40 protein-coding genes and 1 pseudogene are annotated in these 40,726 nt (G+C 63.6%); 28 read left to right on the forward strand and 13 right to left on the reverse strand.

Translation table 11 applies throughout. The features are described from left to right. The 6 genes from AAFO90_RS15965 to AAFO90_RS15990 form a co-directional block, all read left to right on the forward strand. A partial coding sequence (locus AAFO90_RS15965; protein ID WP_347510004.1) for a 5-formyltetrahydrofolate cyclo-ligase occupies window positions 1–663 on the forward strand: 663 nt, incomplete at its 5' end. Beyond that, on the forward strand, window positions 660–1,187 hold the full coding sequence (locus tag AAFO90_RS15970; RefSeq protein ID WP_347510005.1) for an SCP2 sterol-binding domain-containing protein: 528 nt from the start codon (window positions 660–662) through the stop codon (window positions 1,185–1,187). The genes AAFO90_RS15965 and AAFO90_RS15970, both read left to right, overlap by 4 nt. Beyond that, window positions 1,184–2,182 carry a peptidase U32 family protein gene (locus AAFO90_RS15975; protein WP_347510006.1) on the forward strand — a complete coding sequence of 333 codons (999 nt, stop codon included), beginning with the start codon at window positions 1,184–1,186 and terminating at the stop codon, window positions 2,180–2,182. The genes AAFO90_RS15970 and AAFO90_RS15975 overlap by 4 nt, the downstream gene beginning before the upstream one ends. 5 nt (window positions 2,183–2,187) lie before the next feature. Next, on the forward strand, window positions 2,188–3,099 hold the full coding sequence (locus AAFO90_RS15980; protein ID WP_347510007.1) for a U32 family peptidase: 912 nt from the start codon (window positions 2,188–2,190) through the stop codon (window positions 3,097–3,099). 20 nt (window positions 3,100–3,119) lie between these two features. Further along, window positions 3,120–4,325 (forward strand): NnrS family protein, encoded by a 1,206-nt coding sequence (locus AAFO90_RS15985; protein ID WP_347510008.1) that lies wholly within the window; start codon window positions 3,120–3,122, stop codon window positions 4,323–4,325. Between the two features lie 11 nt (window positions 4,326–4,336). Then, on the forward strand, window positions 4,337–5,002 hold the full coding sequence (locus tag AAFO90_RS15990; RefSeq protein WP_347510009.1) for an NnrU family protein: 666 nt from the start codon (window positions 4,337–4,339) through the stop codon (window positions 5,000–5,002). 3 nt (window positions 5,003–5,005) lie between these two features. Here the strand turns inward: AAFO90_RS15990 and AAFO90_RS15995 are convergent, their stop codons facing one another. Then, window positions 5,006–5,317 carry a carboxymuconolactone decarboxylase family protein gene (locus AAFO90_RS15995; protein ID WP_347510010.1) on the reverse strand — a complete coding sequence of 104 codons (312 nt, stop codon included), beginning with the start codon at window positions 5,315–5,317 and terminating at the stop codon, window positions 5,006–5,008. Between the two features lie 11 nt (window positions 5,318–5,328). Further along, window positions 5,329–6,027, reverse strand: a complete 699-nt coding sequence (locus tag AAFO90_RS16000; RefSeq protein WP_347510011.1) for a cyclic nucleotide-binding domain-containing protein — start codon at window positions 6,025–6,027, stop codon at window positions 5,329–5,331. Window positions 6,028–6,282: 255 nt separating this feature from the next. Between AAFO90_RS16000 and AAFO90_RS16005 the strand changes: the two genes are divergently transcribed. The 10 genes from AAFO90_RS16005 to AAFO90_RS16050 all read left to right on the forward strand — a co-directional run bounded on the left by AAFO90_RS16005 (window position 6,283) and on the right by AAFO90_RS16050 (window position 19,652). Next, a complete protein-coding gene (locus AAFO90_RS16005; protein WP_347510012.1) occupies window positions 6,283–9,006 on the forward strand; it encodes an MFS transporter in 2,724 nt (907 codons plus the stop codon). Window positions 9,007–9,070: 64 nt separating this feature from the next. After that, window positions 9,071–12,817 carry a nitrate reductase subunit alpha gene (locus AAFO90_RS16010; protein WP_347510013.1) on the forward strand — a complete coding sequence of 1,249 codons (3,747 nt, stop codon included), beginning with the start codon at window positions 9,071–9,073 and terminating at the stop codon, window positions 12,815–12,817. Continuing rightward, window positions 12,814–14,340 carry a nitrate reductase subunit beta gene (gene narH / locus AAFO90_RS16015; RefSeq protein ID WP_347510014.1) on the forward strand — a complete coding sequence of 509 codons (1,527 nt, stop codon included), beginning with the start codon at window positions 12,814–12,816 and terminating at the stop codon, window positions 14,338–14,340. The genes AAFO90_RS16010 and narH overlap by 4 nt, the downstream gene beginning before the upstream one ends. After that, window positions 14,340–15,053: a nitrate reductase molybdenum cofactor assembly chaperone gene (gene narJ / locus AAFO90_RS16020; protein ID WP_347510015.1), complete on the forward strand. Its 714-nt coding sequence runs from the start codon at window positions 14,340–14,342 to the stop codon at window positions 15,051–15,053. Before narH ends, narJ begins: the two co-directional genes overlap by 1 nt. A gap of 11 nt (window positions 15,054–15,064) precedes the next feature. Further along, window positions 15,065–15,832: a respiratory nitrate reductase subunit gamma gene (gene narI, locus AAFO90_RS16025; protein ID WP_347510016.1), complete on the forward strand. Its 768-nt coding sequence runs from the start codon at window positions 15,065–15,067 to the stop codon at window positions 15,830–15,832. Window positions 15,833–15,837: 5 nt separating this feature from the next. After that, the gene (locus AAFO90_RS16030; RefSeq protein WP_347510017.1) at window positions 15,838–16,632 is read left to right on the forward strand and encodes a peptidylprolyl isomerase; all 795 of its coding nucleotides are present in this window, start codon (window positions 15,838–15,840) and stop codon (window positions 16,630–16,632) included. Between the two features lie 20 nt (window positions 16,633–16,652). Next, window positions 16,653–17,222, forward strand: coding sequence for a hemerythrin domain-containing protein (locus AAFO90_RS16035; RefSeq protein ID WP_347510018.1), 570 nt, complete (start codon window positions 16,653–16,655; stop codon window positions 17,220–17,222). Continuing rightward, window positions 17,212–17,844, forward strand: coding sequence for a carbonic anhydrase (locus AAFO90_RS16040; RefSeq protein ID WP_347510019.1), 633 nt, complete (start codon window positions 17,212–17,214; stop codon window positions 17,842–17,844). The genes AAFO90_RS16035 and AAFO90_RS16040 overlap by 11 nt, the downstream gene beginning before the upstream one ends. Next, entirely contained in the window at window positions 17,841–19,118 is a 1,278-nt protein-coding gene (glp, locus tag AAFO90_RS16045) for a gephyrin-like molybdotransferase Glp (protein ID WP_347510020.1), read from the forward strand. Before AAFO90_RS16040 ends, glp begins: the two co-directional genes overlap by 4 nt. A gap of 12 nt (window positions 19,119–19,130) precedes the next feature. Next, entirely contained in the window at window positions 19,131–19,652 is a 522-nt protein-coding gene (locus AAFO90_RS16050; protein ID WP_347510021.1) for a DUF2478 domain-containing protein, read from the forward strand. Window positions 19,653–19,654: 2 nt separating this feature from the next. Here AAFO90_RS16050 and AAFO90_RS16055 read toward each other — a convergent pair whose 3' ends face one another. Further along, complete coding sequence (locus AAFO90_RS16055) at window positions 19,655–20,317, reverse strand: metalloregulator ArsR/SmtB family transcription factor (protein WP_347510022.1); 663 nt, start codon at window positions 20,315–20,317, stop codon at window positions 19,655–19,657. Window positions 20,318–20,404: 87 nt separating this feature from the next. On the opposite strand from AAFO90_RS16055, the gene AAFO90_RS16060 reads away from it, so the two are divergent. From AAFO90_RS16060 to AAFO90_RS16095, 8 genes are read left to right on the forward strand one after another with little or no spacing between them, the layout of a single operon-like run. Continuing rightward, on the forward strand, window positions 20,405–21,259 hold the full coding sequence (locus AAFO90_RS16060; RefSeq protein WP_347510023.1) for a sterol desaturase family protein: 855 nt from the start codon (window positions 20,405–20,407) through the stop codon (window positions 21,257–21,259). After that, window positions 21,256–22,566 carry an MFS transporter gene (locus AAFO90_RS16065; RefSeq protein ID WP_347510024.1) on the forward strand — a complete coding sequence of 437 codons (1,311 nt, stop codon included), beginning with the start codon at window positions 21,256–21,258 and terminating at the stop codon, window positions 22,564–22,566. The genes AAFO90_RS16060 and AAFO90_RS16065 overlap by 4 nt, the downstream gene beginning before the upstream one ends. Then, entirely contained in the window at window positions 22,559–23,278 is a 720-nt protein-coding gene (locus AAFO90_RS16070) for a DUF1499 domain-containing protein (protein WP_347510025.1), read from the forward strand. The genes AAFO90_RS16065 and AAFO90_RS16070 overlap by 8 nt, the downstream gene beginning before the upstream one ends. A 9-nt stretch (window positions 23,279–23,287) precedes the next feature. Next, window positions 23,288–23,641: a DsrE family protein gene (locus tag AAFO90_RS16075; RefSeq protein WP_347510026.1), complete on the forward strand. Its 354-nt coding sequence runs from the start codon at window positions 23,288–23,290 to the stop codon at window positions 23,639–23,641. Next, window positions 23,641–23,937: a rhodanese-like domain-containing protein gene (locus AAFO90_RS16080; RefSeq protein ID WP_347510027.1), complete on the forward strand. Its 297-nt coding sequence runs from the start codon at window positions 23,641–23,643 to the stop codon at window positions 23,935–23,937. The genes AAFO90_RS16075 and AAFO90_RS16080 overlap by 1 nt, the downstream gene beginning before the upstream one ends. A 32-nt stretch (window positions 23,938–23,969) precedes the next feature. Then, entirely contained in the window at window positions 23,970–24,395 is a 426-nt protein-coding gene (locus AAFO90_RS16085) for a rhodanese-like domain-containing protein (RefSeq protein ID WP_347510028.1), read from the forward strand. A 10-nt stretch (window positions 24,396–24,405) separates the two neighbouring features. Continuing rightward, window positions 24,406–25,140, forward strand: coding sequence for a class I SAM-dependent methyltransferase (locus AAFO90_RS16090; RefSeq protein WP_347510029.1), 735 nt, complete (start codon window positions 24,406–24,408; stop codon window positions 25,138–25,140). Beyond that, complete coding sequence (locus AAFO90_RS16095; RefSeq protein ID WP_347510030.1) at window positions 25,137–25,931, forward strand: nucleoside phosphorylase; 795 nt, start codon at window positions 25,137–25,139, stop codon at window positions 25,929–25,931. Before AAFO90_RS16090 ends, AAFO90_RS16095 begins: the two co-directional genes overlap by 4 nt. Window positions 25,932–25,934: 3 nt before the next feature. On the opposite strand, the gene chrA is transcribed toward AAFO90_RS16095, so the two are convergent. The 3 genes from chrA to AAFO90_RS16110 all read right to left on the reverse strand — a co-directional run bounded on the left by chrA (window position 25,935) and on the right by AAFO90_RS16110 (window position 28,055). Further along, on the reverse strand, window positions 25,935–27,134 hold the full coding sequence (gene chrA, locus AAFO90_RS16100) for a chromate efflux transporter (protein WP_347510043.1): 1,200 nt from the start codon (window positions 27,132–27,134) through the stop codon (window positions 25,935–25,937). Between the two features lie 67 nt (window positions 27,135–27,201). Further along, window positions 27,202–27,522, reverse strand: a complete 321-nt coding sequence (locus tag AAFO90_RS16105) for a YnfA family protein (protein ID WP_347510031.1) — start codon at window positions 27,520–27,522, stop codon at window positions 27,202–27,204. Further along, window positions 27,519–28,055, reverse strand: a complete 537-nt coding sequence (locus AAFO90_RS16110; protein WP_347510032.1) for a Crp/Fnr family transcriptional regulator — start codon at window positions 28,053–28,055, stop codon at window positions 27,519–27,521. The genes AAFO90_RS16105 and AAFO90_RS16110 overlap by 4 nt, the downstream gene beginning before the upstream one ends. Before the next feature lie 66 nt (window positions 28,056–28,121). Here AAFO90_RS16110 and AAFO90_RS16115 point away from each other — a divergent pair, with 66 nt between their 5' ends. The 4 genes and pseudogenes from AAFO90_RS16115 to AAFO90_RS16130 form a co-directional block, all read left to right on the forward strand. Further along, on the forward strand, window positions 28,122–28,703 hold the full coding sequence (locus tag AAFO90_RS16115) for a hypothetical protein (RefSeq protein ID WP_347510033.1): 582 nt from the start codon (window positions 28,122–28,124) through the stop codon (window positions 28,701–28,703). A 10-nt stretch (window positions 28,704–28,713) separates the two neighbouring features. Next, the gene (locus AAFO90_RS16120; RefSeq protein WP_347510034.1) at window positions 28,714–28,980 is read left to right on the forward strand and encodes a hypothetical protein; all 267 of its coding nucleotides are present in this window, start codon (window positions 28,714–28,716) and stop codon (window positions 28,978–28,980) included. Window positions 28,981–28,991: 11 nt separating this feature from the next. Continuing rightward, entirely contained in the window at window positions 28,992–29,651 is a 660-nt protein-coding gene (locus tag AAFO90_RS16125) for an MBL fold metallo-hydrolase (RefSeq protein WP_347510035.1), read from the forward strand. Window positions 29,652–29,909: 258 nt separating this feature from the next. Continuing rightward, window positions 29,910–30,038, forward strand: a pseudogene (locus AAFO90_RS16130) (IS3 family transposase); the annotation flags it as partial. 23 nt (window positions 30,039–30,061) lie between these two features. Here the strand turns inward: AAFO90_RS16130 and AAFO90_RS16135 are convergent. The 7 genes from AAFO90_RS16135 to AAFO90_RS16165 all read right to left on the reverse strand — a co-directional run. Then, the gene (locus AAFO90_RS16135) at window positions 30,062–30,688 is read right to left on the reverse strand and encodes a hypothetical protein (protein ID WP_347510036.1); all 627 of its coding nucleotides are present in this window, start codon (window positions 30,686–30,688) and stop codon (window positions 30,062–30,064) included. Window positions 30,689–30,816: 128 nt separating this feature from the next. Then, window positions 30,817–31,140, reverse strand: coding sequence for a hypothetical protein (locus AAFO90_RS16140; protein ID WP_347510037.1), 324 nt, complete (start codon window positions 31,138–31,140; stop codon window positions 30,817–30,819). 858 nt (window positions 31,141–31,998) lie between these two features. Beyond that, the gene (locus tag AAFO90_RS16145) at window positions 31,999–32,337 is read right to left on the reverse strand and encodes a hypothetical protein (protein ID WP_347510038.1); all 339 of its coding nucleotides are present in this window, start codon (window positions 32,335–32,337) and stop codon (window positions 31,999–32,001) included. Window positions 32,338–33,175: 838 nt separating this feature from the next. Next, entirely contained in the window at window positions 33,176–33,928 is a 753-nt protein-coding gene (locus tag AAFO90_RS16150) for a SprT family zinc-dependent metalloprotease (protein ID WP_347510039.1), read from the reverse strand. After that, a complete protein-coding gene (locus AAFO90_RS16155) occupies window positions 33,918–36,989 on the reverse strand; it encodes an HsdR family type I site-specific deoxyribonuclease (RefSeq protein WP_347510040.1) in 3,072 nt (1,023 codons plus the stop codon). The genes AAFO90_RS16150 and AAFO90_RS16155 overlap by 11 nt, the downstream gene beginning before the upstream one ends. A gap of 33 nt (window positions 36,990–37,022) precedes the next feature. Then, window positions 37,023–38,237: a restriction endonuclease subunit S gene (locus AAFO90_RS16160; RefSeq protein ID WP_347510041.1), complete on the reverse strand. Its 1,215-nt coding sequence runs from the start codon at window positions 38,235–38,237 to the stop codon at window positions 37,023–37,025. Then, window positions 38,234–40,726: class I SAM-dependent DNA methyltransferase (locus AAFO90_RS16165; protein WP_347510042.1), on the reverse strand; the 2,493-nt coding region annotated here is incomplete at its 5' end. The genes AAFO90_RS16165 and AAFO90_RS16160, both read right to left, overlap by 4 nt.

A 40,726-nucleotide genomic window follows, 5' to 3' on the forward strand; every position in this document is an offset into this window, starting at 1 on the left:
CCCTCACGGGCATGCTGGCTGCGGGTGAGTTCGGTCCAGGCCATCGTGGTCTCCGTTCAGTGTCGTACCCGAACAGAAACACAACCTCCTGAACTCACTCAATTAGTTTCAAATCGGGCTCTTAGGGAGGGGCTGGGTCAGACAGCACGGGCGCAGGCGAGCAATTCCATCTGCGGTCATCTCGAAGCAGTCCTTGCCGCGCGCGGGACTCTCCGGGCGACTGTGCTCGCCGGCTACTGGCCGATCCGAGGAGAACCGGATCTGCGCCCGTTCCTGTCCGATCTTCACGCGGCGGGTGTCCGTATCGCGCTGCCGGTGGTGGAGACCCCCGCAGCGCCCCTCGTGTTCCGCCGATGGACGCCGGGCATGCGCATGCTGCGCGGCCATTGGAACATCCCCGTTCCGCCGACCGAGGCGGAGGTCCTGGTGCCCGATATCGCGCTTGCGCCCTGCCTCGGCTGGGACGAGGGTTGTTATCGGCTCGGCTGGGGCGGCGGCTATTATGACCGGACACTGGCCGCGCTTTCGCCGCGCCCCGTCACCATCGGCGTCGCGCTGGCGGCAGCCCGACTGACTACAATCTACCCGCAGCCCCATGACGTTCCCCTCGACATGATCGTGACCGAGACGGGCGTATCGGGGGAGCGAAAGGACCAATCATGACCCCGACGAGAGAACCAACGGCCCGGTTGAGGCGAGGCGAAGGCGCGATCGCCCGGCTTGCCTGCCTTGTGCTGCAACCGGTCCTGACGCGCGTTGTCCGTCGGGTCGCGGCGCGGCACCCGTCGCTCTTCGCGCGGCTCGGTCCGCATCAGGCGACAGATTTCCTGATCGATCCCGTGGAGCTGCCCTTTGCGCTGCATCTGCGCCCCGACCCGCACGCGCTGGTCTTCCGCGCCGTGCCGCGCGATGCGACGCCACAGGCCGGGGCCACGATCCGCGGGCCGTTCCTGCTGCTTCTGGAACTGATCGACGCCGAGCAGGACGGCGACGCGGCCTTCTTCTCGCGCGATCTGGAGGTGAGCGGGGACACCGAGGCCGTCGTGCGTCTTCGGAACGCGCTCGACGACATGGACGGCTCGCTGGCCGAAGAGACGTCGGCGATGTTCGGGCCAGCCGGACGGGCGGTTCTCGCACGTTTGCGGCGGGCCTATCCGGATGCCACCAAACCGCAGGAATACGCATGAGCCTTGCCGAACTGATCTGCCCCGCGGGCACCCCCGCCGCACTGCGCACCGCCGTCGACGCGGGCGCCGATGCCGTTTATTGCGGCTTCCAAGATGCGACCAATGCGCGGAACTTTCCGGGGCTGAACTTCACCCCCGATGAACTGGCCGAGGCGGTGACCTACGCCCATGCGCGCGGCACCAAGGTGCTCCTGGCGCTGAACACCTATCCGCCCGCGGGCAAGGTGGATCTCTGGCGGCAGGCGGCGGACACCGGCGCGCGGCTGGGCGTGGATGCGTTCATCGTCGCCGACATGGGCGTGGCCGACTACATCGCGCGGACGTATCCGGGTATCCGGCTGCACCTGTCGGTGCAGGCCGCGGCCTCATCGCCCGAGGCAATCCGCTACTATTGCGAGAATTTCGGTGTAAAGCGCGTGGTCCTGCCGCGCATCCTCACGATCCCCGAGATTCGCCAGATCCGCCGCGAAATCCCCTGCGAGATAGAGACCTTTATCTTCGGCAATCACGGGCTGATGGTGGAAGGCCGCTGCAGCCTGACCAACTACCTGACGGGTCAATCTACGAACATGGACGGGGTGTGCTCGCCCGCCTCGGACGTGGAGTATGTGCGCGATGCAGACGGGTCGATGTCTTCGCAGCTGGCGGGGTTCACCATCGACCGTTTCGGGCCCGAGGAGAAGGCCGGCTATCCCACGATCTGCAAGGGCCGCTACGCCGCGCCCCATCGCCCCGAAGGCTACTACGCCTTCGAGGAACCCGTCAGCCTGAATCTGTCGCGGCTGCTGCCGGAGCTGATCGAGGCGGGCGTGCATGCCTTCAAGATCGAAGGGCGGCAGCGGTCTAAATCCTATGTGCGCGGCGTCGTGCGGGCCTTTCGCGCAGCGGTGGACGACATCAAGGCCGGACGCGAGTCAAACATCGCCGATCTGATCGCCCTGACCGAGGGGCAGAAACAGACCCAGGGCGCCTTCGAGACAAAGAAATGGCGGTGAAGACCATGACCCAACTGACACTAGGCCCGATCGCCTACCACTGGCCCGCCGAGGCGCGGCGTGATTTCTATGCCCGCATTGCGGATGAGGCGCCCGTGGATGAGGTTTATCTGGGCGAGGTGATCTGCTCCAAGCGCGCGCCCTTCCACGAGGCAGACCTGCCCGCCACGATCGAGCGGCTGGAACGCGCAGGCAAGACCGTGATCCTGTCGACGCTGGCCGAGGTAATGTTGAAACGCGAGCGCAAGGCGACCGAGGATCTGGCCGCGATGGATGCGCCCGAGATCGAGATCAACAATGCCGCCGGCCTCTTTGCGCGCGGCAAACGCCCGCACCGGATCGGCCCCTTCATGAACGCCTATAACGAGGCGACCATCGCCTGGATGGCCGGGAAGGGCGCGACCCATGTCTGCCTGCCAACCGAGATGCCCGCCCCGGCCATCGCCGCCGCGGCGCGGGCGGCGGGCGCGCTGGGGCTCGGCGTCGAGGTGCAGGTCTACGGCCGCGCCTCTCTGGCGGTGTCGGCGCGGTGCTATCACGCCCGCGCGCACGGCCGCACCAAGGACAACTGCCAGTTCGTCTGTGAAGAAGATCCCGACGGCATGCCGCTCCGCACTCGCGACGACCGGCCGATCCTGCGGGTGAACGGCATCCAGACTCTGTCGGAAAGCTATGTCGACCTGCTCCCCGAAGCGGACCGTCTGGTTGCCGATGGCGTTACGCACCTGCGGCTGATGCCACAGGCGGTGGACATGGTCGCGGTGGCGCAGGTGTTTCGTGATGTGCTCGATGGGCGCGTGGCGACAGGCGAGGCTGATGCTCACCTTGCGATGTTGAGCGGGGATGCGGGCCTGAGCAACGGTTTCTATCATGGCACGGCAGGCTATCGCCGCATTGCCGCCGCCGCGCCGGCCTGAGCGCGCAAGGGACGCCACAAATGACCTCGACCGCCGAACAGATGCTCGCCTGGACCGGACCCGTGATCCTGACCTACGGGTTCCGCCCGTTCTTCTTCGGCGCTGCCGTCTGGGCTGCGCTGGCGATGGCGCTTTGGGTGCCGATGCTGTCAGGACACCTGATGTTGCCCACAGCCTTTGACCCTGTGTCATGGCACGCGCACGAGTTCCTCTACGGTTATGTCGGTGCCGTCGTCGCGGGCTTTCTCCTGACTGCGGTGCCGAACTGGACGGGGCGCCTGCCGATCGTCGGCTGGCCGCTGGGCGGGCTGGCGGCTCTTTGGCTCGTGGGGCGCGTGGCTGTGATCTTCTCGGCGGGGTTGCCGGCGCTGCTGGTGGCGGTGGTCGACCTGGCCTTCCCGGTCGTGCTGGCCACGGTGATCGGGCGCGAGATCGTGGCGGGCGGGAACTGGCGCAATCTGATCGTGCTGGGGATGCTCGCGGTCTTTGCCCTCGGTAACGCGCTGTTCCACTGGGAGGCCGCGCGAGGCGAGTATGCCGCGCAAGGTTACGGCCTGCGGCTGGGCCTGGGCGCGGGCGTAATGATGATCGCAGTGATCGGCGGGCGGATCGTGCCCTCCTTTACCCGCAACTGGATGGTGAAACGGCGCAGCGCCGTCCTGCCCGTGGCGCCGATGCAGTCCTTCGACAAGGGGGCGCTCGCGGCACTTCTGGTGGCGCTTGTGCTGTGGGTCGTGCTGCCTCTCGGGACGCTGACCGCGTTGGTGCTTGCGCTGGCAGGCGTGTTGCACGCCCTGCGATTGGCCCGTTGGGCAGGACACCACACCTTTGCCGAGCCGCTGGTGACTGTGTTGCACGCAGGCTATGCCTTCGTGCCGCTGGGGGCCCTGGCATTGGCCGCAGAAATCTTGGCTCCCGGCTCCTTCGGAATGGCGGGCGCGCAGCATTTCTGGTTGGCGGGTGCGGTCGGGTTGATGACATTGGCGGTGATGACACGCGCCACGCTTGGCCATACCGGGCAGGATCTGAGGGCGGGGGCGGGTACGGTCGCGATCTATCTCGCCCTGATCCTGTCCGTCTTTGCGCGGGTCGCGGGTGGCGTATGGCCCGAAGTCTCCAGCCCATTGCACACGATGGCGGGGCTGTTCTGGATCGTCGCCTTCGGGGGCTTTGCCATCGTCTATGGTTCGCTCTTGTTGCGCTTGCCCGCCGCCAAGCGGATCTGAGGCGCGCACCGATGGGATGGTTCGAGTTCGCCCTGGCCTATGTCGTCTTCTACCTGTCTCATTCCTTGCCCGTACGACCGCCGCTGCGGCCATGGTTACAGGCGCGGCTTGGAGCATCCGGTTTCACAATGGCCTATTCCGCCCTGTCCCTTGCTGTGCTGGCCTGGTTGATCGCGGCGGCGGGTCGCGCGCCGCATGTGGCTCTTTGGGACTGGGCGCCGTGGCAGGTCCATGTCCCACTGACGGTCATGGGGCCGGTCTGCCTGATCCTTGCGCTCTCCATCGGCCGGCCCAACCCTTTCTCGTTCGGGGGGGCACGCAGCAACCAGTTCGACCCGGCACGGCCCGGCATCGTTCGCTTGTCGCGTCACCCGCTGCTTCTGGCGTTGGCGCTTTGGGCAGCGGCCCATCTCGTGCCCAACGGAGATCTGGCCCATGTGATCCTGTTCGGGACTTTCGCCGCCTTCGCGCTGCTGGGAGGTCGACTTATCGATCGGCGCAAACGCCGCGAGATGGGGCCAGAGTGGCAACAGATGCGTGATCGCGTGGCGGACGCGCCGCTCCTCTCGGCGGCACTGTCGGGGGGCACTCTCCTGCGGCTTGCGGCAGGCATTGCGCTTTACGGGGCGCTGCTCTGGGCGCATCCATTTCTTTTTGGGGTCAACCCGCTTCCCTGAACGTCAATCCTTGATGTCTTCGATCCAAGTCTTCGCAGCGACGGCACGGGGAAGGCCAAGCGGGCCGATGGCCAGCATCGCGACCTGTGTGATCGCCGCAGGTTCGATCCCCTCCGATCTGGCGCGCCGGGTGTGGGAATGGACCGCGCCTTCGGAGCCCGCGCCAATCGCGAGGGCGAGCTTGACGAGGCGCTTCTCGCGGTCTGTCAGGGGGCCGCAATCGGCCGTTGCCTTGCCCAAGGCAGCATAGGCCTTCCAGACATCGGGGTGTTCCTCGGCGAGATCTCCGGCGGCGCCGGGCATGGATTTGGTCATCTGTCAGTCCCTCAGGTTGAAAAGTCATCAATCAGTGGATTTGGTTTCGCAAAGCGCTCAAGGTCCGCCTGGTTGTCGATTGTGATGCAGGTGCCGGTGACGGTAACGCCATAGGGCTGCAGCCCCTTGAAGGCCCGGCTGAGGTTTTCGGGGGTCATGCCCAACACAGAGGCCAGGCGCCGCTTTTCGAAATCCAGTTCGAACGCGGCCCCGCCGCCGGCGTGCCTTTGTTGCCTGAGCAGGTAATTCGCGAGCCGCTCGCGCGAGGTTCTGAGCTTGAGGTCCTTCTGGGACTTGATGACGGAGCGATAGCATTGTGCCAGTTCCGTGACGATCGCACGGGCAAAGTTGTTGTCGGCGTCAAAGATCGCGCGAACGTCCTGACTGGGGATGAGCGCGATCCGGCTTTTCTCCAACGTGCGGGCCGACATCAGGTAGGGCGCATCCTTGATGGTCGCCGCAAGAATGAAGGTCGAGATCGGGCGGACAGTGGCCATGCTGGTCTCTCGGCCATTCCAGGTCGAAAACAGATCGACCGAGCCCGAAATGACGATATGAAGAAAATCGCTCGGTTCTCCTTCGGTGATCAATTCGATCTGTGCAGGGAAATTCTGCACATAGGCGCCACGCATCAAGGATGTCAAATTATTATCCGCCATCTGCGCAAAGAGATCGAGTTTTCGAATATCCCGGTATTCGGAATCGGGCACGTCGTTCCCCCTTCTACTCTGCGCGCTTAACAAATGTCACCAAATTAATTGATATATGTCAACCCGTCAGTTGACCTTCGCGAACGCAGCCTTGATCTGCGACCGCGCACCGGATGACATATTTCTGTAAGCCATTTATTTCGTTAGCATTTTCTCGGTTTTGTGATCTAGATCAAGTCATGAGCGTCGCTGTGGCGTCAGGTCTGGCACTGATCCCCACGCAGGGGTGAAAGACTTATTTGCCGGAGACCCGCCATGCAGACCGTTGCAACAGCCTCACGCGCCGATCAGACGCGCGCCTTGAGCCTGAGCACGATCGCCTTTACCGCCTGTTTCGCGGTCTGGACGATCTTTTCCATCATCGGTGTCGCCATCAAGGCCGAGCTTGGCCTGAACGACACCCAGTTCGGCCTGCTGGTCGCCACCCCGATCCTGACCGGATCGGTCACCCGCCTGTTCCTTGGCGTCTGGACCGAGAAATACGGGGGGCGGCTGGTGTTCTCGAGCCAGATGATCCTGACGGCGCTGGCTACATGGGCGCTGACCCTGGCCGACAGCTACATCATGTATCTGATCGCGGCGCTTGGCATCGGCCTCGCAGGTGGGTCGTTCATCATCGGCGTGGCCTATGTCAGCCGCTGGTATGACGCAGGCCACCAAGGGACCGCGCTGGGTATCTTCGGTGCGGGTAACGTGGGCGCAGCGGTTACCAAATTCGTCGCTCCCTTCGTCATGGTCGCCTATGGCTGGCATGGTGTGGCCTATGTCTGGGCAGCGGGGCTCGCCATCATCGGCGTTTTGTTCTTCCTTCTGGCCAAGGACGACCCCGAACTGGTCGAACGCCGCAAGACCGGCACCAAGGCACCTTCGCTGGCGCAGCAGTTCGCGCCGCTGAAGAACCTCCAAGTCTGGCGCTTCTCGCTCTACTATTTCTTTGTCTTCGGCGCCTTCGTGGCACTTGCGCTCTGGATGCCGCACTACCTGATCGACGTCTACGGCATCGACGTGCGCTTCGCGGGCATGGCGGCTGCGTCCTTCAGCCTCTCGGCTTCGCTGTTCCGCGCCTATGGCGGCGTGCTGTCGGACAAGTTCGGCGCGCGCAGGGTCATGTACTGGACCTTCGGCTTTTCGCTGCTGTTCCTGTTCATGCTGAGCTATCCGCCCACGGACTACGTCATCCAGGGCAAGGACGGCGCCATCGCCTTCTCAACTCAGATGGGTCTGTGGCCCTTCATCGTCACGCTCTTCGCTCTGGGCTTTTTCATGAGCCTCGGCAAGGCGGCGGTCTTCAAGCACATCCCTGTCTACTACCCGAAACATGTGGGCGCTGTCGGCGGGCTTGTCGGCATGATCGGGGGCCTTGGCGGGTTCGTCCTGCCGATCGCCTTCGGCGCACTCCTCGATCTCACGGGCATCTACACGTCATGCTTTGCACTGCTCTTCGGACTGGTCGCCATCGCGCTGACCTGGATGCATCTGTCGATCCGCGCGATGGAGCGCGCTGCGCATGGTGAAGTGCTCGACCAGTTGCCGCAGCTGCCCGAGATGCAGGACATTCACCACCCCGAACGCACCGCCATGCCGCGCGTGCTGGAGGATTGGCGCCCTGAGGACCAACAATTCTGGGCCGAAAAGGGCCGCGCCGTCGCTCGTCGCAACCTGTGGATCTCGATCCCTGCGCTTCTGCTGGCCTTCTCGGTCTGGATGGTGTGGTCGGTCGTCGTGGCTCGCTTGCCCGCCATCGGGTTCGACTTCACCCCGGGACAGCTCTTCTGGCTGGCGGCTTTGCCCGGCCTGTCGGGTGCGACGCTGCGCATCTTCTACAGCTTCATGGTGCCGATCTTCGGCGGAAGGCTGTGGACGACGTTGTCAACCGCCTCTCTGCTGCTGCCCGCCATGGGCATCGGATACGCGGTGCAGAACCCCGAGACGCCTTACCTGATCTTCCTCGTCCTGGCCCTTCTGTGCGGGTTTGGCGGCGGCAACTTCGCCTCTTCGATGGCCAATATCGGCTACTTCTTCCCGAAGGCCGAAAAGGGCAACGCACTGGCGCTGAACGCGGGCCTTGGGAACCTCGGCGTGTCGGTCATGCAGTTCCTTGTGCCCATCGTCATCACGGCGGGTGTCTTCGGGGCCATCGGCGGCGAGCCGGTGACACTGTCGGACGGTGGGCAGCTTTGGATGCAGAACGCAGGCTTTGTCTGGGTGCCCTTCATCCTCGCAGCGACCATCGCCGCCTGGCTGGGCATGAACGACATCGCCGATGCGCGCGCCAGCTTTGCCGACCAGGCGGTGATATTCGGACGCAAGCAGAACTGGTTGATGTGTATCCTCTACACCGGCACCTTCGGCAGCTTCATCGGTTATTCAGCCGGTTTCCCGCTGCTGACGCGGCTGGCCTTCCCGGATGTGAACGCTCTGAACTACGTGTTCCTTGGACCGCTGGTCGGTGCGCTGAGCCGCGCCGGAACCGGGTGGATTTCGGACAAGTTTGGCGGTGGGCGAGTGACCTTCTGGACCTTCGCGCTGATGATCGCGGCCACCTTCGGCGTGATCTCCTTCCTCGGGCTCGGTTCCTTCGTCGGCTTCTTCGCCTGCTTCATGGCCCTGTTCTTCCTGACCGGTGTCGGTAACGCCTCCACCTTCCAGATGATCCCGGTCATCATGGGCCGCGAAATTCCGCGCCTGATGCCGCACTTGGGTGCTGAAGAGCGCAAGCGGCAGATCGCGATGGAGTCCGGCGCGATCGTGGCCTTCACCTCGGCCATCGCGGCCTACGGCGCCTTCTTCATCCCGAAGGCCTACGGCACCTCGATCGCGATGACCGGATCGGCCGTTGGGGCGCTTTGGGGTTTCCTGATCTTCTACGTGATCTGCGTGGCCATCACCTGGGTGGTCTACACGCGCCCCGGCGGCCTTCTCCACGACATCGAACATGGCCGCACGCCGCAGGGCACCGCAGCCCAGCCCGCTGAATGATCCAGTTGATTTCCCGGGCGGCGGCGCTCGCCGCCCGGACCCAGACACCCGAAAGGACAGCCCAATGAGCCATCTGCTCGACAAACTGAACTTCTTCCAGAGCAAGGAACTGGAGCAATTCTCTGACGGTTGGGGTCAAACCACCCGCGAGAACCGCGACTGGGAGGACACCTACCGGAACCGCTGGCGGCACGACAAGATCGTCCGCTCGACCCACGGGGTGAACTGCACCGGGTCGTGTTCCTGGAAGATCTACGTCAAGTCCGGCATCGTCACCTGGGAGACCCAGCAGACCGACTATCCGCGCACGCGCGCTGGCCTGCCCAACCACGAACCGCGCGGCTGCGCGCGGGGGGCGTCCTACAGCTGGTATCTCTATTCCGCCAACCGCGTGAAGAACCCGCTGATCCGTGGCGCCCTGATGCGCGCCTGGCGGAAGATGCGCGAGACCATGACGCCGGTGGCCGCCTGGGCCGCGATCCAGAACGATCCCGCCCTGCGCAACGCAATCAACAAGACGCGGGGCAAGGGCGGCTTCGTGCGGGCAAGCTGGGACGAAGCGACCGAGATCATCGCCGCTGCCAACGCCTACACGGCCAAGACCTACGGGCCCGACCGCGTCTTCGGTTTCTCGCCGATCCCGGCCATGTCGATGGTCAGCTACGCCGCCGGTTCACGCTACCTGAGCCTGCTGGGCGGTACCTGCATGTCCTTCTACGATTGGTACTGCGACTTGCCGCCCGCTTCTCCCCAGACCTGGGGCGAACAGACCGACGTGCCCGAATCGGCCGACTGGTACAACGCGGGCTTCCTGATGCTCTGGGGCTCGAACGTGCCGCAGACCCGCACGCCCGACGCCCATTTCTACACCGAAGTGCGCTATCGTGGCACGAAGTCGGCCGTGGTCAGCCCCGACTATTCGGAAGCCGCCAAGTTCGGCGACATCTGGCTGAACCCGCAGGCGGGCACCGACGCGGCGCTGGCGATGGCCATGGGCCATGTGATCCTGCGCGAATTCCACCTCGACCGGCAGGCCGAGTATTTCGAGGACTACGCCCGCAAGTATACCGACATGCCGATGCTGGTGCGGCTGGATGAAAAGGACGGCCACCTCGTGCCGGGCCGGATGCTGCGGGCTGACGATTTCGACGGCAATCTGGGTGAGAAGAACAACCCCGACTGGAAGACCGTTGCCTATGACGAGACGTCTGGCCAGATCGTGGCACCCAACGGGTCCATCGGCTTCCGCTGGGGTGAGGAAGGCAAGTGGAACCTCGAAGAGCGGGCAAAAGGGGCGGAGGCCAAGCTGCGCCTGAGCCAGATCATGGATGGCGATCACGATGAGGTCGTCGGCGTCGACTTCCCTTATTTCGGCGGTGCAGCCACGGGCGACTTCGTGAAATGTGATCACCCCGAAGTGCTGACCCGGAACATCCCGGCGCGTCGCGTGAAACTTGCCGACGGGTCAGAGGCGCTGGTTGCCACCGTGTTCGACCTGTTCTGCGCCAACTACGGTCTCGACCGTGGTCTTGGCGGTGATTGGGTGTCCAAGGATTTCAACGACGACAGCCCCTATACCCCCGCATGGGCCGAAAAGATCACCGGCGTGGAGCGTGAAAAGATCATTTCCGTCGCGCGGGAATTCGCGGGCAACGCCGAAAAGACCCATGGCAAATCCATGGTCATCCTCGGGGCCGGTCTGAACCACTGGTACCATATGGACATGAACTATCGCGGCATCATCAACATGCTGGTGATGTGCGGCTGCATCGGGCAGGAAGGCGGCGGCTGGTCGCATTACGTGGGTCAGGAGAAGTTGCGCCCGCAGACCGGATGGCAGCCCCTTGCCTTCGCGCTCGACTGGAACCGCCCGCCGCGTCACATGAACTCCACCTCCTGCTGGTACGCGCATACCGACCAGTGGCGCTACGAGACGCTGCGCGCCGGCGAAATCCTGTCACCCACGGCGCCCGAGGGCGACTGGGATATCTCCCTGATCGACTACAACATCCGGGCCGAACGCATGGGTTGGCTGCCCTCGGCCCCGCAGTTGAAAACCAACCCGCTGGAAGTCTCAAAAGCCGCAAAGAAGGCCGGCAAGGAGATCAAGGACTACGTCGCCGAACAGCTGAAATCCGGCGAACTGGAAATGTCGTGTCAGGACCCGGACGCACCGGAAAACTGGCCGCGCAACCTGTTCGTCTGGCGCTCGAACCTGCTCGGGTCTTCGGGCAAGGGACACGAGTATTTCCTCAAGCACCTGCTCGGTACCGATCACGGCGTGATGGGCAAGGACCTGGGCGAGGAAGGCGGCGTGATGCCGAAGGAGGCCGTCTGGCATGACGAGGCGCCGAAGGGCAAGCTCGACCTGCTGGTCTGCATCGACTTCCGTATGTCCACGACGGCGGTCTATTCCGACATCGTTCTGCCGACCGCGTCCTGGTACGAAAAGGACGACCTCAACACCTCGGACATGCATCCGTTCATCCACCCCCTTCAGGCGGCGGTGGACCCGGCCTACGAGAGCAAATCGGACTGGGAGATCTTCAAGGCGATCGCCCGGAAATTCTCCGAAGTCGCGCCGGAGGTGCTGGGTGTCGAGACCGACATCGTCCAACTGCCGCTTCTGCATGACACGGCCGCCGAACTGGCGCAGGCTCATGTGAAGGACTGGAAGAAGGGCGAATGTGACCTGATCCCCGGCAAGACCGCGCCCAACTACATCGCGGTCGAGCGGGATTATCCCAACCTCTACAAGAAGTTCACCTCGGTCGGGCCGCTGCTGGAAAAGCTCGGCAACGGTGGCAAGGGGATCAACTGGGACACCAAGACCGAGGTCAAGCACCTGCGCGACCTGAACGGGGTCGTGCTGGACGAGGGCGTGTCCAAAGGCCAGCCGAAACTCGAAACCGCCATCGACGCGGCCGAGATGATCCTGATGCTCGCCCCGGAAACCAACGGCGAAGTGGCCGTGAAGGCCTGGGAAGAACTGGAGAAGCCCACGGGACAGCACCATGCCCACCTCGCGGAGGGCGCGCATCACACCAAGATCCGCTTCCGCGACATCGCCGCGCAACCGCGCAAGATCATCTCCAGCCCCACGTGGTCGGGGATCGAAAGCGAAGATGTCTGCTACAACGCCGGCTACACCAACGTCCACGAACTGATCCCGTGGCGCACCCTGACGGGCCGCCAGCAGCTTTATCAGGACCACGAATGGATGCGCGCCTTTGGCGAGGGTTTCGTCAGCTACCGCCCGCCGGTGGACCTCAAGACGATCACCGCGGCCGTCAACAACGACGCGGCCGAGGGCAGCCCGCACGTGGTGCTGAACTTCATCACGCCGCACCAGAAATGGGGCATCCACAGCACCTATACCGATAACCTCTTGATGCTGACGCTGAACAGGGGCGGACCGGTGGTCTGGATGTCCGAGGTGGACGCGGCCAAGGCGGGCCTTGTCGATAACGATTGGGTCGAAGCCTACAACACCAACGGCGCGCTGACCGCGCGGGTGGTGGTGTCCCAGCGGATCAAGCAGGGGACGCTGTTCATGTATCACGCTCAGGAAAAGATCGTGAACACGCCCGGTTCGGAAAAGACCGGCAATCGCGGCGGCATCCACAACTCGGTGACCCGCGCCACCCTGAAACCCACGCATATGATCGGCGGCTACGCGCAGCTGTCCTACGGCTTCAACTACTACGGAACCGTTGGCAGCAACCGCGACGAGTTCGTGATCGTGCGGAAAATGAAGAAGATTGATTGGCTGGATCAGCCCGCAACCCGGAAAGTGGAGGCAGCGGAATGAGAGTTCGTGCGCAAATCGGCAAGGTCCTGAACCTCGACAAATGCATCGGGTGTCACACCTGCTCGGTCACCTGCAAGAACGTGTGGACGACGCGCGAAGGTGTTGAATACGCTTGGTTCAACAACGTCGAGACCAAGCCCGGCACCGGCTATCCGACGGACTGGGAGAACCAGAAGCGCTGGAACGGCGGCTGGGTTCGCTCGGCCTCGGGCAAACTGCATCCCAAGCAGGGCAGCAAATGGCGGATCTTGGCGAACATCTTCGCCAACCCGGCCATGCCCGAGATCGACGACTACTACGAGCCGTTCGATTTCGACTACGACCACCTGAAGTCCGCGCCCGACATGACCGCGTTCCCCACCGCGCGGCCCCGGTCCAAGATTACCGGCGAGCGGATGGAAAAGATCGAGAAGGGTCCGAACTGGGAGGAGATCCTAGGCGGTGAATTCTCGAAGCGGTCTCAGGACTACAACTTCGACCGGGTCCAGAAGGATATCTATGGAGAGTATGAAAATACCTTCATGATGTATCTGCCTCGGCTCTGCGAGCACTGCCTCAACCCGACCTGCTCGGCATCCTGTCCCTCGGGTGCCATCTACAAGCGCGAGGAGGACGGCATCGTCCTGATCGATCAGGAGAAGTGCCGCGGCTGGCGGATGTGCATCTCGGGCTGCCCCTACAAGAAGGTCTATTACAACTGGGATACCGGCAAATCCGAGAAATGCACCTTCTGCTATCCGCGGATCGAGTCCGGCCAGCCCACGGTCTGTTCAGAAACCTGTGTCGGGCGCATTCGCTACCTGGGTGTGATCCTTTATGACGCAGACAAGATCGAAGCTGCGGCCAGCGCCGAGCGCGAGACCGATCTCTACGGTGCGCAACTGGATGTGTTCCTCGATCCGAACGACCCCGAGGTGATTGCCGCCGCGCGTCGCGACGGTGTCCCCGAGGACTGGATCGAGGCGGCCAAGGTCAGCCCGGTCTGGAAGATGGCGATGGACTGGAAGGTCGCCTTCCCGCTGCATCCCGAATACCGGACGCTGCCGATGGTGTGGTACATCCCGCCGCTCAGCCCGATCCAGAACGCCGCTCAGGCGGGACAGCTCGCGATGAGCGACCAGATGCCCGACGTGCGGTCCCTGCGCATCCCCGTCAAATACCTCGCCAACATGCTGACGGCGGGGGACGAGGAACCCATCGTGCACGCCCTCGAACGCATGTCCGCGATGCGGCTCTACATGCGGGCGCTCAGCGTGGACGGCGTGCGGGATGAGGCGATCGCCGCCCGGGTCGGCATGTCGGGCCGGGTGATCGAGGACATGTACAAGATCATGGCCATCGCCGACTACGAGGACCGTTTCGCGATCCCCACGGCGCACCGCGAACAGAACGAGCATGGCGCCGACATCCGCGGCGGCTGCGGCTTCACCGACGGCAACGGCTGTTCCACCGGCGAGGCGGGCAAGACGACGCTCTTCGGCGGCAAGAAGAAAAAATTCGCCCTTCCGCAGGAGACCTTCTGATGCTGGACCGTTCCCTGAAAGCCCTGTCGCTGATCCTGAGCTATCCCTCGCGGGAACTTCAGGAGGCGATGCCCGAGATCGGGGCCATTCTTGGTTCCGATCCCCGCATCGCCACCGATACACGCGCCGCGCTGCGCGCGTTGACCGATGGCTTCGCAGACGCTGACCTCTACGATCTGCAGGAGAGTTATGTGGTGCTCTTCGACCGCTCGCGAACGCTGTCGCTCAATCTCTTCGAGCACGTCCACGGCGAAAGCCGGGACCGCGGCGGCGCCATGGTCAGCCTGATCGAAACCTACCGGGCGGGCGGGTTCGAACCCGCCACCTCGGAACTGCCGGATCATCTGCCGGTGCTGCTGGAATTCCTGTCGACGCGTCCCTTCGCAGAAGTACAGGAAACCTTGGCGGACGCGGCGCATATCCTCGACGCTCTCGCAGCCCGGCTTGTCCGGCGCGACAGCGGGTATGCCGCCGCGTTCGCCGCTCTTTCCCAGCTCGCCGACACGCAGGCCGACGCCGAAGTCGTGGCCGACATGCTGTCCCAGCCCGATGATGATCCGACCGATCTCGAGGCGCTCGACGCCGTCTGGGAGGAAACCGAGGTCACTTTTGGCCCCGATCCCAATGCCGGTTGCCCGCAAGTCCGCGACATGCTCGCGGCGATGGACAAACCAAGCCTCCGCGCAATGGATGCGCGGCACGTGACCGAATAATGGAGGCAGACATGCACAACTTTCTTTTCGGCATTTATCCCTATATCGCTCTGTCCGTTCTTCTGATCGGATCGGTCGTGCGCTACGAACGTGACCCCTTCACGTGGAAAACCTCGTCGAGCCAGATGCTGCGTCGTAAGCAGTTGATTATCGGTTCAATCCTGTTCCATGTCGGTGTCCTGGTGATCTTCGTCGGGCATCTCGTTGGTCTGTTGACCCCAATCGCTGTCTTCGATGCCATGGGAATCAGCCACGGGGCAAAGCAGCTTTTGGCCGTGATCGCCGGCGGTATCGCCGGTGTGATGGCTCTCGTGGGCGGTGGGATGCTCATGCACCGCCGCTGGACCGATCCGCGTATCCGCAAGACGTCCAGTTTTGCCGACATCGCCATTCTGGCACTGCTGTTGGCGCAGCTTGTGCTTGGTCTGGGGACGGTCTTCGTCTCGCTCCAGCATCTTGATGGTCACGAAATGACCAAGTTCATGTCCTGGGCTCAAGGCATATTCACTTTCCAATCCGGTGCCGCGGCGCACATCGAGGGTGTCGCCTTGATCTTCAAGTTGCACCTGTTCCTTGGGCTGACGATCTTTTTGCTCTTCCCGTTTACAAGGCTGGTCCACATCGCTTCGGGCATCTTCGCTCCGCTGCGTTACCTGTTCTTGCGGGCAGGCTATCAGCTTGTCCGTTCGCGGCGGCATCGCCCGCTCGAAGACCGCCGCCGCGCCTATGACAAGGTGCAAGCCAAGCGCGGTCCCACCACCACGACGCCGGCGGAGTGAACCAGATGAACATGGCCCTGTTTCCCGATGTCGTTGTGAACAATGAGACCATCCCCTCGGCGGCGATTGCCGCCGAGGCCCAGAACCACACCGGCCCCAAGGACAAGCCGGGCATCGCCTGGCGCAAGGCGGCGCAGGCGCTGGCCATCCGCGCACTGCTGTTGCAAGAGGCGAAGCGCCGGGGGTTGACGCCCGACCCGCTGGAACTGGCGCCAAGCCGTTTTGAGACCGAAGACGAAGCCCTGATCCGTGCCCTTCTGGATGAAGCGCTGGAAATCGAGCCGATTGCCGAGGACGCGGTCCGTGCGGAATGGCAAAAGGACCCCGACCGTTACCGATCCGCGCCGCTCTGGGATGTCTCGCATATCCTGTGTGCCTGCGATCCGCGCGACGACGCCGAACGCGCCATGGCCGAGGCGCGGGCCGTTGCCCTGCTGGCGCGACTTGATGGTGATGCCAAAGGGTTCGCCGCCGCTGCCCGTGAAAGCGATTGCGGCTCCAAGGCTTCGGGCGGCCATCTTGGCCAGCTTGGTCCGGGCGACACCGTACCCGAGTTCGAGACGGCGTTGCGCACTCTGACCGAGGGCGGCATCAGCCCCGCACCCGTTCTGTCGCGGCACGGCTGGCACATCATCCGCCTGAACGCCATCGCACCGGGTCAGGTGCTGCCGTTTGAGAGCGTCCGACCCAGAATCGCGCAGGCTCTCGAGAAGGCAGCCTGGGCGAGGGCCTCTCGGCAATTCGTCGAAACCCTGGCCCAAGGCGCAAAAATCACCGGCGCAAGCCTCGCGCCGATCTGAACCACGCGAAAGGACGTGTCATGCAACCGTCAGAGCCTCTGCTGCGTGGGAGCGGTGAGAAGCCGACGAGTCTGGGCCTGCTTGCAAATCCTCTGGATTTCATCAGCGAAGACCACCTGCGCGAGCGTCAGGTTTGCGCAATGATCGACCGGCTTGCAACGGCGGCCGTTCTCAATCGCCAGGAAGTGACAACGGTGCTGCGCTTTCTGAATGAGGAACTGAATGTCCACCTGCGCGACGAGGCAGAGGACCTGTTCCCGCTTCTTGCCCGGCGCTGCACGGAGGAGGACGCGATCGACGCCGTGATCGACCGGATCAGGACAGATCAGGATGAGGCGATGCGTCTGCTGCCCGAAGTGCGTGCAATGCTGGCCGGTTGCCTCGATAGGGAGGGCGCTCTGTCGGTTAAGGAGCGCGGGGTATTGTCCAGGTTTGCGGGGCACGTGCGCCGCCACCTGGTGGCCGAGAACGCAATCCTCTTGCCGATTGCCCGGGTCCGGTTGACCCGGGCCGATCTGCGGAACCTGTCGAAACACATGCGGTCAAGACGCGGGCTGCCAGATTTTCCGGAGACGACCGATGCTGAATGACCTCCTGGCGCGCAACGTGGCGTGGTCGAAACAACGTCACGAGGAGGAGCCTGACTATTTCACCCGCCTCGCCGCCCTTCAGGCACCCGAGTTCTTCTGGATCGGCTGTTCGGACAGCCGGGTCCCGGCCAACGTGGTTGCGGGGCTCGATCCGGGCGAAGTGTTCGTCCATCGCAACGTCGCCAACATCGTTCATTCCTCGGACATGAACCTGCTCTCGGCGCTGGAATTCGCGGTCGATGCCTTGCATGTGCGCGAGATCATCGTTTGCGGCCACTATGGCTGCGGCGGGGTCAAGGCCGCGACCGAGGATCTGCCGCACGGTCTGGCCGATCACTGGCTCGAACCGATCCGGCGTCTGGCCCGCGCTTACGCGGTCGATCTGGGGCGCGAAGTCGACCTCGAAGCACAACGCGATCGGTTGGCGGAACTCAATGTGGTCGAGGGCGTGCGGCGCGTCTGCGAGACGCCGATCTTGCAAAGGGCATGGCGCCGCGGAGCCAATGTCCGCGTGCACGGCCTGATTTACGGGCTCAAGGACGGGCGCCTGAGAGATCTCGATTGCAGCATCGGGCCCGGGCATTTCCAGCCTACCCATTCCGCCGAGGAGGCAGCACAATGACAATCCATCAAGCCATCACGTCACCGGGCTGCGGCTGTGACAGTCAGGACATGCTTCACGCGCTGATCGGCATCGACGAGGCCCTGGCCCGGATTGCAGGGCAGGTAGCACCGGTCGGCCGCACCGACGCCTTGTCGCTCGATCACGCCTTTGGCCGCATTCTTGCCCAGCCGGTCCGGTCCCGGTCCATGGCACCGGCTTTCGATAATGCGGCGATGGATGGCTATGCGATCGCTACATCGGCCCTGACTGGCGCCGGACCCTGGGTGCTGCCGGTCGTTGCGCGCGTGCCTGCAGGGCAGGCGGTGACGACACCGGTAGCAGGAGCCGTGGCGGCTCGGATCTTCACGGGCGCACCAATCCCGGATGGCGCGGACGCGGTCATGATGCAGGAGGAAGTTCAGCGTAACGGGGACGTGGTTCATCTGTCGCGCCGACCTGAATCGGGACTGAACATCCGCCGCGCAGGCAGCGACATGGCCAAGGGCGCGACCGTCCTCGACAAGGGGCAGAGGCTCGGCCCGAGGGAGATCGCCGCCTGTGCCGCCGCCGGTGCAGGCATCCTGCGCGTTCGGCGCAGGCTTCGCGTGGCACTTCTGGTCACCGGCGACGAGGTTCGGCGCGCCGGAGGCGCGCGTGAGGCCGCCCAGATCTGGGACGTCAACACTCCGATGCTGACGGCAAGCCTTGCAGCTGCGGATGTCGACATCGTTGCCTCGGATCATGGTGCCGACAACCTTGCCGGCCTTGTCCGCCAATTGGGCGACATGGCGGCGCAGGCCGATCTTGTCATCACCACGGGCGGTATCTCGGTGGGCGAAGAAGACCATGTTAAACCAGCCGTCATGGCGCTCGGAGGCGAAACCCTGTTCAGCGGCGTCGCGATCAAACCGGGCAAGCCGGTGTCGGTCGGGCGTATCGGCAAGGCTCAGTGGCTTGGCTTGCCCGGCAACCCGGTATCAGCCTTCGTCACATGGCAGGTCTTCGGACTGGCGCTGATCCGTGCCCTGAGCGGCGAGGGACCCACTCCGACCCGGCGCCATGTCGTGACCGCAAGCCCAATCCGCCGCAAGCCTGGGCGCTGCGAACTCCGGCCCGCCAGGCTGGCCGGTTTCGATGCCCATGGTCGCGAGATCGTCGGTTTCGAGGATGCCACGCATTCGGCCCGTGTCGGCCCGCTTTCCGCTGCCGAAGGATTGATCTTCCTGCCCGCCGATACCGAGAGCCTGCCTGCCGGTGCTCTGGTCGAATTCCAACCATTCTGCCAATCCTGAAGGAGCCCGGACATGAAACTTGCTTACACGATGGCGCCGGGACGCGGCGATACGGATCTGGTGCTTGAGCGGCTGGCAGCGGAGCTCGCAGCCCGGAGCCTCAGATGCTGCGGCACCGTCCAGATCAACAGCGCGCGCGCCGATGCGGGTCCTTGCGATATGGATGTGCGGGTGTTGCCCGATGGGGCGGTCTTGCGCATCAGCCAAGACCTTGGCCCGCAGGCGCGGGGGTGCCGCCTCGACCCGGCCGCGCTGGAAACGGCTGTCGCAATGGTTACGGCCACCCTCTCCTCCGGTGCCGATCTGCTGATCGTCAACAAGTTCGGCAAACACGAGGCCGAAGGGCGCGGGTTCCGTAGCGTGATCGCCGAGGCGGTCGCGATGGATATCCCCGTTCTGGTCGGCCTCAACGCGCTCAACCGACCGGCCTTCGAGAGTTTCGCGGAAGGGCTGGCAGTTCAGCTGCCGTCTGATCCCGCGGCGCTGATGGCTTGGGTTGAGGACGTAACACCGAGGGTTGACGAGGTGGCCTGAGGTCAACCGACGCGCGCAACTTCCCGTCCCTCCTCGCGCCATTCCGGCAGACCGCCCTCCAGCCGCCGCGCGTTCAGCCCGTGGCGGCGCAGGGTTGCGACGGCCTGATGGGCGTAGACGCAGTAGGGACCGCGGCAATAGGCGACGATCTCGGCGTCCGGCGCGAGCGTGGGGAGGATCTGCTCCAGTTGCGCTAGGGTCGCGTTCAGCGCGCCGGGAATGTGGCCCGCGGCGTATTCGTCGGCGGGCCGGACATCGAGCACGGTGACGGAGCCTTCCGCGAGCCGTGCGGCGAGGTCCGCGCGACTTACGGGTTCGGGGGCGTCCTCGCCGCCTGAGAGTCCCCGCAAGATGCGCTCGACCTGCGCGAGGTTCCGCTCCGCCACGATGCGCAGAAGGTCCATCAGCTCCAACGTCTTCGCGTCGGTCAGCCGGTAGATCACAGCCTTGCCGTCGCGGCGGCTGGTGACGAGGCCTGCACGGCGCAGCTGCTGCAGATGCTGCGAACAGTTGGCGACGGTGAGGCCTGTCTTTTCCGCCAGCGCCTCCACGCCACGCTCTCCTTGCGCGAGTTGTTCGAGGAGCGACAGCCGGGCTGGAGCCGACAAGGCGCGTGCGACGAGTGCGTATTCCTCGAGCAGAGCCAGCTTCGGGCTGATTGACACTGGACGTCTCCAGATTGTAGATCATTCAAGCAATAGTTTGAATGTTAGCGATTCCATCGCGCCCCACAAGTCCGAAGTTCAGATCCCATGTCCGAGACCATCCTCGCCGCCGAACCTACCATCCGCCTTGCCGCCTTTCTCGGCATCCTGGTGGCCATGGCGTTGTGGGAAGTGGCGGCACCGCGGCGTCGGCGCGAGATCCCGCGCGTCATCCGCTGGACGAACAACCTCGCGCTCGTGGTGCTCGACACCGCGATCCTGCGGCTGACCTTCCCAATCATCGCGGTCGGGCTCGCGGTCATGGCCGAGGACCGCGGCTGGGGCCTCTTCAACAACATCGACGTGCCGTTCTGGGTCGCGGTCGTGGTTTCGATGCTGCTCCTCGATCTGGCGATCTACCTGCAGCACGTGATGTTCCACGCGGTGCCGGGGCTCTGGCGGCTGCACCGGATGCACCACGCCGATCTCGACTTCGACGCCACCACCGGGCTGCGGTTCCACCCGGTGGAGATCCTCATATCGATGGGGATCAAGCTGGCGGTGGTCGCGGCGCTTGGGCCGCCCGCCATCGCGGTGCTGCTGTTCGAGGTGATCCTGAACGCCACCGCGCTCTTCAACCACGCCAATATCGACCTGCCGCGCCCGGTGGACCGTGTCCTGCGCCTCTTCGTCGTGACGCCTGACATGCACCGCGTGCACCATTCCATCGATCCGCGCGAGACGAACTCGAATTACGGCTTCAACCTGCCGTGGTGGGATCGGATTCTGGGCACCTACATCGCTCAGCCCGCCCAGGGGCACGAGGGGATGGAGATCGGCATCGAGCAATTCCGCACACGTCGCGATCTCTGGCTCGACCGGATGCTGGTCCAGCCGCTGCGCGGCCCGGCATCGGGCCATGCGCTTGATCCCCGAAACACGAAAAAGGAGCCCGCCGAATGACCGCAACCGAGTTCACGCGCGGTCTCCGCGAGAACCGGGTTCAGGTCGCGCATCAGCTGATCCAGGTCATGCTGGTGGGCTTTGCCATCGGCATGACGCGCACTGTCGTGCCCGCGCTGGCCGAAAGCGAGTTCGGGCTCGAGCGCGGCTCGTTCCTGCTGCTGGCATCCTTCGTCGTGGCCTTCGGTGCGGTGAAGGCGGTGATGAACTTCGTCGCCGGGCGGTGGTCCGAGCGGATCGGCCGCAAGCGTGTCCTCTTCTGGGGCTGGGTTGTGGCGCTGCCGATCCCGGTGATGATCTGGTATGCCCCCGACTGGAACTGGATTGTCGCCGCGACCGTGCTTTTGGGCGTCAACCAAGGCCTTTGCTGGTCGATGACGCAGACCGCGAAGCTCGACATCACCAAGGCTGAGGAGCGGGGCCTCACCATGGGGCTCAACGAGTTCTCGGGCTATGTGGGCGTGGCGATCGCGGGCATCCTGACCGCCTATGCCGCCGAGGCCCTCGGCGCGCGGACGGGGCTTCTGGTCTTTGGCATGGCCGTGGTCCTGCTGGCGCTGGTCCTGACGGTTGTCTGGGTCAAGGACACGCTGCCATGGGCCAAGGCTGAGACCGCAGCGCACAAGGCAGCACCACCGAAATCCCTGCCACGATATCCGCAGGGCGTCTGCGAACACCCGACGACGGGCGAGGTCTTCGCGCTGATGAGCTGGCGCGACCGGCGGCTCTTCGCGATCTCCCAGGCGGGCCTCGTGGAGAAGTTCGTCGATGCGCTGGTCTGGGCGCTGTTCCCGGTCTTCCTTGTGACCCAAGGCGCGACCCTGACAGAGGTCGGCTGGATCGTCGGCACCTACGGCTTGGTCTGGGGCGGCTCGCAGCTTGTCACCGGGCGGCTGTCGGACCATGTGGGCCGGTTGTGGCCGAACGTGCTCGGCATGTGGATCTGCGGCGCGGGTGTGGCGATGGTGGTCATGGGCACCGGCGCGCTGTGGTGGTCGGTCTCGGCCGGGGTGGCGGGCTTCGGCATGGCGCTCCTTTACCCGAACCTCTCGGCGGCCGTCGCGGACATTACCCCGCCCGCGTGGCGCGGCTCGGCCATCGGCATATACCGCTTCTGGCGTGACCTCGGCTACGCGATCGGCGTGCTCGGCCTCGGGCTGGCTGCCAGCCTGACCGGCGCTGCGGAAGCGGCCTTCTGGTTCGTCGCGCTCTCCATGTTCGTCTCTGGTGGCGTGCTCTTCTGGCTCTCCGAGGAGACGCACCCGCGGCTGAACCCAGCCAGCGCACGGGAGCTTGCAGATGCCTGACACGCTTGCCCGCCCTCTGGGCTTCCTTTCGATCTTGTTGGGCGTCGCCTCGATCGCGCTTCTTGCAGTCTCTGTCTGGGGCTTCCGGGCGGGCGGCTGGCCCTGGCCGCAGGCCTATGACCTTGCCGGCTGGGGCGCCTGGGCGGCGGGTGCTGGCGTCATCGCCGCGCTGGCCGGGCTGGTGGTCTGGCTCCGCCGCAGGAGGGGCGGCGCCGCAATGGTCCTGATGGGGCTGATCCTGTCGCTGCCCGTCGCGGGCCTGGGCGCCGCTTTCGAGATCGCCGCGCGCACCACGCCGCCGATCAACGACATCTCTACCGATACCGCAGATCCGCCCGTGTTCTGGTTCACCGCCACGCCCAGCGACTACCCGGCGCAGAACGCCGGGCCGCAGCGCGCCGCCTATCCGGATATGCGCCCGCTGGACCTGCCGGTCTTCGCAGACGAGGCGTTCGCGGCGGCGCTTGCCCTCGTTGAAGAGCGTGGCTGGGAGGTGCTGTCGGCCGATCCAGCGGAGAGCCAGATCGAGGCCATCGCACGCAGCCGCCTCTTCGGTTTCGAGGACGAGGTGGCGATCCGCGTCACGGAAACCGACACGGGCGCCCGCATCGACATGCGCTCGCGCTCGCGCCTCGGCCAGATCGACCGAGGCGCCAATGCCCGGCGCATCGAAGCCTATCTCGCAGATCTCGAAACGCGCGCCCCGACCTGAGGACCCAAGATGAAACACTTGATCCTTCTGAACGACCCACCCTATGGCACCGAGCGCAGCTTCAACGGCCTGCGCATGGCCCACGCGCTGGCCAAGAACGACCCGGAGGCCGAGGTCACTGTCTTCCTCATGGCCGACGCGGTGCTCTGCGCCAAGGCCGGGCAGAAGACACCGGACGGCTACTACAATCTCGAGCGTATGCTCCGCCGGGTCCTGTCCGCCAAGGGGCGCGTCCTGATGTGCGGCACCTGCATGGACGCGCGTGGCCTGACCGAGGGCGACATGATGGAGGGAGCGACCCGCTCCACCATGGACGAACTCGCCCAGGCGACGCTCGCCGCCGACAAGGTCCTGGTGTTCTGATGGCGCAGATGCTGACGCTCGCCGCCCTGGCGGACGACCCGGATCGCTTCCACCTGATCGACGTCCGCGATGCCGAAGACTACGCCGCCGCCCACGTGACCGGCGCAGTACACATCCCGCTGGCAGGCCTCGCAGCCCGGGTGGGCGAACTCCCGGCCGGAATGACGCCCGTGACCATCTGCGGCAAGGGCGGCGGTCGGTCGGCAGAGGGCGTGGACATCCTGAACAGGCTCGGCCACCCGGACGCCCTCTGGCTCGAAGGCGGCACGACCGGCTGGCTTGCGCAGAACACCTGAACACCAAGAAACCGGAACGGAGGAGACCCCGGATGAAACTGAAACACATTCTCGCAGCGGCAACGGTCGCGCTCGGGCTGCACGCAGCGCCCACGATGGCGCAGGACGCGGCCATCGATGCCATGCAGGAATACATGATGTTCTCGGAGTACGAGTCCGGCATCATCCTGCCCCAGCAGATCGACCAGACCGTCTTCGAGACAGCACTCTTCGTCGACACCCGAGACGCGGGCCAGTTCGATGAGGGCACGATACCCGGCGCCGTCAACATCGAGTGGCGCGAAGTGCTCGATAGGATCGACGAGATCCCCGAGGACCGGATGACCATCCTGTTCTGCAACACCGGCAGCCTGTCGGCGCAGGCGGCCTTCGCGCTGCGGGTCGCGGGACGGTCCAACGTCGTCGTCATGCAGACCGGCTTCACCGGCTGGCAGCAGGACGCGGCCTACCAGCCCTGACGGAGCCGTCATGCCCGAGACCCCGGCCGACGTATTGCAGGCGCTTCCCCCGGCTTATGTCGATTGGCGCCGCAGCACGCTCGGCCGGATCACGGACGCGCTCGAGGAGCATCTCCTGCAGGACGGCATCGGCCCGGCACGCGGCCTGCGCATCCTCGATGTCGGCTGCGGCGACGGGGTGCTGGCCACCCGGCTCGCCCATTCCGGCGCACGGGCCACCGGCATCGATGCCTCCGCAGACATGATCGCCGCAGAGCGCCGCCGGGCAAAAGCCGCAGGTGTCGAGATCGATCTGCGCGAAGGGGACGCTGGCGACCTTCCGTTCCCCGCGGGGCGCTTCGATTGCGTCGTGTCGGTCGCCACGCTCTGCTTCGTCGATGATCCGCGCCCGACGATCCGGGAAATGGTCCGCGTCCTGAAGCCTGGCGGCCGGCTGATCTTGGGCGAACTCGGGCGCTGGAACCTCTGGGCCGCGCAGAGGCGCCTGAAGGGCTGGCTCGGCTCAAAGCTCTGGCGTGCGGCTAAGTTCCGGAGCCGCGCCGATCTGCTTGCGCTGGCCACCGGGGCGGGGCTTGCCGACGCCAAGGTTACCGGGGCAGTCTTCTACCCGCCGTTCGGTTGGGCCGCGAAGGTCATGGCACCGATCGATCCGTGGCTCGGGCGCTGGACAACGCTCGGCGCGGCCTTTCTGGTTCTGAGCGCGACCAAGCCCCTCGATACACGAAATGGAACGGAGCAGTCATGAGTGCCGGCGAAGAAACCACGCCACCCATCCTTGCAGACAAGCATCACGACGCTCCGTCGGCCTTCACGCCCGAAAGCCTGCTGCGTGAGGCGCGTCGCCAGAAGGGCGCAGAAGCTATCGCGGTGCCAAAGGTCTGCCTGCTCGACCCGGACGGCGACATCGTCCGCCAACTCCACACCGAGGATCGCGCGCGGCGGCACGAAGGATGGGTCTGCTACCACACCGAGATGTGGGTGTTCGATCTGGACGGTCACGAGATCGGCGTGGTCGGCTGCGCCGTCGGCGCCTCCTTCGCCGTGCTCGTCGCCGAGGAGATGTTCGCCTCGGGATGCGACCTTCTGATCAGCGTCACCTCGTCGGGACAGATCACGCCACAGGGTGCGCCGCCGTATTTCATCCTGATCGACCGGGCATGGCGCGACGAAGGCACGAGCTATCACTACCTGCCGCCATCCGACTGGAGCGCCGCGCCCGAGCAGCTTCTTTCCCGACTGGATGGTGCGTTCGAGGACGGACCGCGCGTGCTCACCGGCGCGACCTGGACCACTGACGCCCCGTTCCGCGAGACGGAGGCCGCCATCGCCGCAGCCCGTGCGCGCGGCATCCTCGCGGTCGAGATGGAGGCGGCCGGGCTCTACGCTTTCGCTCGGGCGCGGGACCGGTCCGTCATCTGCCTCGCCCATGTGACGAACCAGATGGGCACCATTGAGGGAGACTTCGAAAAGGGCGAGGCGAACGGAACTGCAGATGCACTCGTCGTGGTTTCGGAGATTGCAGCCCGGCTGGTGTGAGCGTCAGGCAATCAGGGCCAGTACCACTCCGCCGAATGCCGCCACGACAACAACCAGCCAGGGCGGGGCCTTCCACGCCAACAGAAGAATGAAGCAGGCAAGCGCCAGCGTAAAATCCCGCAGGTCGCCGATGGCACTCGTGAAGACCGGAGAGTAGAGCGCCGCGCCGAGGATGCCGACGACGGCGGCGTTCGCGCCCTGCATCAGAGATTGCGCCGTGGCCATGGTCCGGAAACGATCCCAGAATGGCAGGACGCCAATCAGGATCAGGAAACCGGGCAGGAAGACCGCAAGAAGGGCGAGGGTTGCGCCGAGGATGCCGTTCGGTTCCGGCCCCAGGACCGCGCCGAGATAGGCAGCGAAAGTGAAGAGCGGCCCCGGCACCGCCTGCGCCGCACCGTATCCAGCCAGAAACTCATCTGGCGAGACCCAGCCGGGCGCGACCACCTCGGCTTGCAGGAGCGGCAGGACGACATGACCGCCGCCAAAGACCAGTGCGCCGGCGCGGTAGAAGCTGTCGACGACCGCCAGAGCCTGCGACCCGCCCGCGATCAGTGGCAAGACGACGAGGAAGGCCAAAAATGCTGCGAGGGCGATGCCAGCCTGCGCGCGTCGAACGGGCATCGTTACGTGACCGCCAACCGGCTTTTCCGTCCCTCGGCCGAGGACCAGCCCCGCGAGAGCGCCGAGAATGATGGCGCCCACCATGCCGAACGCGCCGGGGAAGAAGGCAAGCACCGCCACCGCCCCGACCGCGATACTGGCGCGTTCGCGGTCGGGGCACAGGTTTTTCGCCATGCCCCATACCGCCTGCGCCACGATCGCCACTGCGACGATCTTCAGCCCGTGGAGGATGCCCGTACCGATCGGCCCGGTGATCTGTGCTGCCGTCATCGCAAAGACGAGCAGGATCAGGGCGGAGGGCAGCGTGAATGCAGTGAAGGCAGCGAGCGCGCCGAGCCAGCCCGCGCGCATCATCCCGAGGGCGAAACCCACCTGGCTCGAGGCCGGACCAGGCAGGAACTGGCACAACGCCACCAGGTCGGCATACGCATGATCGCTGAGCCACTTTCGCCGCGTGACCAGCTCATCGCGGAAATAGCCGAGGTGCGCGATCGGCCCGCCAAAGGAGGTGAGCCCAAGCTTCAGGAAGGTCGCGAACACCTCGCCCGCTGTACCGCGGGCCGACGCCTGCGCCGTTATCTGGTCCTGATCCTGCAAATCCCTGTTCCGCTTCTCGATTTCCTGCGCCTTGTCGGCGGATTTTGTGTCAGCCGCGCGACGGCAGCAGGATCACCGCACTGCCGACCAGGCAGAACGCGAGGCCGGCGGCGTCCCATCGGTCGGGCCGGTGCCCCTCCACGACCCACATCCAGAGCATTGAGCTCGCGATATAGACCCCGCCATAGGCGGCATAGGCACGCCCCGCCAGAGCGCTGTCGGCGCGCGTCAGGACCCAGGCGAACAGCGCGAGGCTGGCGAGCCCCGGGATCAGCCAGAGCGCCGACTTGTCCAGCCGCGCCCAGGCCCAGAAAGCGAAGCACCCTGCGATCTCCGCAAACGCCGCGATCAGATACCAGATGAAGGTCATGCACGTTTCTCCGAGCGCCGACGCGACAATTCGCGATAGAGCGCCTCGCGGGTGACGCCCAGTTCGGCGGCCACCTCCTGCCAGCGGCCCCTTTCAGGCAGGGCGTTACCTTCTCCGAGCCACGCGTCGAGACGGGCCGCCACCCTTGGCAAAGATCGGATCTCCGACCTTAGCCGAGCAGCCTGGACCGCGCGCGCCAGGTTTCTCGCCCAGACTTCCGCAAGGTCGGGGTCGGACCTCAGTCGCGCCACGAACACCTGGCGCGGCAGGAGCGCCGCAACGCACGGCTCCGCCGCCACCGCATCGCAATGATAGACGTCCGACCAGGCGGACGCCTCCGCGAGGATTTCCCTGGGCCCGGCGCGCTGCAGGATCATCTTCTGCCCGTGGCCCGTATGGCGCACCAGATCGGCCTGTCCGGCCCGGAGCAGGATCATCGACACCACCGGGTCGCCGGTGCGGAACAGCAGGTCTCCAGCGGCGAATTCGCGCGCGGCCGCATCGGTAAAAAGAGGCTCGAACAGATCGGACATGATCCCGATCATATGCATCGCCGCCGCCAGATGCGAGAGAGGAAAGAAAACCACAGGAGGTTCCAGATGATCCGTCTCGCGCTCGCGTGTCTTGTTCTGGCCATGCCCCTCGGTGCGAGTGCCCAGCATCAGGGCCATTCCCCCTATGCCGGGATGGAAGGCCGTGAGATCAAGAGCCTGTCTGCCGAGGACATCGAGGATCTGCGCGCAGGCCGCGGCTGGGGTCTTGCATTGGCCGCGGAACTCAATGGCGTGCCGGGGCCGGCGCATCTTCTGGAATTGCAGGACCGGATCGGCCTGTCGCCCGAGCAGGTGACCGCCATCGAGGCGATCTTTGCAGCCATGCAGGCTGAGGCGCAGGCGGCGGGAGAACGCCTCATCGCGGCGGAGGCGGCCATCGAGGCGGGGTTTCGCGCGGGCGGCCTCACGCCGGAGGCGCTGCGCGACCTGATCGACACCGCCGCCACCGCGCGCGCGGAGCTTCGCTTCATCCATCTGTCGCGCCACCTGGAAACGCCGCCTCTGCTGACCGCCGACCAGATCGCGCGCTACAACGACTTGCGCGGCTATGGGGCGCCCGACCCGTGCGCCGCCGTGCCCGAAGGGCACGATCCGGCAATGTGGCGCCGCCATAACAACTGCGAATGAGGAGCGCCCCATGCAGATCCCCTTGACCCGCACCCGCACTGCACTCGGCGTCCTCGTCGCGCTGACGCTCGCCACCCCGGCGCTCGCCGAGTTGCGCAGCCTGCCTGTGGCCGAGGGTGTCCGGGCCATCGTGGGCGACAAGGGCCGGCGCAGCCCGGAGAACCTCGGGAACAACGCCACCTTCGGCCTGATCGAAACCGACGAGGGCGCGGTCCTGATCGACGCGGGCGGCAGCTACCGGGGGGAGAACAGCTGCGCGCCGCGATCCGGAGTCTGACCGACCGGCCCGTGACGCTGGTCATCAACACCGGCGGGCAGGATCACCGCTGGATGGGCAACGGCTACTGGACCGAACAGGGCGCCCGGATCGTCGCCGCCGCGGCGGCCGTCGAGGATCAGCAGGCGCGCGCCTCGATGCAGATGACCATGCTCAGCCAGCTGATCGGCGAGGGTCTGGAAGGCACCGATCCGGTCTACGCGTCCGAGACATTCGAGGATCGCCTTGAGCTTATGGTCGGCGGCCGGAGCATCGAGATCGTCCAGCCCGCCCCGGCCCACACGCCGGGCGACGCCTTTGTCTGGCTGCCCGAGGAGAGCGTCGTCTTCGTCGGCGACATCGTTTTCACCGAGCGGCTTCTGGGCGTGCTGGACTTCTCGAGCTCGGCATGCTGGCTCGAGGCCTTCGAAGCGATAGCCGCGCTCGAGCCCCTGCACGTCGTCCCCGGGCATGGCGACCCCACGACGCTGGAGCGCGCACGGGCGGACACCTACGACTACCTTGCAAACCTGCGCGACCGGATGCGCGCGCATATTGATGCGGGTGGCGACATCATCGGCTCGGTCGAGGTGGGACCAGTCCGCCTTTTCCCATCTGGAACAGTTCGACACGCTGGCCGGGCGGAACGCCCAGCAGGTTTTCACAGAGATGGAATGGGAGTGAGGGTGTGAGCGGTCTCCATGACTTCTGCGAGGGCTCGAACGATTTGTCAGAGGTGCAAAACCTCCGATCCCACGCCCGTCCGCTCGGGCTGTCTGGCATTGGACCCAACCTAGAAGGCTGATTTCAGCTGGTCTCTGGACGATCGGGCCGAAACCCAAGGCATCAGAGATCCTTGGGCCGTTTGTGTGCGCGGATCATGTACACAGGGCGTATCGGCGGCCTCCGTTTAAGGCGCGAAAGCTGAAATCACGTCATCCGCACCTTTTCACGCCACACACCTGACCACCGCAATCGCCCGCCCCGCTGCGCGAGATGAAAGCTCCGCGAGTCGGGCGATTGCTCAACCCGCGCCGAAAGGCGTAAATGACCACCGGGCTCCGGTCGCGGCTGGGTGAAAGATCAGTGGCAGGACACACGGTTAGAGGCTGGGTTCAGGCCCGTCGGACGGGGTATCGCTCTCTGCTGAAAGCCGATCGTCAATCGGTTCTTTATTCGGCCTGTTTTCTGGGTGGGGTCGAACCGCTTTTCGTGGGTCGTCGGCTACGATCCGGGATAATTCACGGGCTCTTGTAATCGTTCCATCTGGCAGCACACAGGTCATGTCGGGGCATGTCGTGATCACCTCGACCAGTATGGACGTCAGCTTCAAATCGCGCGCTTGCAAGCGCTCCTCCGCTTGTGAACCGATTACTAGAATACGCGGATGGTTTTCCTGAAGCGTGGGGCCGTCCCTTATTTGACACACAGGCCCCGCGACCAGCGCGCCTTCGATCGCCCCATGAAAAAGTTCAACCAGTTCACTGACGGGATCGAGGTCGAGCCCCAGACACATCAATCGTACCGGAGGCGGTTTCTTCTTCAAGTGATGTCCTTTTGATGGGGCAGTTCCGCAGAGTGTCATCCCCGGTGTCAGCGGTAGATTAGGATCAAGAATGTTCTCTAGCACATCATGGCGTTCAAAATCCGCCGCATAGGCTGATGTGAAAAGGCGCGCGTCTTTCGAAGACAAATCACCAGCCTCACGCAGGATAACTCTGCCCGGCATCACGTCAACCGCGCTCTTATCCCTGAACCTCAACCGCAAACTTCGGGCCACAATATCGAGGCTATGTCTGAACCCCGGAGTGACCCGACCCGCGATTTTCAATAGGCGCGCAACCCAGCCGAGTAGCGTTAATCCACCTCGCTGTTCAGAACTGTGTCCAGGCGATCGAGTATGTCCGCCATGCTGTCGGTTTTTTCCTTGATCATCAGGACCGCCTCTTTGACGTCCGCCACCTCGGCCTCGATGGCTTCCTGCCTGGTTTTCATTTCCGTTATCATCTTGATCAACCTGACTGCTGCCGTCCCGCCTGGGCCTGAGCCGTCCGGGTCCTCCAGAAGGTCCAGAAGAGGGTGCAGGACCTGCACGTCCCCCCTGATCGTTCTCAACCTGGCGGTTAATTTTTCCATCTCGTCCGGGATCTGGTGCACCGGTTTTTCGGTCTTCGGCGGCATCGGGCGGGTTTCCTATCAAAGAATGTCTGTGGTCTGATTTTTCATGTTCGGCATGGTCCAGGGCCTTCAGGATCTCGGGTGTGTTTAGGAGGACAGCCATGTCTATGCTGAGGCGCGATCGCGTGAGTTGTCCCGCCCAGTCGATCCGCGTTCTCAAGTTTCGGGGGAAGAAGGCTTCACCCAGCACGCTTGGTCGGATCCGGCGGGTTGCGCTCTCGCAGACGAGGCTCGGGTGGCCATACGAGTTGATGTCTTCACTTATCTGATAAGGGCTCGCCAAGGCTGACAGCGCATCGTTCAAGGCGTCTAGGTCTTCCGGCCATTTCGAAAGGCCCGCATTGAGGTCATCCGCCAAACGCCGATATTCGGTGTCCCGGTTCAGCCGCCTCAAGGGGACGCTGCCGTAAAGACGAGGTGGTGCGGCCGGTGAGAAATAGTCAGGTATCGGCAAGCCCAGACGCTCTGCAAGCAGCTGGTGAGTTTCCGATGTATGCGCTTTTGACCGGATCGGCCTAATTTCCCGAAACTCGAAGGTCTCGCGTGCCGCAAGACAGTGGACGTGGTCACCCGGAGTGTCGGTATGGCGCACTGTGACCCACGGTGTCAGGCCAACGGGAATCCGGTGGCGGTTCAACACAAATTGCATCGAGTCGAGCCAAGTCTCTCGATCAAGCCAGATCCCCTCCGGTGCTGACAGCGTGATATGAACAAAACCGCAAGATCCGAAAAGTTCGAAACGTTCGCGCAATTTTGATGCGGATCGCGCTATCACAGTTCCGCCGAGTACCTCACTGCCTTTCCGTAGGTCATATCGCGCCAGCTCGACGGCGGAGAGATGTGTGGTGAAATGCGGACGCATTACCTTTTTTTCCTCAATTCCCCGATCAGCGCATCGCACAGACCTTCCCACGTCCGGACCATGACCTTCACTTGATCAGGGGAAACCGGTGAGTTTTCTGCGTGCGCAGCCGCGCGGATATCATGGAGGACTTCCGCTGCTTCGCCCATCTGGACGGCCACCTTACTGATGCCATGCGTTCCATATTGACGCAGCGCGTGTGCCGCGAGGGCATTCACACTGCGAAAACCGAATTCATGCGCTTTACGCTCCATCCCGGGAATTTCTTCATCATGGACTCGAAATTTAATTTCGCGTTTTCCGCCGCGCCCGCTGAGTGGTTTAAGTTCGATCGCCAACCCTACCGGTCCCTTCTATTCAGTGCTGAGACGCCGGGTCGAAACCATCGACCACGGGCTGCTCTCGTCATTGTCTAGTATATGCCGAGGGTGCTTCGATCCGAAGTCAAAGGGACCTTAATTAGGGGGTTTATCCCCATAAAAATAATCCGGATGCGCTTCTGCACGGATGGTCGTTCATAGAGAGTTTGGGCCCAAACCCAATAGGTTCTCGTATGCGCGCACGCGCGTACGAGCAAAAGGGATGGCCCTATCAAGAAGCATGGTCCCCTGACTGGACCCTTCGATTTTTCATGGGTTCCGGAGATCTTCGTAGAAGAAACGGAGAGCGCGATGACCACTGCCAGTCCCGAAACATCTCTTCCGGGTCCCCTGACACAGGTGGGCCGACAGGAGGACTGTAATCTGTTCGCCGACATCAAGACTGCCGACTGGCTCGACGCGCGCAACGGGCTGCACATCAACGGTCAAGGTTTCCAGCAAGGGTCGAGCGGATCTATCTTGCTTGATGATATCCGGGCCGCAGACGCCGTGAATACGATACGCGCCCACAGTGATGAGCCAGACGAGCAGGGCGATCAGATGGCGGTACGGGCTGATCCGATATTCCTGAAGTGGGTGAAGGGCTTCGGATGGGTCCGGTCCGGAATACCGGTGGTCGCGCCAAGGAAAGCCATAAGGATTGGGCCTCCCATCGAACAGCCGAGGGCCCTATCAGATGGGGCATGCCAGAGCGTGGGGCCGTTCGCTGTATCCACCACAGTCTATGCGCGATGGATGCGTCCACAAGGTCGGGGGCCTCCAGTCTGTAAGGCGCACCGGTCGTATCGGGTCACTGCTAAATTTCTGAACAACGATCACGCGTCAGTAGCGAGTCAACTGGCGCGCTCAGTGGGAGTTTGTTCAAGTCAGCGCGTATTTGACGCCAGCCCGGCATGTGTCGATCAAGCACCGCCACAAAAACGTCGTCATGCCGGCGCGACACGAAATGCGCCATTTCATGGAGGATAACGTAGTCGAGACAAACCAGCGGCTTCTTGACCAGATCAAGGTTAACCCAGAGACGCCCGGTATCCGGATTGCACGATCCCCATTTCGTATGCATCGCGCGGATGCCCCACGCGGGTTCCGCAACGCTAAGACGGTCGGCCCATTTCGAAACCCTGGGAGCGGCTTTGTCCCGGAGTTCCCTACGATACCATGCGGACATCCACCGAGCTTTATCGGACCGGCTGGCGTCATGGGGGACCACCATGGTGATCCGGTCGGCGCTGTCGACACTGATCTGCCCGGCGCGAACCTGAGCCTGGCGGACCCCTAGTCGCAATGGACGCCCAAAATAGTAATGTGTCTCGCCCGATACGTAGAGCCGCTCCGGTTCCCGAGCCTGTGCTGCGAACTGGCGCTGCTTGTTCTTGATCCATCCCAGGCGGGTGACAATCGCCACCCGGATCGCGTCTTCGCTAATAGCCGGAGGCGCCGCGACCCGGACCCGTCCGGCAGGAGGGTAGACCCCTATATGCAGGTTTTTGATCGGCTTCCGGACAAGTTCCACCGACAGACCCGCGACCTCGATCTGCTCAGTATTCATGATGGGACCGGATAATCTCGATAATCTGTTCGACGGCTTCTTCGTCTTCAAGAACCTCCGACAACTTACGCCGGAGCATCCGCTCCTTCATCTTGTTTCCGCGCCAACCGGTTTGGGCGGTTTCACGGATCGCCTGGTCAACCGATTGTGTCAGCGCCTCGTCCTGTAAGAGGTTATCGTACAGGGCTTTTCGCCCCGCCGTGTCCATGCTCGGCGGATAATCACTGCCGTGACCGGCTTTGACCGACCGGACCAGGTCCGCGATCTTTTCCAGATAGTCAGCGTAGGCGAGCGCGTCGTCCTTCCGTTTTTTGACGAGGTCCGTCAGCAGTTCTGACATGCGTTCATAGAATTTCGGGTTCACCGGTGTTTCATCGATGATGAGCTTGCGGACGTTGTTCTCGATCGCCTCAGCCACGTTTTCCCGCTTCGCCTTCAATGAGGCAGGCAGCTCTTCTTCGACCGACGCTCCCTTGCTGGCGACCAGGTCGATCAGGCTGATATCATCGAGATGCGAGATCACTTCGGATCCGTCCGCCTTGATATAGGTGTCGATCAGGTGCCGCATGGCCGGCTCGAATTGTTTCATGTCGACCCCGTCGCCGCTGTGAAGGCGCACGGCATCCCGGAGCGCAAGCGCGCGATCCACTTCCCCCCGGTACTGGGCTATCTGAAGGTCGTTCACCCCGGACGCCGCTGGGTCTTCCGCAACAGATGCAAAGGTCCGGGCATAGGCTCCGGCCAGCTTGTAAAGCGCCTGGCGGCGGCGGGCTTTCTCATCCGCCTCAGGATCAACCTCCCAGCCGCCTGGGCTTGAAAAATATTTGAGTACCTCGGCATCCCCTTTCGGCTGTTCAACCGGGTCCAGCAGGCCGAACCATGCGTCGCGCGCGGTGGTCAGATCGACGCCAGCCTGCTCGGCACGCGAAGATATCAGGCCGTCCACGTCTGCAGCGTCGAATGCATCAAACGCACCTGAGGTATAATCATCGACGGCTGTCTCGATGTTCTTGAACAGGTCCTTGTAGTCGATCACATACCCGAAATCCTTATCGTCCCCGTCCAGCCGGTTCACTCGGCAGATCGCCTGGAAAAGCCCGTGGTCGCGCATCTGTTTGTCGATATAGATGTAGGTCGCCGTGGGGGCATCAAAGCCGGTAAGAAGGCGGCTGACCACGATCAGAAGCTTCATCTGTGCCGGTTCCTTGCGGAACTTACGCAGGGCCTCGGTCTCGTAGGCCTCTTCGTCTGTCGCAAGGTCCGTCATCAGCCGGTCATAGACACGATAGACGTATTGTTTTTCCGTCTCGCCCATCCCGGCCTCTTCACCGGTCAGTTCCGAAGCGTTCCGGGTATAGGACGTGACGATCGCGCATTTCCCGGCGAGGTCCGAACCGGAGTTCCGGAATATCTCGAACAACCGACAGGCCTCCGGGATCGAGCCGGCCACCAGCATGGCGTTGCCACGGCCAGACGTCAGGCGCGGCTTAAGCTCCATGTCCATGATGATGTCGCTGGCGATCTGTTCCAGCCGGTCCTTCGAGGACAGTACCCGCTGCAACGTACCCCAGCGTTGCTTAAGGGTCGCCTTGGCCACGGGGGTCAGGCCCTTTGTCTTAGCCTCGAACCACTCGTCAATCTTCGTGGGCGACGCCACGCGCTGGTCGATATCGCGCGCCTCGTACCGCAGGTCCAGAACCACCCCGTCCTCGACGGCCTCGTTGAAACGATAAGGCGTACCGATATAGGGTCCGAATACCTCAAGAGACGTCTGCTTGTCCGACTTGAGCAGGGGCGTTCCAGTAAAACCGTAGAATACCGCATCCGGAAGGATCGTCCGCATGGCACGGGCCAGCTTGCCCGACTGTGTGCGGTGTGCCTCGTCGATGAAAACGAAGAACGAGCCCACTGGCGCGCCGATCTGACCGCGCTGGATGTTGGCGATCATCTCGCTCAGTTCATCCTCTTCACGCCGCCCGAACTTATGCACGAGGGAGGAGACCACCCGCTCCTTCGGATCGGCCAGTGCGGCCAGTAGGTCGGCACCGGATTTCGCGCGGCGGACCTTGTCGCCGGTATTGCCGAAGACGGTTTCGATCTGCTCGTCCAGTTCCTTCCTGTCCGTCACCACTAGGATACGCGCGTCAGGTAGGACCTCGCGGATCCAGCGGGCCAGCATCACCATGATCAGGCTTTTCCCGGACCCCTGGGTTTGCCAGATGATACCCGACTTGCGGGCCTGAACGGCCTCCTGTGCGGCCCTCACGGCGAAATACTGGTTCGGGCGGGTGACCTTCTTGATCCCTGCGTCGAACAGGATGAAATCGTTGATCAGCTCCAGAAACCGGTCTGGCGTCAGCATCTGGGACACATCCCGCTCCAGCGGCATGATGATCTCGCTGTCTTCCTTCCACGCCAGCCAGTAGGGCTGCGGGGTCTGGATCGCGGCGTAGCGCAGGCCCTGCATCGCGTTGCCCGCGAAGGTGATCTGGACGGTAGTGAAAAACTGCCGGATGAACTCGGGCCGCTGGTTGTCCAGCGTCTGGCGGATGCCTTCGCCAACCTCGACGGTGGATTTCTTCAATTCCACCACGCCCAGGGCGATGCCGTTCACATACAGGACAAGATCGGGGCGTTTGTTGTAGGCCTTCGGATTCTTCGCGGTGATCGCCACCTCTTCGGCCACGCCCAGATCGTTGGCCGCCGGATGATCCCAGTCTATGAAGCGCACGGTGACCGGGGCCTCGCCGGGGCCGGGGGTGACCTGCACGCCATAGCGCAGCATGTCAAAGGTAGTCCGGTTCGCCTCATAGAGCTTCAGCCCGTCCATCCGGGCGGCGCGCTGCAACTCGGCGATGGCTTTGGTGATGACCTCCGGGTCATACCCGCGCTTGGTCAGCCAGGGGCGGAGCAGATCCGGTTCGATATTGGCGTTGCCGGGGCGCTGGTGCCAGTCGCCCAGGTACCGCCATCCGAGGCCGCCCGCAGCGCCAGAGGTCTCGCCGCACATCTGGGCGATCATACGGTTCTGCGTGGCGCGTTCCGGCTGGCCGATGGTCATCTGTGAATACCCCTTAAAGTAATGTCATCCTAATCAGACGAGCCGGACCCGCCCGGTCAAAAGGTTTTGCATCATCCCCTCTTTGACCGCCCGCGCCTTTGTCAGGCGGCCCTCGAGGGTCTGGATTTCGGCATCCATGTCAGAGAGGACGGTGGAGATGGCTTGTTGTTCTCTTTTAGTTTCAGGAACCCGAACCGTGTAGCCCGTCAACTGCGTCTTGCCGATTTCGAGGAAAGTGCTGCCAGAGCACAATTCGATGAACCCCTTCTTTTGGCTCGTCAGCAGGTAATAAAGGAAATCCCGATCGGCGCGATTCTTGGCAATGAAGTTCTTGAATCCCTGGTTGGTGGTTAGGGGGATCGTCGAAATGGCACATTCTCCAATCGTAGCGCGGGAAGTCATCACGATGGTGCCCTCGGGCAGAAGCTCGGCAGAGGATTGACGCAAACCCGCACGGCTGATGGTTCGGGTCGTACCGCTCAGAAACTTCCGACCATCCAAGGCCGTGATGTCTGTAGGTGTGACCCACGCAATGTCACCATCCCATAGTGTTGCGTCTGACGTGCTCGGGGTTCCTCCTGATCGAATGTCGGCCAGTTCTGACAAGGTAGCCTCCTCCCACTCCCCCGAGAACCCCGGGAGGCGGCGGCGGGCGGTGAGGAGGTCTTGCATCGCCCCCTGTTTGATCAGGCGCTTCTTCGCGATAACCCGCTCCAACCCCGCGACAACCCCATCCGCATCCGAGAGGGCGGCAGCGATGGCCTGTTGTTCGTGGAGGGATGGAAGAGGAAGGGATAACCTTCTGAGAGCGTCAGGGTAAATATGTACGACTGCATCGCCTTGTGCCCGCTGGGCCTTTTGTTTTGCGATAGGAGCAGAGTTGAGCATGTAGGCAAGAAAACGTGGGTCCGGTCCATTAGGGCGGAAAACGATAATATCGCCTCCGGCAAATGCCTCATAGTCCCCCAAGAAACCGGTGCATTTCCCTATTTCCTCTTTCGTTTCCCCTGACCCGGCGAAAAGGATATCTCCACATTTAATCGGGCGAGCAGATTTACTGATTTCTGCGGAAATGAAAGATCGGTGCGCCCGCAAAATTTCGGGGTGGTCAGTATATAACTCGCCGTATCGAACCGCTGGAATTTCACCACTCAGGGCTTCATCTTTGCGAATGCCCGCGCCTTTGGCGAAACTCCCGAGAGTTCCGAGATTAACGAGTTCCCAGTCATTGGGTATTACATCATTCATCCCGCTACCCCCATCGCCGTCAGATGCCCGGCCACCCGTGCCTCCAGCCCCGCCAGATCGTCCGTGATCTGCGGCAGGGTTTGGCCATACCGTTCGGTCAGCACCCGCACGCGGGCGGTCAGCCCTTCGGTCCGGGCCTCCACCTCGGCCCCGATGGCCGCCGTAATATCGGCCAGCCATTTGTCGTGGACCACAAGGGCGCGGATGTCGTCCTCGGTCAGCTCCGGGTATGTCCTCAGCACCGCCTCGGTCAGGTCCGCCTCGGCCTCTTTCGCGGCCTTTTTCGCCGCAGCCTCGGCCGCGATCAGACGGGCCGCGTGTTTTAACAGGGACCGTTCCTCGGCATCTGCTTCACCGGATTTCTCGCGCGCCTTCACCGATGCGGCGGTCAGCTTGCCCGTATCGGTCAGCGCGTCGGCCAGCAGCCCGCCCTCGGCCCCGTGTTCCTCGGCCAGTTCCTCGATCTCGCGGCCCAGTTCCTCGGCCCGGGCGGTGGCTGTATCCAGCGCCGCCTTGAGGTCCGGAAAGAAGCGGTTAGTGATCAGGGTCGGCGGGATCACATCGGCCACGAGCCGGACCTTGTTCACGGTCAAGTCGCCATCCTCCAGCCACTTTGTCTTGCCGTCCTTGACCTCCTTACGGGCCTCGCGAAGGTCGCGCGCGGCCAGCCAGCCCCCGCCCGAGATGATGAACACATCGTCCTGCATGCTGTCCGACCAGTAGGACATGAGACGCTGATAGGCCTCGTATTTATCCACCAGCGGGGCCGATTCGAACCGGGTCAGCATATCCTCGGCGATGGTGTGGATCAGGTCGCGGGGATGATCGCCCTGCTGGATACCCGACAGCGCTGTCGTGTTCCCGGCGATCCAACCGTTCAGGATTTCCGTGATCTGCGCGCGGAAGGCGGCGAAATCCGGGTGGTTCCGGATCGTGCTGCGCACCTGATCGGGGGCGACCAGCGGGTCGGCATACCCCGGGCGTAGGTTCGGCCCGAACAGCGTGGCGCGCAGGGTGGGCATGACCTCCCAGAAGTCCGACAGCGCGTCGATATCCCGCTCGGGCACACCACCATGTAGATGGGCGGTGATATCCTGAAGGTCTTCAGGGTTGGACCCGTCGATGTAGCGGGGAATGTTCAGGTTGAAATCATTGCGGGTGATCTCGGTGTAAGGGACCAGCCTGGAATAGCCGGGGATTTCCTGTGCGCGGGTAAAGGCGTCGATGATCTTGTGGATGTCGCGCTCGCGCAGGCGGTTCTTGTTCCCGTCCTTGATGAACTCCTTGGAGGCATCGATCATGAATACGGGCCGGTCCGCCCGGGCCTCGGATTTATCGAGAACGATGATCGAGGCAGGGATTCCGGTGCCATAGAACAGGTTGGCAGGCAGGCCGATGATGCCCTTGATCAGCCCGCGTTTCAGGATCTTCTCGCGCAAGCGGGACTCTGCGTTGCCCCGGAACAGGACGCCGTGCGGCAGGATCACCGCGCCGGAACCGGTGGCCTTCATCGAGGCGAGGATGTGTAGCAGAAATGCGAAATCCCCGTTCTTGGCGGGCGGGTCGCCATCAATGAAGCGGCCGTATTTCGTTTCCTCGGTCAGACCCGAGGCCCAGGCCTTGGCCGAGAAGGGTGGATTAGCGACCACGAAATCGAAGGTCTGAAGGGTGTGTGTATCGGTCAGGAAATGCGGCTCGGCGATCACGTCGCCCTGCGCGATCTCGGCGGTCTCGCGGTTGTGCATGATCATGTTCATGCGAGCGAGACCACGGGTGGCGATGTCCATCTCTTGCCCGAAGATGGTGATGGGCACGCGGGCGGTTTCGGCGGCCTTGAGGAGCAGCGAACCTGAACCACACGTCGGGTCATAGACCGTCTGACGTGGACTGGTGGCTCGGTCCACGCCTGCCACGGCCGCCACGACACGCGAGACCTCGGCCGGGGTGTAGAACTGGCCCTTCGACTTGCCCGCTTCGGTCGCGAAGTTCCGCATCAGGTATTCGTAAGCATCGCCAAGAATGTCGTCGCCGTCGGCGCGGTTTTTTGAGAAATTCAGCTCCTCACGGCTGAAGATGTTGATCAGCGCGGTCAGCGAGTTGATCATTTTCTGACCGCGCCCGAATTTCTCGGGGTCGTTGAAGAAGGCCCGGTCGATCACGCCCGACAAGTCGTTTTCCTCGGCGATCCGCGCGATGATCGTGTCCATACCCTCGCCGATGTTCTTTGACCCGCGGAGGGCTTTCATATCGTTGAAGGAGGAACCCGGTGGCACCTCGATCAGCGCGTCCGGCTGACCGGCTCGGTCCGAGACGTATTTCACGAACAGCAGCGTCAGGATGTAATCCTTGTAGAGCGAGGCATCCAGGGAATGTCCCGAACGATGTTGAAAAGCGTTTCGGGCGACGCTGCGGATTTCATGGTTATGCGGCTTGATCCAACGGGTCAACCAGCGCATCATTTTGTGGGTCGCGGTGTTTTTCCAATGCGG

Source organism: Phaeobacter sp. CAU 1743, from assembly GCF_039839315.1.
Classification (GTDB): Bacteria; Pseudomonadota; Alphaproteobacteria; order Rhodobacterales; family Rhodobacteraceae; genus Phycobacter; species Phycobacter gallaeciensis_A.

Excerpts from the sequence above, each read along its gene's own strand:
- AAFO90_RS16105 (WP_347510031.1), bottom strand. The coding sequence starts at position 27,522 with ATGACCTTCATCTGGTATCTGATCGCGGCGTTTGCGGAGATCGCAGGG.
- AAFO90_RS16110 (WP_347510032.1), bottom strand. The coding sequence starts at position 28,055 with ATGTCCGATCTGTTCGAGCCTCTTTTTACCGATGCGGCCGCGCGCGAA.
- AAFO90_RS15975 (WP_347510006.1), top strand. The coding sequence starts at position 1,184 with ATGAGCCTTGCCGAACTGATCTGCCCCGCGGGCACCCCCGCCGCACTG.
- AAFO90_RS16010 (WP_347510013.1), top strand. The coding sequence starts at position 9,071 with ATGAGCCATCTGCTCGACAAACTGAACTTCTTCCAGAGCAAGGAACTG.
- AAFO90_RS16050 (WP_347510021.1), top strand. The coding sequence starts at position 19,131 with ATGAAACTTGCTTACACGATGGCGCCGGGACGCGGCGATACGGATCTG.
- narH (WP_347510014.1), top strand. The coding sequence starts at position 12,814 with ATGAGAGTTCGTGCGCAAATCGGCAAGGTCCTGAACCTCGACAAATGC.
- AAFO90_RS16115 (WP_347510033.1), top strand. The coding sequence starts at position 28,122 with ATGATCCGTCTCGCGCTCGCGTGTCTTGTTCTGGCCATGCCCCTCGGT.
- AAFO90_RS16090 (WP_347510029.1), top strand. The coding sequence starts at position 24,406 with ATGCCCGAGACCCCGGCCGACGTATTGCAGGCGCTTCCCCCGGCTTAT.
- narI (WP_347510016.1), top strand. The coding sequence starts at position 15,065 with ATGCACAACTTTCTTTTCGGCATTTATCCCTATATCGCTCTGTCCGTT.
- AAFO90_RS15970 (WP_347510005.1), top strand. The coding sequence starts at position 660 with ATGACCCCGACGAGAGAACCAACGGCCCGGTTGAGGCGAGGCGAAGGC.
- AAFO90_RS16135 (WP_347510036.1), bottom strand. The coding sequence starts at position 30,688 with ATGCCGGGCAGAGTTATCCTGCGTGAGGCTGGTGATTTGTCTTCGAAA.
- AAFO90_RS16005 (WP_347510012.1), top strand. The coding sequence starts at position 6,283 with ATGCAGACCGTTGCAACAGCCTCACGCGCCGATCAGACGCGCGCCTTG.
- AAFO90_RS15990 (WP_347510009.1), top strand. The coding sequence starts at position 4,337 with ATGGGATGGTTCGAGTTCGCCCTGGCCTATGTCGTCTTCTACCTGTCT.
- AAFO90_RS16060 (WP_347510023.1), top strand. The coding sequence starts at position 20,405 with ATGTCCGAGACCATCCTCGCCGCCGAACCTACCATCCGCCTTGCCGCC.
- AAFO90_RS16075 (WP_347510026.1), top strand. The coding sequence starts at position 23,288 with ATGAAACACTTGATCCTTCTGAACGACCCACCCTATGGCACCGAGCGC.
- AAFO90_RS16095 (WP_347510030.1), top strand. The coding sequence starts at position 25,137 with ATGAGTGCCGGCGAAGAAACCACGCCACCCATCCTTGCAGACAAGCAT.
- AAFO90_RS15985 (WP_347510008.1), top strand. The coding sequence starts at position 3,120 with ATGACCTCGACCGCCGAACAGATGCTCGCCTGGACCGGACCCGTGATC.
- AAFO90_RS16040 (WP_347510019.1), top strand. The coding sequence starts at position 17,212 with ATGCTGAATGACCTCCTGGCGCGCAACGTGGCGTGGTCGAAACAACGT.
- AAFO90_RS16120 (WP_347510034.1), top strand. The coding sequence starts at position 28,714 with ATGCAGATCCCCTTGACCCGCACCCGCACTGCACTCGGCGTCCTCGTC.
- AAFO90_RS16065 (WP_347510024.1), top strand. The coding sequence starts at position 21,256 with ATGACCGCAACCGAGTTCACGCGCGGTCTCCGCGAGAACCGGGTTCAG.
- AAFO90_RS16035 (WP_347510018.1), top strand. The coding sequence starts at position 16,653 with ATGCAACCGTCAGAGCCTCTGCTGCGTGGGAGCGGTGAGAAGCCGACG.
- AAFO90_RS15995 (WP_347510010.1), bottom strand. The coding sequence starts at position 5,317 with ATGACCAAATCCATGCCCGGCGCCGCCGGAGATCTCGCCGAGGAACAC.
- AAFO90_RS16070 (WP_347510025.1), top strand. The coding sequence starts at position 22,559 with ATGCCTGACACGCTTGCCCGCCCTCTGGGCTTCCTTTCGATCTTGTTG.
- AAFO90_RS16155 (WP_347510040.1), bottom strand. The coding sequence starts at position 36,989 with ATGACCATCGGCCAGCCGGAACGCGCCACGCAGAACCGTATGATCGCC.
- AAFO90_RS16085 (WP_347510028.1), top strand. The coding sequence starts at position 23,970 with ATGAAACTGAAACACATTCTCGCAGCGGCAACGGTCGCGCTCGGGCTG.
- AAFO90_RS16160 (WP_347510041.1), bottom strand. The coding sequence starts at position 38,237 with ATGAATGATGTAATACCCAATGACTGGGAACTCGTTAATCTCGGAACT.
- AAFO90_RS16150 (WP_347510039.1), bottom strand. The coding sequence starts at position 33,928 with ATGAATACTGAGCAGATCGAGGTCGCGGGTCTGTCGGTGGAACTTGTC.
- AAFO90_RS16080 (WP_347510027.1), top strand. The coding sequence starts at position 23,641 with ATGGCGCAGATGCTGACGCTCGCCGCCCTGGCGGACGACCCGGATCGC.
- AAFO90_RS16030 (WP_347510017.1), top strand. The coding sequence starts at position 15,838 with ATGAACATGGCCCTGTTTCCCGATGTCGTTGTGAACAATGAGACCATC.
- narJ (WP_347510015.1), top strand. The coding sequence starts at position 14,340 with ATGCTGGACCGTTCCCTGAAAGCCCTGTCGCTGATCCTGAGCTATCCC.
- glp (WP_347510020.1), top strand. The coding sequence starts at position 17,841 with ATGACAATCCATCAAGCCATCACGTCACCGGGCTGCGGCTGTGACAGT.
- AAFO90_RS16140 (WP_347510037.1), bottom strand. The coding sequence starts at position 31,140 with ATGCCGCCGAAGACCGAAAAACCGGTGCACCAGATCCCGGACGAGATG.
- AAFO90_RS15980 (WP_347510007.1), top strand. The coding sequence starts at position 2,188 with ATGACCCAACTGACACTAGGCCCGATCGCCTACCACTGGCCCGCCGAG.